This window comes from Cognataquiflexum nitidum (genome assembly GCF_022538055.1).
Lineage (GTDB): Bacteria > Bacteroidota > Bacteroidia > Cytophagales > Cyclobacteriaceae > Cognataquiflexum > Cognataquiflexum nitidum.
In genome coordinates this window covers 1-57,671 of the sequence record NZ_JAKZAM010000023.1, presented here as the reverse complement: position 1 = coordinate 57,671, position 57,671 = coordinate 1, and the positions used below count along the sequence as shown (strand labels likewise).

At 39.8% G+C, this 57,671-nt stretch carries 44 protein-coding genes (1 of these 44 running past the window's edge); 27 read left to right on the top strand and 17 right to left on the bottom strand.

The genetic code is table 11. The annotated features are described in order from the left end of the window. The 12 genes from rpe to MMU07_RS15240 form a co-directional block, all read left to right on the top strand. Positions 1–124: the end of a ribulose-phosphate 3-epimerase gene (gene rpe, locus MMU07_RS15295; RefSeq protein ID WP_241126825.1), read on the top strand. The gene continues 527 nt to the left of window position 1, outside the view; 124 of the gene's 651 nt are visible here — the last part of the coding sequence; the start codon falls outside the window, past its left edge; it ends in the stop codon at positions 122–124. A gap of 155 nt (positions 125–279) precedes the next feature. Then, positions 280–774: a hypothetical protein gene (locus MMU07_RS15290; RefSeq protein WP_241126815.1), complete on the top strand. Its 495-nt coding sequence runs from the start codon at positions 280–282 to the stop codon at positions 772–774. A 100-nt stretch (positions 775–874) separates the two neighbouring features. Further along, entirely contained in the window at positions 875–1,861 is a 987-nt protein-coding gene (locus MMU07_RS15285; RefSeq protein ID WP_241126806.1) for a hypothetical protein, read from the top strand. Between the two features lie 92 nt (positions 1,862–1,953). Then, on the top strand, positions 1,954–4,434 hold the full coding sequence (gene gyrA, locus MMU07_RS15280) for a DNA gyrase subunit A (protein ID WP_241126804.1): 2,481 nt from the start codon (positions 1,954–1,956) through the stop codon (positions 4,432–4,434). Positions 4,435–4,491: 57 nt separating this feature from the next. Continuing rightward, complete coding sequence (locus tag MMU07_RS15275) at positions 4,492–5,700, top strand: tetratricopeptide repeat protein (RefSeq protein WP_241126802.1); 1,209 nt, start codon at positions 4,492–4,494, stop codon at positions 5,698–5,700. 128 nt (positions 5,701–5,828) lie between these two features. Beyond that, positions 5,829–6,983, top strand: coding sequence for an acyloxyacyl hydrolase (locus MMU07_RS15270; protein WP_241126800.1), 1,155 nt, complete (start codon positions 5,829–5,831; stop codon positions 6,981–6,983). 120 nt (positions 6,984–7,103) lie between these two features. Further along, positions 7,104–7,523, top strand: a complete 420-nt coding sequence (locus MMU07_RS15265; RefSeq protein ID WP_241126798.1) for a PH domain-containing protein — start codon at positions 7,104–7,106, stop codon at positions 7,521–7,523. Positions 7,524–7,801: 278 nt separating this feature from the next. Continuing rightward, complete coding sequence (locus tag MMU07_RS15260; RefSeq protein WP_241126796.1) at positions 7,802–10,258, top strand: PIG-L family deacetylase; 2,457 nt, start codon at positions 7,802–7,804, stop codon at positions 10,256–10,258. 94 nt (positions 10,259–10,352) lie between these two features. Beyond that, the gene (locus MMU07_RS15255) at positions 10,353–12,059 is read left to right on the top strand and encodes a sodium:solute symporter family protein (RefSeq protein ID WP_241126794.1); all 1,707 of its coding nucleotides are present in this window, start codon (positions 10,353–10,355) and stop codon (positions 12,057–12,059) included. A gap of 253 nt (positions 12,060–12,312) precedes the next feature. After that, entirely contained in the window at positions 12,313–13,383 is a 1,071-nt protein-coding gene (locus MMU07_RS15250; protein WP_241126793.1) for a TolB family protein, read from the top strand. A 269-nt stretch (positions 13,384–13,652) separates the two neighbouring features. Further along, a complete protein-coding gene (locus tag MMU07_RS15245) occupies positions 13,653–16,358 on the top strand; it encodes a phosphoenolpyruvate carboxylase (RefSeq protein ID WP_241126791.1) in 2,706 nt (901 codons plus the stop codon). A 332-nt stretch (positions 16,359–16,690) separates the two neighbouring features. Further along, positions 16,691–17,056, top strand: coding sequence for a DUF2200 domain-containing protein (locus MMU07_RS15240; RefSeq protein ID WP_241126789.1), 366 nt, complete (start codon positions 16,691–16,693; stop codon positions 17,054–17,056). A gap of 178 nt (positions 17,057–17,234) precedes the next feature. On the opposite strand, the gene MMU07_RS15235 is transcribed toward MMU07_RS15240, so the two are convergent. Next, positions 17,235–18,341 carry an AI-2E family transporter gene (locus tag MMU07_RS15235; RefSeq protein ID WP_241126787.1) on the bottom strand — a complete coding sequence of 369 codons (1,107 nt, stop codon included), beginning with the start codon at positions 18,339–18,341 and terminating at the stop codon, positions 17,235–17,237. A 307-nt stretch (positions 18,342–18,648) separates the two neighbouring features. Here MMU07_RS15235 and MMU07_RS15230 point away from each other — a divergent pair, with 307 nt between their 5' ends. Then, a complete protein-coding gene (locus MMU07_RS15230; RefSeq protein WP_241126786.1) occupies positions 18,649–19,719 on the top strand; it encodes a mechanosensitive ion channel family protein in 1,071 nt (356 codons plus the stop codon). 249 nt (positions 19,720–19,968) lie between these two features. Here MMU07_RS15230 and MMU07_RS15225 read toward each other — a convergent pair whose 3' ends face one another. Beyond that, a complete protein-coding gene (locus MMU07_RS15225; RefSeq protein WP_241126780.1) occupies positions 19,969–20,478 on the bottom strand; it encodes an LLM class oxidoreductase in 510 nt (169 codons plus the stop codon). Between the two features lie 30 nt (positions 20,479–20,508). Between MMU07_RS15225 and MMU07_RS21865 the strand changes: the two genes are divergently transcribed. Continuing rightward, the gene (locus MMU07_RS21865) at positions 20,509–20,721 is read left to right on the top strand and encodes a DUF1016 N-terminal domain-containing protein (RefSeq protein WP_418884517.1); all 213 of its coding nucleotides are present in this window, start codon (positions 20,509–20,511) and stop codon (positions 20,719–20,721) included. 50 nt (positions 20,722–20,771) lie between these two features. On the opposite strand, the gene msrB is transcribed toward MMU07_RS21865, so the two are convergent. Next, positions 20,772–21,917: a peptide-methionine (R)-S-oxide reductase MsrB gene (msrB, locus tag MMU07_RS15220; RefSeq protein WP_336246199.1), complete on the bottom strand. Its 1,146-nt coding sequence runs from the start codon at positions 21,915–21,917 to the stop codon at positions 20,772–20,774. Positions 21,918–22,143: 226 nt separating this feature from the next. Between msrB and MMU07_RS15215 the strand changes: the two genes are divergently transcribed. Together MMU07_RS15215 and MMU07_RS15210 are read left to right on the top strand one after the other, a co-directional pair. Then, entirely contained in the window at positions 22,144–22,722 is a 579-nt protein-coding gene (locus MMU07_RS15215; protein ID WP_241126778.1) for an outer membrane beta-barrel protein, read from the top strand. A gap of 107 nt (positions 22,723–22,829) precedes the next feature. Next, the gene (locus MMU07_RS15210; RefSeq protein ID WP_241126770.1) at positions 22,830–25,532 is read left to right on the top strand and encodes a PQQ-dependent sugar dehydrogenase; all 2,703 of its coding nucleotides are present in this window, start codon (positions 22,830–22,832) and stop codon (positions 25,530–25,532) included. A 69-nt stretch (positions 25,533–25,601) separates the two neighbouring features. Here the strand turns inward: MMU07_RS15210 and cas6 are convergent, their stop codons facing one another. The 5 genes from cas6 to MMU07_RS15185 form a co-directional block, all read right to left on the bottom strand. Then, positions 25,602–26,471 (bottom strand): CRISPR-associated endoribonuclease Cas6, encoded by an 870-nt coding sequence (gene cas6, locus MMU07_RS15205; protein ID WP_241126768.1) that lies wholly within the window; start codon positions 26,469–26,471, stop codon positions 25,602–25,604. Positions 26,472–26,578: 107 nt separating this feature from the next. Then, on the bottom strand, positions 26,579–27,676 hold the full coding sequence (ychF, locus tag MMU07_RS15200; RefSeq protein WP_241126766.1) for a redox-regulated ATPase YchF: 1,098 nt from the start codon (positions 27,674–27,676) through the stop codon (positions 26,579–26,581). Positions 27,677–27,690: 14 nt separating this feature from the next. Continuing rightward, entirely contained in the window at positions 27,691–28,773 is a 1,083-nt protein-coding gene (locus MMU07_RS15195; RefSeq protein ID WP_241126758.1) for an AI-2E family transporter, read from the bottom strand. A gap of 121 nt (positions 28,774–28,894) precedes the next feature. Beyond that, on the bottom strand, positions 28,895–29,224 hold the full coding sequence (locus tag MMU07_RS15190) for a DUF3276 family protein (protein ID WP_241126756.1): 330 nt from the start codon (positions 29,222–29,224) through the stop codon (positions 28,895–28,897). Between the two features lie 574 nt (positions 29,225–29,798). Further along, complete coding sequence (locus tag MMU07_RS15185) at positions 29,799–30,146, bottom strand: 4Fe-4S binding protein (RefSeq protein WP_241126755.1); 348 nt, start codon at positions 30,144–30,146, stop codon at positions 29,799–29,801. Between the two features lie 141 nt (positions 30,147–30,287). Between MMU07_RS15185 and MMU07_RS15180 the strand changes: the two genes are divergently transcribed. Beyond that, positions 30,288–31,304, top strand: coding sequence for an acyl-CoA reductase (locus MMU07_RS15180; protein WP_336246198.1), 1,017 nt, complete (start codon positions 30,288–30,290; stop codon positions 31,302–31,304). On the opposite strand, the gene MMU07_RS15175 is transcribed toward MMU07_RS15180, so the two are convergent. Beyond that, positions 31,299–33,053 (bottom strand): sensor histidine kinase, encoded by a 1,755-nt coding sequence (locus MMU07_RS15175; RefSeq protein WP_241126753.1) that lies wholly within the window; start codon positions 33,051–33,053, stop codon positions 31,299–31,301. The genes MMU07_RS15180 and MMU07_RS15175 overlap by 6 nt on opposite strands. Positions 33,054–33,538: 485 nt before the next feature. Here MMU07_RS15175 and MMU07_RS15170 point away from each other — a divergent pair, with 485 nt between their 5' ends. The 3 genes from MMU07_RS15170 (at position 33,539) to MMU07_RS15160 (ending at position 40,213) form a co-directional block, all read left to right on the top strand. Further along, entirely contained in the window at positions 33,539–35,800 is a 2,262-nt protein-coding gene (locus tag MMU07_RS15170) for an aconitate hydratase (protein WP_241126751.1), read from the top strand. Positions 35,801–35,894: 94 nt separating this feature from the next. Then, positions 35,895–37,118 (top strand): porin, encoded by a 1,224-nt coding sequence (locus MMU07_RS15165; protein ID WP_241126749.1) that lies wholly within the window; start codon positions 35,895–35,897, stop codon positions 37,116–37,118. 143 nt (positions 37,119–37,261) lie between these two features. After that, positions 37,262–40,213 carry a PAS domain-containing hybrid sensor histidine kinase/response regulator gene (locus tag MMU07_RS15160; RefSeq protein WP_241126747.1) on the top strand — a complete coding sequence of 984 codons (2,952 nt, stop codon included), beginning with the start codon at positions 37,262–37,264 and terminating at the stop codon, positions 40,211–40,213. On the opposite strand, the gene MMU07_RS15155 is transcribed toward MMU07_RS15160, so the two are convergent. After that, positions 40,210–41,157, bottom strand: coding sequence for a tetratricopeptide repeat protein (locus MMU07_RS15155; RefSeq protein ID WP_241126746.1), 948 nt, complete (start codon positions 41,155–41,157; stop codon positions 40,210–40,212). The genes MMU07_RS15160 and MMU07_RS15155 overlap by 4 nt on opposite strands. Continuing rightward, the gene (locus tag MMU07_RS15150) at positions 41,132–42,211 is read right to left on the bottom strand and encodes an AI-2E family transporter (protein ID WP_241126744.1); all 1,080 of its coding nucleotides are present in this window, start codon (positions 42,209–42,211) and stop codon (positions 41,132–41,134) included. Before MMU07_RS15150 ends, MMU07_RS15155 begins: the two co-directional genes overlap by 26 nt. A gap of 138 nt (positions 42,212–42,349) precedes the next feature. Here MMU07_RS15150 and MMU07_RS15145 point away from each other — a divergent pair, with 138 nt between their 5' ends. Both MMU07_RS15145 and MMU07_RS15140 read left to right on the top strand, forming a co-directional pair. Next, the gene (locus MMU07_RS15145; protein ID WP_241126743.1) at positions 42,350–43,345 is read left to right on the top strand and encodes a cation diffusion facilitator family transporter; all 996 of its coding nucleotides are present in this window, start codon (positions 42,350–42,352) and stop codon (positions 43,343–43,345) included. Between the two features lie 374 nt (positions 43,346–43,719). Then, positions 43,720–45,156 carry an amidohydrolase gene (locus MMU07_RS15140; RefSeq protein WP_241126741.1) on the top strand — a complete coding sequence of 479 codons (1,437 nt, stop codon included), beginning with the start codon at positions 43,720–43,722 and terminating at the stop codon, positions 45,154–45,156. 114 nt (positions 45,157–45,270) lie between these two features. Here MMU07_RS15140 and MMU07_RS15135 read toward each other — a convergent pair whose 3' ends face one another. Further along, a complete protein-coding gene (locus MMU07_RS15135) occupies positions 45,271–47,298 on the bottom strand; it encodes a M3 family metallopeptidase (RefSeq protein WP_241126739.1) in 2,028 nt (675 codons plus the stop codon). A 125-nt stretch (positions 47,299–47,423) separates the two neighbouring features. Next, positions 47,424–48,071, bottom strand: coding sequence for a sulfate ABC transporter permease (locus MMU07_RS15130; RefSeq protein ID WP_241126738.1), 648 nt, complete (start codon positions 48,069–48,071; stop codon positions 47,424–47,426). 76 nt (positions 48,072–48,147) lie between these two features. On the opposite strand from MMU07_RS15130, the gene MMU07_RS15125 reads away from it, so the two are divergent. From MMU07_RS15125 to MMU07_RS15105, 5 genes are all read left to right on the top strand, one after another. Continuing rightward, positions 48,148–49,341, top strand: a complete 1,194-nt coding sequence (locus tag MMU07_RS15125) for a tetratricopeptide repeat protein (protein ID WP_241126736.1) — start codon at positions 48,148–48,150, stop codon at positions 49,339–49,341. 210 nt (positions 49,342–49,551) lie between these two features. Further along, positions 49,552–50,034, top strand: coding sequence for an Lrp/AsnC family transcriptional regulator (locus MMU07_RS15120; protein WP_113924451.1), 483 nt, complete (start codon positions 49,552–49,554; stop codon positions 50,032–50,034). 62 nt (positions 50,035–50,096) lie between these two features. Beyond that, entirely contained in the window at positions 50,097–50,636 is a 540-nt protein-coding gene (locus MMU07_RS15115; RefSeq protein WP_241126734.1) for an NUDIX domain-containing protein, read from the top strand. Positions 50,637–50,653: 17 nt separating this feature from the next. Further along, the gene (locus tag MMU07_RS15110) at positions 50,654–52,021 is read left to right on the top strand and encodes an MATE family efflux transporter (protein WP_241126732.1); all 1,368 of its coding nucleotides are present in this window, start codon (positions 50,654–50,656) and stop codon (positions 52,019–52,021) included. Positions 52,022–52,080: 59 nt separating this feature from the next. Further along, positions 52,081–53,436 (top strand): M24 family metallopeptidase, encoded by a 1,356-nt coding sequence (locus tag MMU07_RS15105; protein ID WP_241126731.1) that lies wholly within the window; start codon positions 52,081–52,083, stop codon positions 53,434–53,436. Between the two features lie 560 nt (positions 53,437–53,996). Here MMU07_RS15105 and MMU07_RS15100 read toward each other — a convergent pair. The 4 genes from MMU07_RS15100 to MMU07_RS15085 all read right to left on the bottom strand — a co-directional run bounded on the left by MMU07_RS15100 (position 53,997) and on the right by MMU07_RS15085 (position 57,587). Beyond that, on the bottom strand, positions 53,997–55,187 hold the full coding sequence (locus MMU07_RS15100) for an MFS transporter (RefSeq protein WP_241126729.1): 1,191 nt from the start codon (positions 55,185–55,187) through the stop codon (positions 53,997–53,999). Between the two features lie 73 nt (positions 55,188–55,260). Next, positions 55,261–56,362 (bottom strand): peptide chain release factor 2 gene (prfB, locus tag MMU07_RS15095; RefSeq protein WP_241126727.1). Its coding sequence is split into 2 segments (ribosomal slippage): positions 55,261–56,301 and positions 56,303–56,362, totalling 1,101 coding nucleotides; the frame shifts between segments, so codons are not numbered across the junction. 60 nt (positions 56,363–56,422) lie between these two features. After that, complete coding sequence (locus tag MMU07_RS15090) at positions 56,423–57,007, bottom strand: hypothetical protein (RefSeq protein ID WP_241126718.1); 585 nt, start codon at positions 57,005–57,007, stop codon at positions 56,423–56,425. A 208-nt stretch (positions 57,008–57,215) separates the two neighbouring features. Next, positions 57,216–57,587 (bottom strand): hypothetical protein, encoded by a 372-nt coding sequence (locus tag MMU07_RS15085; protein WP_241126716.1) that lies wholly within the window; start codon positions 57,585–57,587, stop codon positions 57,216–57,218. Positions 57,588–57,671: the final 84 nt, after the last annotated feature.

Below are 57,671 nucleotides of genomic sequence, written 5' to 3'. Positions count from 1 at the left end.
GGGAGTGAACCTGAAAAACGCCCCATTGCTGATAGCAGAAGGAGCGGACGTCTTGGTGGCTGGGAATTTTGTTTTTTCTGCAACAGATCCTATTCAGACAATCCGTGAGCTTAAAGGTCTTTAAATGAGGGTTTAGCCCTTATTCCTTTTATAATTGATATTTTCCATTTAACATTTTTTAGGGTATTCTTTTTGGAGATTGGGTTGTTTTCATGAGCTCAATACCCTTTATTGAAAGTTGATTCAATTTCAAATTATTTACCAAAACCCCTTTACAAGATGAAAAAAGTGTTTTTATTGGCTTTCCTATTCATGGGAATTATGAGTGTGAGGTCTTTTGCGCAAGAGGCGACTGAGGAAGTTACAGAAGAAGAAATTTTGAAATTTGCGACAATGGAGGAATCCGTTGCAAATTTTTTGGCTGAAAAACAGGAGGAGCTTGTGGAGATGATTAAAGGGGATTCAACCTTAGGCGGTGCGGCGAGATATAATGAAATCAAGGCCGCTTGGGGCAAAGAAGATAAACTAGCGGAAATAAAAATTACGGAAGCTGAAAAGGCAGCATTTCAAAAAATCCAGGACTTTATGGATTCTTTGGGCGAGTCAGTCAAAAACTACAAAGTTGATTTTATCAAAGATGCAGAAAAATTGGGTGCAGCTACCTACAACAAAGTCATGAAGGCAAAAAGTGCCGATCCAAGTATTAACGAAAAAATCAATTCCATGATTGCGGCGCTCAAAGAAAAGCGTGCTGCCGAAGATGGGAATGTTTAACCGGTCAAATCGGCAAGACCCCTAAAGGCTTCCATTATTGGAGGCCTTTTTTGCTTTAGTCAAGGTATTGTTTTTAATTTCGGTATCGTTAAGTACATATATGAAGAAACTACTTGCATTGATTTATATTTTGTTTTTGGGACTGCATTTTGCCCATGCCCAAGATGATGATATTTTTGGGATAGACTCCAAGGCCAAATCCAAGACCAGAAAGAGTCAAAGTAATATCGGTAATGTATTCAGGAACGCTATCGGGAATTTCAGTTTTGAAGTCTTTACAGGAGGGGCTTTTCATACCAATAAAATGGTTTTCACTTCCCTGTCTCCTTCCTTATATCCTATCACCCAATTCCAAAATATAGAAGTGCCTCAGCAAGTCACTGCGGAGGATACCCTTACTTTTTCAGGAAATAACTATGCTATTCCGGTCAATGCTGCCGTTAAGATCAATCTTTTCAACACCCTTACACTTGGTGCCGGTTATGGGAGGGAGTTTGGGCAGATGTCAAATCTCCGTTCTGGAGATTTTGAATTTCAGTTTCAGCAGAAAAGCTATACTTTGGACAGGGCTTTTGGTTCGATAGGTTTGGTATTGTATGATGCCAATAAGAGGGCCAAATTTTTAAGGTGGAGGTACAGGGCTTTTGACTCTAACAACATCATGATGCAGTCAGAAATGAACCAGAGAATCAGACAGATTTACCCTTGGCGATTTACTGCTGAAAGCGAGTTTGGGAATGTGTATATGAGGAGAAACTTCGATCCATCGATCAATACCGATAACCAGTCTTTTTACAATATTGCTTTGCGTGTTGAAAAAGAATTTTCTGAATACACCAGGTTTTTTGTTAAAGCAGGGGCGGAATTTAGAAACTACAACTACCAGACTGAAATCAATGAGGAATTCCAAACCATTGGTCAAAATCTTTTTTTTGCACAGGTAGGATTGTCGATTAGCCTTCCAAGTACAAAAAGGTGTAAAGTTCCTGGCTGTGGGGTAGTAATGAAGCACTTGCACAATGGTGTAGAGTACCGGGGCAGTTCTATTTTTCAGCTTCAAAACCGCAGGGTGGGACAGTGGTATTGATGTCAAATCAAAACCTGTCCCAAGATCGCATTCCCTTTTTAAAACCGTATTCTTTTTATTAACTTGCAGGCTTATTGATCACCTTTTAAAATATGGCGCAAGGAGAAAACGAGAATATAATCCCTATTACAATTGAGGATGAAATGAGAGGGGCGTACATCGATTATTCGATGTCAGTTATTGTTTCAAGAGCCCTTCCGGATGTTAGAGACGGACTCAAACCGGTTCACAGAAGGATACTTTTTGGTATGCAAGAATTGGGTGTGATGCATAACAAGCCCTATAAAAAATCTGCAAGAATAGTCGGGGAAGTATTGGGTAAGTACCATCCCCATGGTGACTCAGCTGTATATGAGACCATGGTCAGGATGGCCCAGCCTTGGTCCTTGAGATATCCTTTGGTAGATGGACAGGGAAACTTCGGGTCGGTGGACGGAGATAATCCTGCTGCGATGCGTTATACCGAAGCAAGGTTAAAAAGAATTGCTGAGGAGTTACTTATTGATATCAACAAAGAAACCGTCGATTTTCAGCTCAATTTTGATGATTCCTTAAAAGAACCCGTTGTATTGCCTGCCAAAATCCCGGCCTTGTTGCTTAACGGCACTTCAGGTATTGCAGTCGGTATGGCTACCAATATGGCCCCGCACAATCTCGGGGAGGTTGTAAGTGGCATTATCGCATTTATAGACAACAGAGATATTACCATCGCCGAATTGATGGAATTTATTATTGCTCCGGATTTCCCTACCGGAGGGATCATTTACGGGTACAACGGCGTGAAAGCAGCTTTTGAAACAGGCCGTGGACGTGTAGTTGTAAGAGGCAAAGCAGAAATCGAAACCAAGGATAACGGTAGGGAAGCAATTATCATTACCGAGATTCCATATTTGGTCAACAAGGCCAATATGATCGAAAAGACTGCTGCACTGATCAACGAAAAGAAAATAGACGGCATCTCAGCCATCAGGGACGAATCAGACCGTCAGGGCATGAGGATTGTATATGAGTTGAAAAGAGATGCGATATCAAGTGTTGTTCTCAACAACCTTTACAAGCAAACACAGCTTCAGACCTCTTTTTCGGTCAACAATGTCGCTCTCGTCAAAGGAAGACCTCAAACACTCAACCTTAAAGACATGATATTCCATTATGTCAATCACAGGCATGAGGTAGTCATTAGGAGAACAGAATACGAACTGAGAGAGGCTGAGAAGAGAGCACATATCTTGGAAGGCTATCTGATCGCATTGGATCACTTGGATGAGGTGATTTCTTTAATCAGGAGTTCCAGGGATCCTGAAACAGCCCGAAACGGATTGATGGAAAGATTCAGCTTGAGTGAGATTCAGGCACGTGCCATTTTGGACATGCGATTGCAGCGTCTCACCGGCATGGAAAGAGAAAAAATCCAGGATGAATATAATGAGATCATGACCTTGATTATTGACCTAAAAGATATTTTGGGCAGTGAAGAGCGCAGGATGCAGATCATCAAGGACGAACTCAATGAAATCAAAGACCGGTACAATGATGCAAGAAGGACAACCATCGAGCATAATGCCGAAGATTTTAGCTATGAAGATATGATTCCTAATGAGGAGGTAATTATTACCGTTTCCCACCAGGGGTATATCAAAAGGACAGCTTTGACGGAATACAGGTCACAGGGAAGAGGAGGCGTAGGCTCAAGGGGAGCGATCACCAAAGAGGATGATTGGACTGAGTACCTTTTTACTGCTTCTACACATAATTACCTGTTGATTTTTACCGATCTCGGTAAATTATTCTGGCTCAAAACCTATGCAATACCTGAGGGTGCAAAAGCCACAAAAGGAAGGCCGATCCAAAACCTGATCAATATTACCTCAGAAGATAAAATCAGGTCCATCATTCAGGTGGGAGATTTGAATGATATTGATTATATCACCAATAATTATTTGGTCATGGTGACCAAGAAGGGAATTATCAAGAAAACCAATTTGGAACAATATTCCAGACCGAGAACAAACGGAATTATCGCCCTGAATATCAGGGAGGATGATCAGTTGCTCCGGGTCGATATGACTAATGGTGATTCCCACATCATCATTGCAGCGAAATCGGGCAGGGCGGTACATTTCCATGAGTCTACAGTAAGGCCAATGGGAAGAACGGCTACAGGAGTAAAGGCCATTACGTTAAGTGATGTTAAAGACGAAGTGGTTGGCATGGTATGTGCTTCCAGGGAAGATGCCACACTTCTTGTGGTTTCCGAAAAAGGGTACGGTAAGCGTTCGCTTATAGAAGAGTACAGGATAACCAATAGGGGTGGAAAAGGGGTGAAAGCCATGAATATCACGGAAAAGACAGGTTATCTAGTAGCGATCAAAGAAGTAGTAGATAGTGATGACTTGATGATTATCAATAAATCAGGGATTACAATCAGAACTCCAGTGTCTGAATTGAGAGTGATGGGTAGGGCTACACAGGGGGTCAGGTTGATTAAATTAAGCGAAAGTGATGAAATTTCGTCAGTCGAAAAAATCACTAGGGAAGAAGAGGATGAGGTAGAAGCTGCACCGGAATCATAATCCAATACTTATAATTGAACCAATACAGAACCAAATAATTAGAAAAAAAGAAAACAAATGAAAAAGGTAATCTTATCAATAGCATTGGTTGCATTTGCGACAGGTGCTTTTGCCCAAAAGAAAGTCGTCAGTGCCGCGGAAAAGAACTTCAAAAAAGGAGATCTTGAACTAGCTTTAACAGAGATTGATGCAGCACTTGATAATCCTGAAACAAAGGATAACCCTGAGACCCCACTCCTTAAAGCGAGGATTTTGACCAAAAAATTTGGTCAGGATTCCTCCAATGTGGCCTCTACAGTAGAAACAGGAAGAGCAGCCCTCGAACAATTTACCAAAGCAATGGAAATGTCGGGAAATGACAAAGAAAGTAAAGTAGGTAAAGAGGTCTATAAAGAAGAAATCCCGGATTTGGGAGAAAATTTCAGACCCTATTCTATCAGGACTTTAAAAAATTCAGCATTTGAAAAGGCCATCGTCACTTATGAAAATGAGGACATGGAAATGGCTTATGAGTTTTTTAACCTGATGTCAGATATAGACCCTACTGATACCACAGCTTCCTTCAATGCAGGTTATATTGCCAACGATATTGGTAATTACGAAGATGCCAAAAAACAATTCAAAAAACTGATTGAGGTAAAAGAGTATAACAAGCTAAGCGCGTATTACCTTTTGATTCAGATAATCAGCGGTGAAGATAAAGAGCCGGAAGAGGCTTACAAATATGTGACCCGTGCAAGAGCGGATTATCCTGATGACAAAACCCTTTCAGAATTTGAAGTGCAGTTGCTGCTTCAAATGAACAAAATGGATGAGGCAATGGCATCTGTGAAAGAGGCTTTGGTTTCTGATCCTAACAATGCAGGCTTGTTGTTGAGATACGGTTATCTGTTGGAACAATCAGGTGATAAGGCAGGTGCTTTGGAGGAGTATAAAAAATCCGTTGTGGCAGACCCTAATTTCTTTGAAGGTAATTATTATACCGGAGCCATCTTCTTGGATCAGGCAAGGGAAATTTTATCCAAAATCAATGATTTGACGGATGATGAATGGGAAAAAAATGCTCCTACAATGACCAAACAGGCTGAAGGTTTGTATGCTGAATCAGTTCAATATTTCGAAAAAGGTTTGTCTTTAAGACCTGATAATGTGGAAATAATGGAGATTTTGTACAATGTACATGTAAGATTAAAAAACACCGCCGAGGTTGAAAAATACAATAAAATGTTGGTCGCCAAACTCGGGGCTGATTGGATGGAAAAGTAATTTCGAATCCATAAGGACAACTTAAAAGCCGTCATTTTTGACGGCTTTTTTTTGTTGTGCATCCTGATTTTGTTTCCTGAAAATTAATTTTCATTTTTAGCGCTTGGAACTAAAAAACAGTCTTTCAAATGCCTGTTAATCCCCTGATTAGATTTTGGTTTTTCTTTTTGATTTTTTCTTCGGGATTGGCTTCTGCTTCCGATAACCTTGATTCCATTCCCAAAAATCCCAAATTTCAAAAACATCTAAGTCTCCTTTTGGAGACTGGACCTATGATTCCCAAAAATACGGAGTGGGGTCAATTCATAAAGAATGGTTTGGAATATAAAGCGATAGACTTCAGGTTGGGGTTCAGAAATACAAGAAACAATCTCTATAATAGGATTTACAGGTACCCAACTTATGGTATTGGACTTTATACTGCGACTTTCAAGAATGATTTTATAGGCAAACCCAACGCTGTTTATGCCTATGCTGACCTTCCATTTTCCAAATCTTTTTTGAAAGGCAGGTTGAGTTACAGTTACTTTTTTGCATTTGGGTTGGCCTTTAACTTCAAACCATATGATCCTGACTTCAATCCTACAAATCAATTTATTGGATCATATAGAAATGGTTACGTCCATGTTGGCTTTTCTATGCGATATGCGATTTCCCCTTGGTTAGATCTAGATACTTCCTTTGGATTAAAGCATTTTTCAAATGGCTCAATCAAAAAACCTAACTCTGGCTTAAATTTTATCCCATTTTCAATAGGCCTCAGATCGACCTTAAACCCTGCTGTTTTCGATAGATCAAACCTTTCGGACATTCCTAAATACATCCGAAACAGTCATGTGAACCTATGGACTTCAGTTGGTGCCAAAAACTATGAAATCGGGGGGGATATTTACCTGAAGTGGGGGTTCAGTGCCAATTACCTCAGGCAGACAAATTACAAACTCAGGTACGGTCTGGGACTTGATATGTTTTATGCTGCCAATGGTTCATTACCGGGAGATTGGGGCAAAAGTGGATTTATGGACAAAGCATCCTTCGCACTTGTCGCATCTGGAGAATGGATGTTGAAAAAGAATTTTTCCATTCCCCTGGGAATAGGGGTATATATGCACCGCAATTATTTCAATGACGAGCCTAGCATTTATTATGAAAGGGTAGGCATCAGGTACAGGTTCTCAAACCAACTGTTTACCGGCGTCACCTTGAAGGCGCATGGGTTCAAAGCTGATTTTTTTGAATGGACAGTAGGGTATTCAATTTTCAGGGATAAGAATTCGTATTGAGTTTACAGCGCTCGGTCTGTAGTCTATAGTCAGTACCATCAGCAGGAAATGAACCTTTAGCAAAGAATCAGTTTGGGTCAAGTGTAAAAAGACATGCCGTTTAATATGGACAGTTTAAAAATGAAGAAAATATATAAATCAAAAATCGGACTTGAATTAGTAATCCCTATTGCCCTTATATTAGGGACTGTTTTAGTTTTGACCATAATAATAGAACCAAGATGGATAGGATTAGCAATTCTTTTACCTGTAATCCTCTTTGTTGTTCATGTGTTTTTGACGACAAACTATACAATAGAAAGTGATAAACTAATTATTAAATGTGTATTTTTGTTTAATAGGACGATTGACATTAAAACTATAAAAAAGATTACCGAGACTAACAATCCGCTTAGCTCGCCTGCGACTTCGCTTGACAGAATTGAAATAAATTATGGCAAATTTGACTCAATAATTATTTCACCAAAACATAAGACTGAATTTATCGATAACATCTTAAGGTTAAATTCAAATGTGGAAGTAAAGTTCAAGAAGAAATAAAATGAAGCATGTGACACTACAAGACAATATTAAGCACTAGCCACCAACAGCCGTTTTGCAATAGCAGGGGTATCCTGCTTCTATGACCGTGAATTGCTTGATTCAAGCTTTATGAATCTAGTGAAGTTTAGTGCTGAAAATTTCCACCTTCGCAAAATGGCAAAACGGTAACCATAATAATTATTAAGATATTTTAACAATGGGCAAAACCCACTGGTATAAAAAACAGTTTTTTTTGCTAATTGCTTACCTTACATTTTACCCAAATTTTAAAAAACATGAAGAATCAAAAGTGGTGGCTATTTTGCTTATGTTACCTTTTTACAGTTCCGATTTTTGCGCAAGCCAATCCTTCCTCCCAGCTATACCATAAACTGCTCAGATTTCAGGAAACCAAACGGATATTGTTTGTTGCGGCGCACCCTGATGATGAGAATACCAGACTGATTGCTTACCTAGCCAATGCCGAACATGCGGAAGTGGCTTACCTTTCGCTGACGAGAGGAGACGGCGGACAAAATCTGATCGGTAGTGAATTGGGTATAGAATTGGGCATGATCCGTACTCAGGAACTTCTGAGAGCGAGGGAAACTGACGGTGGGAGGCAATTTTTTACCAGAGCCTTGGACTTTGGATTCAGCAAAAACCCTGACGAAACTTTCAACAATTGGGATAAAAAGAAACTCCTTTCCGATGTGGTTTGGATCATTCGGAAGTACCAGCCTGATGTGATTGTCAACAGGTTCAACACCATTCCCGGTACCACGCACGGTCACCATACCAGTTCAGCCATGCTTTCTGTAGAGGCATTTGAACTTGCCGCTGACAAGAATGCCTTCCCCGAGCAACTCAAATATGTTTCCGTATGGCAGCCCAAAAGTGTCTTTTGGAATGCTTACAATTGGGGAGGGCAATACGAACCCGAAGAAGGAAAGACCTACCATAAGTTTTTGGTGGGAGAATACAATCCTCTGTTGGGGACAACCTATTCCAAGATTGCCGCTGACAGCAGGACCATGCACAAATCCCAAGGCTTCGGATCGACCTCCCAGATTGGTCAAGGCAATGACTTTATAGAACTGATCAAAGGTTCTCCTTTTAAATCACATCCTTTTGAAGGGATAGACAGCCGTTGGAATGAACTTCCCAACGGGGCAGAAATCACCAAGTCCATTGAAGCTGTGCTTTCCTCCTTTGACTTTATCCAACCTGAAAATAACCTGCAAGGCTTGCTTAAAATCAAGGCTTTGCTTGATACCCAAAAATCAACCGCGGTTTGGCTGACAGAAAAAAAGGTGCTACTCGATGGATTGATCTTGGAAACTCTAGGCATCAAAGGAGAATTCAATATCAAGAAAGAAATAGGCTATCCCGGCGAAAAAATCAATGCTGAATTTGTTTTCAATAACCCTGCGCAAAGTGTCGTGAAAGTCCAATCCTTTGACGGTACACTTTTTGAAACCCAAATTGCGAAAGAGGCTAGTGGCAATATTCCGGTAACTGCCCCTGTTGAAATTCAAATTCCCAAGGACTATCCCGTTTCTCAGCCATTTTGGTTAGAAAAACCTTTGGATGGAGCCTTGTTCAACATCACCGAACCTGAAAAAATCGGAAAACCCAACAACAGCCCAAGTATCTTTGGAGTAGTGTCCCTTGAAATTGATGGGCAGAAAATCAGGATGGAGCTTCCTCTCCAATACAAATACAATGATCAGGTAGACGGCGAGATCAAGCAGCCATTTACTTTGGTACCAGAGGTCAATGTGCACCTGGATAAAGCCAATCTGTTTTTGGTGGAAGGTGCCGAGCATAAACTTCATGTGGAGGTGAGTTTCAGGGATAAGATTTTGGATGGGGAACTTATGCTTAAAGGCTTATCTCCTAGCCAATATCGAATCGTCAGTGTAGGCAAGGATGATAGGAGAAAGAGGACACTCTACACGATTGATATCCTGGATTCTGACCAAGAGAAAAAACAGGTTTTGGTCACCTTCCAAAGCAAAGACGGCAGGGAATTCAACTTGGATACCAAGCGGATCTCTTACAAGCATATTCCCAACCTGACGTATTTTACCAGTACTTCTTTTGGACTTGTCAAGGCAGAGATGAAAGTTTCAGGCCAAAAGATCGGTTACATCAATGGTGCCGGTGATGATGTGGCTGAAGTACTTAAAAACCTTGGCTATCAGGTGAGCATTTTGGAGGATTCTGATATTCAAAAAGACAGGCTCAAGGCCTTTTCCACGGTTATCATTGGCATCAGGGCATTCAATGTCAATCAGGCACTCGCTTCCAATGTCGATCAGTTGATGGAATATGTAAAAGAGGGAGGAAATGTAATCGTCCAATACAATACCGGTTCTCCTTTGCTTACCAAAGACCTTGGTCCGTATCCGTTTGTGATATCGAGAGAAAGGGTGACAGTAGAAAATTCACCGATTCAGGTAGATTATTCCCATCCGGTTTTGGCAGGGCCCAATAAAATTACCGCTAAGGATTTTGAAGGATGGGTGCAGGAAAGGGGACTCTACTTCACAGCAGATTGGGATCCAAACTACAGTGCGCCAATTGCTTTTCAGGATCCGGGAGAAAAATTTTTTGGAGGCTCTTTGATCCATACCAAATATGGTGCGGGAACATATACCTACTCCAGTATCTCCTGGTTCCGTCAGTTGCCGGCAGGAGTGCCCGGTGCAGTCAAGTTATTTGTCAACCTTATTGAGCAAGGGAAATGAAAGGTAAAATCAACTGGAACAACTGGTACATAGGCTTGATGCTGACCCTGGGTGGTTTGATTTTGTTTTTTTACTGGCTAACCCACCACTTCGCATGAGTGCATTAGACTGGATTGTACTTTTCGGAACCTTGTCGGCCATCGTTGGATATGGAGTGTATAAGACGAGAGGGAAGCAGGATATGGATAGTTATATCAGAGGGAATACCAACATGAATTGGTGGACGATCGGGCTTTCTATCATGGCGACCCAGGCCTCGGCTATCACCTTTTTGAGTACCCCAGGCCAAGCCTATGAGGACGGGATGCGCTTTATCCAGTTTTACTTCGGATTGCCTTTGGCGATGATTATCCTTTCGGTCACTTTCCTTCCGATCTATTACAAACTGAAAGTGTATACTGCCTATGAGTTTTTGGAGACAAGGTTTGACCTGAAGACAAGGACTTTGGCAGCGTTTCTTTTCCTCGTTCAAAGGGGTCTTGCAGCAGGGATTACGATCTATGCCCCGGCGATTATACTTTCGACTTTGTTGAATTGGAACCTCACCTTCACCTGCATTTTTATCGGGGTGCTGGTGATTATATACACTGTTTCCGGCGGTACCAAGGCCGTATCAATTACCCAAAAACAACAAATGGGTGTGATGATGGGGGGAATGCTTTTGGCAGGAATTCTGGTCATCTACATGCTTCCGGTGAGGTTTACCGAAGCCTTGCATGTGGCGGGCAAAATGGAAAAACTCAATGTGGTCAATTTTGAGTTTAATTGGGCGGACCGCTATAATTTTTGGTCAGGGATGACCGCAGCGCTATTTCTTTTTCTTTCTTACTTTGGGACTGACCAATCTCAGGTGCAGCGCTACCTTTCCGGCAGTTCGCTGACGCAAAGCAGGATGGGGCTGATGATGAACGGCCTGCTGAAAGTACCGATGCAGTTTATCATCCTCTTTATCGGGGTGATGGTATTTGTATTTTACCAATTCTTCCAACCTCCTGTCGTGTTCAACAAGCAACAGACCGAGCAATTGGAAAACAGCGCACTGAAGGAAGATTACAGGTTTTTGCAGGATGAGTTTACGCAGGTTTTTCAGGAAAAGAACAAAGACATCCAAGACCTTCTGAAAGCCGTAGAGGCGGAAGATGAAGCCGGTATCGCCATGGCGAAGGACGGCATCCAAAAGAAAAGCCAATACCAGGAAACCATCCGAAATGAAGTAAAAGACCTGATTGTCAGAAATGATGCGGCTGCAGTAACACGGGACACCGATTATATCTTTATGCGGTTTGTGATGGATTACCTGCCTAAGGGCATTATTGGGTTGCTTTTTGCGGTGATCTTTAGTGCAGCCATGTCTTCTTCTGCGTCGGAGTTCAACTCCTTAGGAACGACCACGACGATCGACATGTACAAGCGCTCTATTGTGAAGAATGCGAGTCAATACCATTATATGGTTTCTTCTAAGTGGTTTACGGCGATTTGGGGCGGGTTTGCGATTCTGTTTGCCATCTATGCTTCCCTGTTTGAAAACCTGATCCAAGCCGTCAACCTGCTCGGTTCCCTCTTTTACGGGACGATTTTGGGGATATTTCTTGTCGGTTTTTATATGAAATGGGTGAAGGGTCACGCAGTATTTATCGCTGCCTTTATTTCACAGGCTTTGATTCTCTTGATCCACTGGAAAAACGGTGACTCGCTGTTGGGGATCCCGATCGATATCGGATTTCTTTGGTACAATGCGATAGGCTGCTTTTTTGTGATGGGATTTTCGACGGTGATTCAGTTGTTTTTTGCCAAAAAATAGAAGAACCAATGAAGAATGATGAATTCATAATTTTGAATTCATCATTCATTTTGACTTCATTATTGGAAGAAGGTACGGAAAAAAAATTCCTTTAAGAATATCAGGTGGGAAATCCCCGAGCCGATTTCCTTTCTGCCTTGTAGATTTCTATTTTTTTTATATTTTTAGGCAGATGCGTTTGGCCTAACTTTCCGTGAGAATGGTGGCAGGTCAGCCGGTTTTATTTCAAAATGAACAAATCAAATTTTGCATTATGCGTACACTGATAACCCTCAAAAAAGGAATTCTTATTGGTACCCTTTTTTTACTCGAGTTTGTAAATCAGGCAAATGCCCAGACAATCGAGTCATTGATAGAGGAATTGCCCCCTTACTTTTCCATTCTTACCACATGGGGAGTAAGGCCCGAGTGGGATGAAAAATCAGAGAATATCTACTTTTTAAATAAGCTGGTGGGCGATGTGTTCAAAATAAACATTGCTACAAAGGAAGTTTCTCAGGTGACCTCCGGTTTTTATCATGGCGGTATTCATCGGGTTTTGTGTTTATCAAACGGGGATTTGCTTCTTGCCATGGGCTCCAATATTTTTGATGCCAACGACCCGGAGAAAGACCGACATGCAGGACTAGGATTGTATGTGCTTACCAAGGATAAGCCAAATACGCCGTTTCCCTTAAATGCTTTCTGCGATGAGGGGCCTGCGGTTTCCAAAAACAGCATGAAGATAGCCTGGACCCTTCAGGGACAAAGGGAAATAAAAACAGGCGAGATATTCTATGAAGGTGGAATTCCCCATTTGAAAGATGTGCAAACAGTCATTTCTTACCAAGACTCCTCAGCATATGTCCGGCTGGAAACACAGGATTTTAGACCGGCTCTAAATGAGGAACTGATTTACACGCATTATTGGGGAGATGCGAGAGATCAGTATTTCAATTCGCAGGTGTTTGGCTTCAATTTAAAGACAAAAGAAACAACCAAGTACACCGATTTGCCCAAAAGCTACAATGAAGCGGAAGGCATCTTTCCTGACGGCAAATACATGGTCATCGAAAGTGACCGTCACCAGCCTATGGAAGAAAGGAACAAGTACAAACTGGATATTTATAAACTGAAGCTGGATGGCAGCGGTGAGGTCGAAAGACTGGCCGATTTTTCCACCCGGTATTTCAATAAAATCAAATCAGACAATCCTGTGGTGAACAAACAAGGAAATATTATAGCCCATCAGTTTGGTTATCAAAAAGGTGCCGGAGATGGAAGAGGTATATTTTTGTTTGATCTGGAGGGGTATGAAAAATACAAGAAAAGTCCTGAGAAATAAGGATTGGCTATTTGTAGCCATGAGCAAATATGACCAAGTATTTAAAGATTTTTAAAGTTGGGTTTACCTTTTGGTTGATTAGTTGCACAGATAGGATTTGTCAATTTGATTTTTCGGAGTTCGTGATTCCATTTGGCAGAGGCCAATTGTATTTGAAGTTGAAGGATGATAATTAACATAGGAATAAAAAGAAATCCTTGTTTTATAATGACCCGACAACTACTTTTCTACTATTGATTTTTGTCTGCGCAAATTAAAAATCTTGGGTTATGAATACGAAAAAGAGTCCCTTTCAGAATGTCACTGAAAGCAGAAGTTTTTTGATTGGTTGTTATGTCGAGATGCTGTCCCGGATCCATGAACACGACATCATTCCTTTGATCAATAGCCATCCGGAGGATTTTGCAGGAATCGATGACAACACACTTCCCATCGACAAGGTGATCCAATCGCTCAGTATTTACTTTCAGTTGATGACGATGGTGGAAGAAAATGCAGCGACCCAATACCGGAGGAAAATGGAAAACCAAGACGATATTACCTCCATCAGGGGATCATGGGCGGAGGCATTTAAAATCTGGAAAGACCAAAACATCGCACAGGAGGATATGCTCCAAGCCATCTCTCAAGTTAGCGTGACACCGGTACTGACTGCACATCCCACCGAAGCCAAAAGGGTCACCGTGATAGAAATCCACAGGGAATTGTATTTGCTTTTGGTACAGCGGGAAAACGTATCTCTCAGCAAGCTCGAGCAAAATTTGATTGAAGCCAAGATCATCCACCTCTTGGAGAGATGGTGGCGGACAGGGGAGATTTACCTCGAAAAACCGGATATCCGGGACGAAAGGGCAAATACCGTTTACTACTTGAGAAATATTTTTCCGACTGTATTGGAGAAAAGCGACCAACAGCTCAAGGGCTCTTGGATTGCCATGGGATTTGACCCGCATAAAATCAAAAACCCGGATGTTTTTCCCAAAATCCAATTCGGAAGTTGGGTAGGAGGGGACAGAGACGGGCATCCTTTTGTCACGCCGGGTATCACACAGGAAACGCTGTTGTTGCACAGGAATGCTGCCCTTTCGCTGATCAGATCGCAATTGGTGGTTTTGGCTAGCAAGCTTTCTGTTTCTGCCATCAGCAATCCTGTGCCATTTCTTTTGTCGGAAGCGGTAGAAAAAAAATCAAAAGCCTTGGGCGAGGCAGGGGAGAAAGCGATCCGCAGGAATCCTTATGAGCCTTGGAGACAGTATGCGAGTCTGATGCTGTTGCAGTTGGAAAATACCATTTCTGAAAAAAACGCAGATGCTGAGGCCCACTACAGGTCAAGAAAAGCGCTGTCAGATGACCTCAAATTCTTAAGGGAAATTCTCTCTGAAAACGGTTTGCAGGGCATAGCTGAAGATTTACTTTTTCCGATTGAGCGCGCTGTTCATTGCTTTGGATTTCACCTTGCCAAATTGGACATCCGACAAAACAGCGCTTTTCATGACAAGGCCATTGCCCAAATTTTGCAATCCAATGGGGAAAAGGATTATGATTTTGCCAATTGGGGCGAAGAAAAACGGGTGGCTTATCTGAATAAAATACTGGAAAGCCATTCCCTGATCACAGACATTACGGTGTCCTATGGGGCTGAAGCAGACAATGTTTTGGACTGCTACAGGGTAGTCCGGCATCATGTCAATCAATATGGCTCGGAAGGAATTGGTTCTTTTATCATCAGTATGACAAGGAATCTCAGCGATTTGCTTGTCGTTTACCTATTGATGCGTGAGACCCAATTGCTCAATACCCATATCAAGGTGGTTCCCCTATTGGAAACCATCGAAGACCTTCACAACGGCCCTGAGATCTTGGATAAATTTCTACAACATCCCCTCACCCAACAGCGGGATACGGGCATTTCCAACCAACAGGAGGTCATGTTGGGCTACAGCGACAGCAACAAAGACGGGGGAACGATTGCAAGTAAGTGGAACCTGTTCAAAGCAGAGGTAAAACTTGCCGAGGTGGGTAGAAAAAATAATACAGAAGTTTACTTTTTTCACGGAACAGGAGGAACTATCAGTAGGGGTGGAGGAAAGTACCACCGTTTTTTGGAAAGCATGCCTGCCGACACAGTCAACGGCACCATCAAAATCACGGTGCAGGGAGAAACTGTTGCACAGCAATTTGGCAATCCTCTTACAGCCACCTACAACCTCAATGCCCTGACCTCAGGTGTAGCCAAGCAAACTATTCAAGGCAAAAGCAAAACCAAGGAAGCAGCGATTCCTTTTGAAACCATGGAGTTTTTGTCCAAAAAATCATTTGAGCACTACCAGGATTTTATTAAAACACCAGGCTTTATCGATTTTTATAGCAAAGTAACCTGTATAGATGTATTGGAAAAAAGTAAAATCGGTTCTAGACCTGTCAGAAGAACAGGCACCCGGACGCTCGGTGACCTGCGGGCAATTCCATGGGTGTTTAGCTGGAACCTTTCCAGGATTACCATCACCGGTTGGTATGGACTCGGGGAGGCTTTGATGAAGCTGAAAGAAGAACGACCCGAAGCTTTCCATGATTTGAAAAAGATGGTCAACGATTGGACTTTTTTCAAGTTTCTGATCATTCAGACAGAGACTAACCTGATCCTTTCCCATGTGGAGATGATGAAGCTCTATGCGGAACTTGATGGAGATACCGCGGAGAGAGATTTGTTTATGGGTAAGATCCTGAAGGATTATGAAAATGGCTTTAGGCTTATCGGGGAGCTTTTTGAAGAACCTGTTGCTGTCAGGAGGGAAGGACAATATGACAACCTGAAATGGAGAGAAGGCAAACTGAAAATCCTCCACAAGCTGCATATCCACTACCTGAAGCAGTGGAGGGAAATGGATGACAACAGTGCAGAAAAGGACAAGATGCTGGTAAAATTGCTCAGTATGATCAATTCTCTGTCAAGTGGGTTGAAAAATACTGGATAATCTCTTGGGAACTCTTTTCAATTTTTACATAAAACAGCTTCTCTATGCTTACAGAAAATTAGACGTTCTTGATATAGCTACTTTTTTTCTTGGCAAAAAAAGTAGCCAAAAAAGTCAAGACGGCAAAATCCTATCCACGCACAAGGCCAAGGCCGGCCCGGTTCGCCGTCGTTCCCTCCCGCGTCGAAAATTTGAGGTTAAGTTTTAAGGAAGAGATTTCAAAAAAAATCAGGTAAACACACCTACCAAAAATTTGTAAGTTTTTAAAACCTGCCATTATCCGGACAGCCATTATTAAATTTGAGAAAGAATTTCACTAAAACTGAAATCCAATGAAAACAACTCCCGAACACGATGAGCGAGTGGCAAAGATGACATTTGCCTCGGTATTTCCCCACTATATCACCAAAGTAGAGCGCAAAGGCAGGACAAAGGAAGAACTGCTTCAGGTCATCACTTGGCTGACGGGTTTTGATGAAGGTCAACTCCAGAAACTGATTACCGAGAAAGTAAGCTTTGAAACCTTCTTTGAGAAGGCCACTTTGAACCCCAATGCAACACTTATCACAGGCGTAATCTGCGGTTACAGGATTGAAGAAATTGAAAATCCTGTCACCCGACAGGTCAGGTATATGGACAAGTTGGTCGATGAATTGGCCAATGGGAAAAAAATGGAAAAGATTTTACGGGTTGGGTGAGGAGTTCCGATTCCACATTTATTTATATGTTTGTACGCAAAGATGCCACAAGATTGGATAAATATATTAAATCTCGTCTGCAGACCGAAATGCCTGGTACTTCGGTCTTCCGACTTCGGTCTTCAGTCCAGCTTGAATAAAAACAAAGGGTTACTGGCAAAGAAGCGGATATCCATATTTATTTAAACCATCCCTTTACTTTTTCCATCCATTTCGAAGCTTGTTCTTCTTTTTTCTCATCACCGGAAATGTCGTTGCTGATCAGCATGGCGATGGGTTTCAGCTGTTCAAACTCCTCGCAGATTACTTTGAGGATGGAAGCAAATGGCATAAATAGAATCATGCCTGCCACTCCCCATACCGCAGCTCCGACCAACAAACTCATAATGGCAACCAAAGCGTTGACATTGAGGCTACTGCCGACAATCTTTGGATTGAGAAAGTTGCTTTCAATCACCTGGATTGCCCAAAACCAAATGACCACCGCCACGGGAACCCAAAGAGAATCCGAAGACATAAAGGCGTAAAGTGCCGGAATAACTGCGCCAATGGTCGTGCCGACAAAAGGTACTATGGATAACAATGCTGCCAAAAATCCAAATAGAAAGGGGTTGTCAATCCCTATAAGGAGCAACCCGATACTGTTGGCAAAACCCAAAATTAAAATCAAGATAAACATTCCCGAAATGTATTGTTTTCCCACGCGTTGTATTTTTTGGAGCATTCTAAAGATTCTATCCTGATTTTCTTCCTCCCCAAAAGATACAAATGCCTTGGTCAAGCCGTCCCTATAAATCAGGATTAAAAAGGTAAAGATCATGGTGGTAAATATGCCTGTAAATAATGTGGTCGTAGTGCTAAAAGTACTTTGTAATAATGTTCCGGATGATGATTGAAGCCAGCTTTTTCCCTCCTCTATCAAATCTTCCCTGTTCAAATCCTCGATAAAACTGATATTCCCATTTATATAGACAATTACCTCGGACAAGATGTCCATTATTTTTTCTGTGAATCCCGCTATCTGATCTGAGAAATTCATAATCTGGGAAGAGATTAGAGTCAAAGATCCTCCCAAAATCAGAATCAACATCAGTAAGGAAAGGAAGGCGGCAAGCAGCCGATTGACTCCCCAAGCTTCTAATTTTTGAACTACCGGAAATAAAATAAAGGAAACAAGCAAGGCCATGCTGAGCGGAATCAGGACAGACCTGGCAATCACCATCACCGCAAAAAGACCAAATACGAAGGCCAACACAAAGAATAATTTGGAGAAGGATAGATTCATAGGTTTGTCAATTTCATGTCTTTAGCGTAAAATATGGCATGGAATTTTGACCGCCCCTTTAAGCTTGGGCTATTTTGGGAAGCCAAATCGAAAAAGAAGATACGGAGACAAAGGTCGGGATCATTTTAGGCGAAAAAGCAATACAATATCAGGTGTGTTTTACATAATTCGCAGAATTGGGCAATTGGATCCTTCATTTTTGACATGTCCTTCAGATCTACCCTGTCAGAAATTTTATTGGAGGAAAGCCAAGCAAGGAAAAACGGAAACTTGGTAAAGATTTCGCCTACTTGAGTTAACTTCATGCATGGGAACGACAGGACAAAAAGAAGACAAAGAACTTGAAGCCATCAAAAAAGATGAGAAAGTGCAAAGGGCCCTGAGCGAAACCTCTGTTGTTGCACAAAAAGAAAGCCCTGAAGTTGTACAAAAACAAATGCCCTTTCTAGGCATCACAGCCATTGTTTTTTTGTCATGTGGAGCCCTTTATTTTCTCCTAGGCTGGAAGAGATTGCCTATTCCGATTACCTATATTCCACTCGCCCAAAAAATTTTATTAGCCATAATGTTGGTTTCTTTGGTATTGTTTGCGATTAGGCTTTTAAAAAATATCGTTAACAGCAAGATTGAAGATAAAACCAAAGAATTTAATTTCAACAGGATCGCAGACTTATTTGCAGCCCTGATCATTCTTGTCATCATCCTTTCCCTTCTTTTTGCGAATTGGTACGCGGCGGCGGTTTCATTTGGAATCATATCCCTGATACTTGGTTTTGCCTTGCAAAATTTGATCACAAGTTTTTTTGGATGGCTTTATATTCTGATCCGAAAACCGTTTGAAGTCGGTGACCGCATTAGGATTGGCAATGTCTTTGGAGATGTCATCAATGTCGGCTATCTGGACACTACCCTTTGGGAATTTCACGGGGATTATTTGTCGTCTGACCATCCAAGTGGACGTATTATCAGATTTGCCAACTCCAAAGTATTCATTGAATATGTCTACAACTATTCTTGGCCTTTGTTTCCTTTTATCTGGAACGAAATGAGCTTCTTCATATCATATGACAGCGATTTTAAATTTACCAGCGAAACCATCAAGCGTGTGGTTGAAGTTAAGATTGGGGAAGCAATGGTCAGAAGGGTGAAGCGCTTCAAAAAGATTTTGTCAGAAACTCCCGTAGATGAATTGGATGTCAATGAATACCCTACGGTGATTTTGAAGGCGCATGTCAATACCTGGATAGAGGTGACGGTGCGGTACCTGGTCGAACCAAAAAATTCCGGCCGTGTGAAAAGGGAACTATTTGAGGTTGTAATTGAAGAATTAAAGAAAAATCCTGACAAGGTGATTTTCCCCAATACCAAATTGGCCTGACATTAAAGTGTGCTTAAATGCAATTGAATGCAAATGGGGGTAATTGAAGGGGCAAAGATGGAAGACCACAATTTTGGTTAAAATGGAGAAACTCTTTAGGTGAAACGTCAAGCTGCCCTACCTCTTCTCATTTATCTCCTCCATCACCTTTGCAAATAGCGTCGCAGACTTAATCCTGTCTTCAATGGCATACATGGTCGAAGTTGCGATGATTTCATCCACTTGGGTTTGCGCCAAAAAATCCTTTGCCTATTTCTTTACGGTTTCCTTACTGCCTGGAAAGGAATATTTCAACATTTGCTGCAAAGAAGGATGCTGCACCATTTCTTTCAAGTCCCTTCTCATTGCTGTCGGTGCCTGTAAGCCGTCTCTCGAACCGGTCAACACACTGAAAAACATCCTGATCAAAGTGGTATATAATCTTTCAGCTTCTTCGTCTGTTTCAGCCACAAATACATTGACCCCGGCCAATGTATATGGCTTTTCCAAAAACTCCGAAGGCTGAAATTCCTGAAGGTAGATACCCAAAGCCTGCAACAGATAGGTGGATTCAAAGTGGCTGGCAAAGGCATAGGGCAATCCTTTTTTTGCCGACAAGTGTGCACTGTCTGTTCTCGATCCCAAGATATAGAGCGGCACATCAGGTCCTTCCGCTATGGTTGCCCTTACTTTGGCGCTTTTGTTTTTGATCGAAAAGTAATCGAAAGCCAGAAGCTGCTTTAGTTTATTGAAATAAGTAATCTTCTTTAGCAAAGCCATTCCGGGGCACTATCTCAAGTAAACAGTGCAATGACCTTACTTTATTGGCAAGCAGGAAAGCGGATTAATGACTTTATTTTGGAACATAAACGTGCCGAATATGGAAGGCTAATTGTCATTACACTGTCACGACAATTAGAAGAGCGTTTCAATCAGAATTTTGGAGAAAAGAATTTTACGGAGAATGCCCTACTCATGCGGAATGGCACTTTCGCGTACAATATCAATACGCTGGTTGAGTGAAGTTTGTAGTAGGCGCTAAGCGTTGTAACTACCCCTCTGTGTGTAGGTTTTTAATCGACTACCCAAAGCCAATCTTTGTAACCTTCTTTTTCCATATCTTTTTTTGGAATGAATTTCATGGCTGCTGAATTCATACAATAACGGAGATTGGTAGGTTCGGGTCCGTCATTGAATACGTGCCCGAGATGGGAATCACCGAGTTTGCTCCTGACTTCCACACGCATCATGCCGTAAGCGGTATCGGTCGGTTTGCCGATGACACGGGCATCGAGAGGTTTGGTGAAACTCGGCCAACCTGAATAGGACTCATATTTATCCGAAGAACTGAACAAAGGCACACCCGAAACAATGCAGACATAGATTCCTTCTTCTTTGTTGCCATTATATTCATTAGAAAAGGCCCTTTCAGTCTCCTCATGCATGGTGACTTGGTATTGAAGGTCGGTAAGCCTTTTTTTCAACTCTGAGTCAGAAGGTTTTTTGTATTTGTCTTCCAATTTTACGGGCCAATGTTTTGCAATAAATGCATCCCTTCCCGAACCTGTTCTATAAGCATAATATTCGGTCGGGTTTTTTTTGTAATAATCCTGATGGTAATCTTCCGCCGGATAAAAATTAGTAAACTTGATCAAAGGAGTCACGATGGGTTTGTCAAATTTACCTGATTGGGAAAGCTTTTGTAGGGAAGCTTTAGCAACTTCCTTTTGGATTTTGTCATGATAAAACACCGCAGAAGTGTATTGAAATCCCCTGTCGTAAAATGAACCTCCTTCGTCAGTCGGTTCAAATTGCTGCCAGAAAATTTCCAGTATCTCCGAGTAGCTGATGATATCAGGGTTATAAGTGACTTGTACAGATTCTCTGTGGGTTGTTTTTCCTCCTGATACATCCGAATAGGTTGGATTTTTTTCTTTGCCACCGGCATAGCCAGAAACTACAGATACAATACCGTCAACTCCCTCAAAAGGAGCTTCTATACACCAAAAGCACCCACCTGCAAAAGTGGCAAAAGCTGTCGGTCCATCATAAATTTCTTCAGGAGCATCGGAATTTTCACTTTTTTGTTTTCCATTTTCTGCCTGTGAGCAGGAAAACACGAAAAGACTGAAAGTGGGTATTAACACCAGATAAAGGATTTTTTTAGAAAAGGCCATAATCTTATTGACTTTTTTGACTATTGAACTTGAATGAGGCATGATTTTAGATAATTGACATTCTTGGGATTCGGTTGCTGTCTATAAAGACATTTGAATGATGGACATTTAAATTATACAAGAATCCGGAAGATATACGTTTACTAACAGCAAATCAGATGAATGTGTTTGCAAAGATTAACAATTGCTCAAAAAAGAATTGTCAGATTTGCGCCAACCATAATGTTATTTGCTGAAAACAAATTTTAATTCACATAAACCAACTATTATGAAAACTACAATCAAAGCGAGCTTACTCATGTTTGTCCTGATGGTATTTTACCATTCAGGTTATTCTCAAACCGGAGGAGGGTTTGGAATCAAAGGAGGATTAAATTACAATTCAAACGGACAGTATTTTAAGGATGCTGAGGCGATTTGGGGAGATCCAAAAAATAACCTTGGTTACCATTTGGGATTATTTGGGAAGGTAAATGCAGGGCCGGTTTTTTTGAGACCGGAACTTAACTATACCAATTTAAAATCAGAAATCAATTCAGTCCAATTGCAAACCCAACGACTTGATGCGCCTGTACTGGTTGGATTAAATCTGCTGGGATCTCTAGTTTCAGTTTTTGCCGGACCTTCTTTCCATTACTACATAGAAGACGAATTGAGGGATTTCGAATTTGACAAATTCAATGCAGGCTATCAATTTGGAATTGGACTCAACCTTGGAAATGTCGGATTGGATCTCAGGTATGAGAGAGTGCTCAATGGGCAAACGGTAAACATTGATAATGTCTTTACCGGGGATGGTGATTTCAGATACCAACAGTTGATGCTAGGCCTCTCCTTTAAATTTTAAATGACTCCACAATCCATTTGTTAAATCCCCTAGCCTCTAGGGGATTTTTTTGTTTAATTAAATCTTATTTTCTATATCTTGGGTCTAATCTGAAACCCATTAGACCCATGAAATCTCTTTTTGCCATTATTCTTTTTTCAGCGATGCTTACTATTTTTTCCTCCTGCCAAACAGAGGAGGAGAAATTTGTCACCGAAAAACCGGAGGATAGCCGCTTTACCAAAGTCGCATTGGTGGAAAAACTGGATGAACCCATGGAATTGGAAGTGCTTAGTGATGGGAGGGTGATATTCATTGAGAGAAAAGGGAAAGTCAAAATGTATGAGCCCTCAAATGGAGGGACCAAAGAAATCGGTTTTCTAAACGTTTACTTTGATGGGGAAGATGGATTGTTGGGATTGGCAAAGGATCCCGGCTTTGATAAAAATAATTGGATTTACCTTTACTATGCTCCTGTAGGACCTGTCAGCATCAACCGGTTGTCAAGATTTACGCTTGTAGAGGACATGATAGACATGTCATCTGAAAAAATCATGTTGGAGATTCCCCATTTTAGGGGTTGTTGCCATAGTGGTGGCTCAATTGAGTTTGATCACAAAGGGAATCTTTTCCTTTCACTTGGTGATGACACTACTCCTTTCGAATCTGACAGCTTCAATCCCATCGATGAGCGAAAGGGAAGGCCTGAAAACGTCGATGCGCAGAGAAGTTCCGGCAATAGCAATGACCTTCGGGGAGGGATATTGAGAATTACACCTCAGGCAGATGGGACATATACTATTCCTGAGGGCAATCTTTTTCCGGTAGGAACTCCTGATACCCGTCCTGAGATTTATGTCAAGGGAAATAGAAACCCATTCCGAATTTCGGTAGATCAAAAGAACGGGTATTTATATTGGGGAGAAGTGGGACCTGATGCCACAAAAGACAGTCTTCAAAGAGGACCGAGAGGTTACGATGAAGTCAATCAAGCCAAGAAAGCAGGCTTCTTTGGTTGGCCATATCTGATTGCCAACAATAAGCCATATTGGTATTATGATTTTGATAAGCAGCAAAGCATTTTTGAATATGATCCCAAGGCACCGGTAAATAATTCTCCAAACAATACCGGAGTCAAACAACTTCCGCCCGCCCAACCGGCATTTATATGGTATCCCTATGCCGATTCTGAGGAATTTCCACAGCTAGGTTCAGGAGGGCGCAATGCCATGGCAGGACCGGTTTATTACCACGACTTGTTTCCAAAGACAGAGGTGAAATTCCCAAAATACTATCATGGCAAACTGTTTATCTATGATTGGATGCGGAATTGGATATTCACTGTCACGATGGATGAGAATTCTGATTTGGATTCCATGGAAAGGTTTCTTCCCACGGTAGTTTTTGATAAACCGGTGGACATGCAGTTTGGACCCGACGGTTCTCTTTATGTACTCGAATATGGGACTTATTGGTCAGCTCAAAATGACGACTCAGGATTGTACAAAATAGAATTCAGTGCAGGTAACCGAAAGCCTGTGGCCAAAGCGGCTGCGGATAAAAACCAGGGTGCTGCGCCTTTTACAGTTCAATTTTCGAGTGCGGGAAGCATGGATTTTGATGAAGGCGACAGCTTGTTGACCTATGGATGGGATTTTGAAGGGACAGGGAAAATACAGTCGAAGGAACGAAATCCCACATTCACCTATGAGAAAACCGGAATTTTCAAACCTACCCTGACCGTCACAGACAATGAGGGGAAAATTGACACCTACCAACTCGAAGTTACAGTGGGCAATGAGCCCCCTGTAATTACAATTCAAATGGACAAAAACCAGTCTTTTTATTGGGAAAACCCCGTCCTTGACTATCAGGTGACTGTCACAGACCGTGAAGATGGCGTCATTCCGATGGATAAGATTATGGTCACATGGGATTATTTGAAGAATGGCTTCGATAGGGTAGAAGCTGCAGAAGGGCATCAGCAGGAAATGCCCTCAGCAACATTGTTGGGACAAAACCTTACCGTAAAGAGTGGATGCAACGCCTGTCATGGTATAGATAACCCTTCCATTGGGCCAAGTTATGCCTCGGTGGCGGTCAAATATGAAAATAATCCGGAAGGGAAAAATTATTTGGTTCAAAAAATTACAAATGGTGGTGGTGGAGTTTGGGGCGAGCGACAGATGCCAAGCCACTCCCATCTACCAAAAGGAGACATTGAATCGATGGTGGATTATGTGCTTTCCTTATCTCCAAATAAGCAATCTAATCCCAAAAACCGGATTGCTGCGCAAGGTGTTTTGAATTTAAACCAACATGCCAAAAGGGATTTGAATGGGACATATCTCTTGACCGTAAGCTATCAGGATAAAGGTGCAAATGAAATTGCGCCAATACTGAGAAGGGAACAGGTTGTGCTGAGAAACCCTATGTTATTGGCTGCCGATGCTGATTATTTTGAAGGTACGGCAAAAGCCAATTGGCAGGATACAAAAATGGTCAAGTTTACTGAAAGTCGTTCCTATATCGTATTCAATGGAATTGACCTAAGAGAGGTAAAAAAGATGGTTTTTTCTCTTGATCCGAATAAGAAATCAGGTTGGTTTGAAGTGAGAGTCGGTGGTGTAGACGGGAAGTTAATTGGGAAAACTCCGGTTCTCAGTGAAGAAAACAGGCCAAAAAGCAAACAGACTAAATGGTTTGATTACAGTCTGAAAATAGAAGAAACGAATGGTAGGGAAGATCTGTACATTATTTTTCATACTGAAACAGGGGTAGATATTTGGGGCTCATTTCTGATGAATACTGTCAGATTTAAACCTGATTGAAAAATGGTGATACCGAGAAAGAAAAAAGAAAGTAAACAATAAAACCGGCTTGTGGCCGGTTTTATTGTTTTAAAGTTCCTCTTGTCCTTCTTCCATTTCCCCGGACTTAGGTCTGTCTTGGGCTTTGTAAGGAATGAAACCTTCTCTCTTGAACTTATAGGGCTCAGCGCGTTGGTTAGGAGCATGGTTGGCAAGGTCTAGCATACCAAATCCTTTGTGGGTAAATGCACCCAATCCGCACTTAAACACGAAGTCCTGTACCTCTGGAGCTGCGTACAAAGTAAAAGGCAAGGTATACCCTCTAACTTCATATTTGACATCCATGTCGTAAACGGAGTAGATTCTAGCAAATTTCTTCTGCTGCTCTCTCAACTTATTTACATAATTCATGTCAGGCACAACTTGGAATTTGTAGAAGGATTCCATTTGTTCTTGGTTGTACCATCCTGATCTTTCCATCCTAGTCAGGGTAGATTCATACAACAGATCAGAGAATTCATCTGTATCCGGGTTGATAAATCTTTTTCCTGACTCATCATTGAAAGCAGGAGTGAGCAACACCAATGGAGAGATACAAACAAACTTGTTTGACACCTCTAATGTTGGCTCCGTTTCCTGTTCTGTGTACTCAGGGGAAAGGATAAGGTTTCCTAACTCAATTTTAGGAGTTTCGAATACCTGCTCCAGCAAATAGTCCATAAATTCTTCATTGGGTGATGAAAGCACTAGAGTGACTAAGCTCGAGTAGTAGTGAAGTCCGCTTCGACTTACTTTGGTCTGACCTTTTAGACCAGAGAAATTGAAGTAATTGTAGTTAAAAAAATCCTCCCTGCCACCTTTCACTATCAATCCTTTTAAGAATTGAGCCAAGATGTACTGGTGATGGAAGGGTAAATAAGCCCCTTTGTTTTTTAACGAAAATATTAATCTTATTCTCACGGTTTTGTTAAAAATAGAAATGAAACAATAATTTAAATTTTGCTTTTAATTGTTATTCGCATTTTTCACGGTTCTTGCAAAAGTACAAATTAATTTTATAAATTTTGTTATACATTGAATCTAAAATGCATGATATCTCCATCTTGAACGACATATTCTTTGCCCTCAATCGATATTTTGCCATTTTCCCTACAACCCGCCTCTGATTTATACATTTCATAATCCGAAAGCTTGATAACTTCAGCTTTTATAAATCCTCGTTCAAAATCAGTGTGGATTACTCCGGCCGCTTGTGGTGCTTTCCATCCTTTTTTGATGGTCCATGCCCTTACTTCCTGAACACCTGCGGTAAAATAAGTAATTAAATCAAGCAGCTTGTAAGCTCCTGAAATCAATTTGTTCAAACCGCTTTCATCGAGTCCATATTCTCCCAAAAACATTGCTTTTTCTTCTGCATCGTCCAATTCTGCAATTTGGGATTCAATAGCAGCACATAGGATGATTACGTCGGCATGCTCTTCTTTTACTTTTTCTCTTAGCTGATCTACATATTTATTGCCGGTAGAAAGACTTTTTTCATCCACATTGGCGACATACAGCACAGGCTTGATGGTCAAAAGATGTAAGTCTCTAACAGCTTCAAATTCCTCTTTGTCGATCGAAACTGCACGTGCATTTTTACCTGCTTCGAGTTCTGTTTTGAATGTTTGGAGAACTTCCAGGTCTTTTCGTGCTCTTGCATCTCCGGATTTGGCTATTTTTTCTATCCTGGCTATTTTTTTATCAATTGATTCTAAATCTTTGAGCTGCAGTTCGGTGTCGATGACTTCTTTGTCAAATTCCGGGTCAACACCACCGGCAACGTGCACAATGTTCTCATCATCAAAGCACCTGATCACATGGATCACTGCATCGACTTCCCTGATATTAGCGAGAAATTTATTTCCCAAACCTTCTCCTTTGCTAGCTCCCTTGACCAATCCTGCGATGTCGACAAACTCAATAACGGTTGGTACAACGCGGTTTGGATTTACTAGCTTCTCTAAAACAGCTAACCTTTGGTCCGGAACGGTTACTACTCCGACATTTGGTTCTATTGTACAGAAAGGAAAGTTTGCAGCTTCAGCTTTTGCAGCGGAAAGTGCGTTGAATAAAGTTGATTTTCCAACGTTGGGTAAGCCAACGATGCCACATTGTAAAGCCATTTAAGATTGTTTTTTTACATTTTAAAGATTCTGTATTCTCGGTAGCCCCGGTAAAATTCCAATACGGATACCCTGAAAATGGTGTAAACCGGAATTGCAAAGATCATCCCAAGGATACCGGCGATTTTCGCACCGGCAAAGATAATCACAAAAATTTCAAGAGGATGTGCTTTTACAGATTTGGAGAAAATCAATGGCTGCAATATGATGTTGTCAGTTAATTGAACAACGCCAAATACCGAAAGAATCTTTACTATCATGAAAGTAATCTCGTTGGAATTTTCAAAGTTTCCGGTAGAAAGGCCAACTATTACCCCGAAAGTAGCACCCAAAATCGGTCCGGCATAGGGAATGAGATTTGCTACAGCGGCAAACATGGCTATTGTCAAGGCGTAGTCAATTTCCATCAATGTGAGTCCTATGGCAGCCAATGAAAAAATGCAAGTAATCTGAATCAGGAGGGCTATAAGATAATTTGACAGTAATCTTTCTACCTTATTGAATGTCGATACTGATAATTCGAAATAGGAATTGGGAATCAGGTCCATGATATTTCTTCTCAAAAGCCCATTTTCAAGTAACAGAAAAAATGAAATAAACCCAACAGCCATCACTCCCACCAAAAAAGAACTTGTTGTATTGACTATTGTGTTGACGATTTCTTGATAATTGATTGACCCAAAGCTAGAGATTAATGTTTCCCTGACTTGGAGGATGAGAAAGCCCGGATCACTTTTCACTATTTCGTATTTGATCAATAAATCTTCAATTTTCCCTACGGGGTTTTGGATCTGTTCATAAAGGTAATCAAGATCATACGATGAAATAACCTTTATCTGAGCGCTGATAAGAGGTATAAAAAGCAAACTGATCAGGAAAATTAAGGTAAGGACCAAGCCAAAAGACAGTAAAATTGCAAGCCACCTAGGGGTGTGTTGACCGATTATATGAAACGAGTTTAACCTGTTGGTCAATGGACGAAGTATTGCAGCCAATACCAAAGAAAAAATAAAATATAAGGTGATGTTTGAGAAATACCAGCCTATAACGCCAAGAACTGCTATAAAAAGTAAGAGAACAACGACAGGCTTTTTCATATGTAAAGGAAAGATAGGAAAAAGAAATATTCACTTTGGTAAATATTAAGGTGGAATAATTCAAACCACTTCAAATCCCGTTGTAAAGATTCCTTTTTCCCTATTTTTTAAAAAGTAGAGATTACTCCCACTTTAGCTCGTCGTCGAATTCTGTTTCAGATTCCTCTGTGTCATATTGAGAGAAATCTACTTCTGGCATCAGGTCATTTTTGACGTGGTCAACAGCATTTTGCAAAGCTTCAATGAATTTACCAAAATCTTCTTTATAGAGAAATATTTTATGTTTCTCAAAAACAAAATTATCGCCCTGCATTCTTCTTTTACTCTCTGTAATGGTGAGGTAATAGTCGTTTGATTTTGTTGATTTTACATCAAAAAAGTAAGTCCTCTTACCTGCCTTTACTCTTTTTGAGAAGATTTCTTCTCTGTCATTTCCTCTGTGATCTTCCACTTTCCAAAGTTTTTGTGTGATTGAGCTCTTATTTTGAGGACAAGTTAAATCAATTCAAAAATTATATTCAAGGGATTATCTAGTTTTTTTTAACAGAACCCAACCTTAATTCGAATTTTAAGGCTGAAATGGGTAGAAATTTATGTTATACCTAAATTATCCTACATTTAATATTGTTTGGAAAACCCAAAAATCCTGAAAGCATTTTGGGTAATCTACCTATGCAAAAATTTTTATAACCGGCCTTGCCGGTCAAACTAAGTCTGAGAAAACAATCCACACAGGTGGATGGGTAAAGCTTTTTTTTCTAGAAACCCTTTGCCATGTCAGGGCCGAGTTATTTTTGAAATGAGTATCCGCAATGTTGGACTTTGGGCTATAGGAGGTGGTAGCGAATGAGGAAACTCGTCCGCAAACGACAGTCCACTCTTCACTGGGTGTTTAATGGCTCCTCCAATAAATTATCGCTTGGCTACGGGCAAGAAAGCAGACACACATAATTTTTAAAATTTGCCTCAAAATAGATAAAAAACATATTTACTTATTAAAAATAAAAAGAGGGTTCTCCCTCTTTTTATTCGCCATGCATGAAAAGCTTTTTGGACATCAGGTCTTCTTCCGTCTCTCGGTGATCAGGATCGTCTACACAGCAATCCACTGGACAAACTGCCGCACATTGTGGTTCCTCATGAAACCCGGTGCATTCTGTACATTTTTCAGTGACTATATAGTAAAACTCATCAGACCTTGGTTCTTGTTTTTCATTGGCATTTACAACGGTCCCATCTGGAAGAGTTACTTCCTTTAACTTGGTACCACCGGCCCAAGTCCATTCAATCCCACCTTCATAAATGGCAGTATTAGGACATTCTGGTTCGCAGGCACCACAATTGATGCACTCATCGGTTATCATTATAGCCATAATCCTTATTTTTTGTTGCCCAAAATTAACAATCAATTAACCAATCCTGCAATAAAAAGTTGTCATGCTAAGTAATTTATTTTCAATATTTCAAAAATCATTATTGTTTTGAATTGGATATCTTTGCCAAAACAACCAAAAATGATGACCCTCGAAGAGAGACTTGATGCATTTGCAAAACTCGGAAGTTTAATTGAAAATAGTTCTGAAGAGGAATTGTCCAATTTGTACAGGAGGGTAGAAAACCATAACAATTGGTTTACACCTGCACAGACGAAAAATGCGCTAGATGCACTTTTGGTTTTTTTGAATAAGGACAGATTGAAAAACTGGCTGTCTGAATATGCACTTGCTGAAAAAATTGACCCAAAATCAGTAGGGATTCTTATGGCAGGGAATATACCTGCTGTCGGATTTCATGACTTGATGTGTGTTTTGATGGCTGGCCATCGGGCCTGTATCAAAACGAGCTCCACTGATCAGATTTTAATTGGCTGGCTGATTGATAAATTGGTTTCTATAGAACCAAGAATTAAGTCCTTGATTTTGGTGGAGGATATGCTTAAAAATAAGGATGCCTACATCGCCACAGGTAGTGACAATTCAGCAAGGTATTTTGAATATTACTTTGGTAAATATCCCAATATTATCAGAAAAAACAGGACTTCTGTAGGTATATTGGATGGAACGGAGTCAAAGGATGATTTTGGTGATTTAGCGAAAGACATCTTCCAATATTATGGCTTGGGCTGTAGAAATGTTTCCAAGATTTTTGTTCCGGATAGGGAAATTCTTGTTTCATTCTTGGATTCTATTGGGGATTTTAGTGAAATGGCCAATAACCATAAATATTTTAATAATTACGAATACAACAAATCAATATTGCTGGTCAATAAGGAAATGCACCTTGACAACGGGTTTCTAATTCTTCAAGAAAATCAAGGTGTTGTTTCACCCATCTCAGTGCTTTATTATGAGGTTTACCAAAGTCAAAGGGAACTAAATGAGTTGGTTTCGGCCATCACAGACAAAATTCAATGCATTGTTACCAAGGGTGGGTGGTTTTTAGGTAGTACACCATTTGGGCAGGCCCAATGTCCAGCCTTGAATGATTATGCCGATGGTATTGATACCATGCTCTTCTTAAAAAATTTATAACTGTTCTCTTTTGGGAATGCTGAAGCTGAATTCACTTCCTTTTCCAAGTTGACTTTGGATCTTTAATTCCCCTTGGTTTTTAATGACATAATCATGCACTAGTAGCATGCCCAGTCCAGTACCTGATTCTTTGTTTTTCCCTATGGTGGTGAATGATTCTCGTTTTCTTAGTTTTTCCAGATTTTCTTCTGAAATTCCTAATCCGGTATCTTTGATTTTAACGGTTACATTTTCCTTGTTCTCTTTTAGAAAAACTGTTACCAGATCGCCTTTTCCCGAAAATTTTATAGCATTGCTGATAAGGTTTCTTATAGCCAAATCTATCATGTTTTTATCAGCAAAAACCTGAAGGTTTCCATACTTTTGAAGAGAAAGGGTGATTCCTTTTTCTTGGGTTTTTTTCTCAAAAAGTGAGATCTGTTGTTCTACAAGCTTGTCTAGCTCAAAAATCTGTTTTTCAAGATATTCTCCTTTCAGCTGACTGCTGGTCCAAGCCAATAAATTCTCCAGCAGTATAGAGACTGAATCCATATTTTTATTGATTTCAGGCAGGATATCCAAAAATTCTTTTTGGCTGATTACACCTTCAAATGAAAGTTTTATCAATTCTCGTATTCCAAAAATCGGACCTTTTAAATCATGTGAGATGATTGTAAAAAGTTTATCTTTAAGGGAGTTGAGATTTTTAAGTTCTTCAGCTTGTTTTTTGATCTGATTTTCAATGGTTTTTTTTTCGGTGATGTCCTCAAAAATAAGCATCATACCAAGAAAACCCCCTTTTTTATCTTTGATAGGGACATATTCGATGGCAATGTCTTTTTGTCCCGATGTAAGATTGAGGGATGATTCTACATTAATTTTTTCTTTATGACTTAAATGAGCTTCAAATTCCGAGCTGTTTCCAAAAATATATTCAAGCCCTCGCCCGATAAAATTTGATACAGGCTGCTCCAGGATTTTCTCCATATATGGATTAAAATCGATGACCCTCGAATTAGGATCCAATACCAAAATTCCCTTCGAAATAACTTCAAAAACCTTATCCCTTGCGATTGGCTTTATGCTGAAAAGGTCAAATCGTATCAAAGCAATCCCCACAAAAATGTACATAAATAAAAATGCGTATGGAGTAAGATCGATATGACCAAAGGGTCTGAATCCAAGAATATAGACTATATTAAAGGCCCAAGGAAACAATCCTGCCAAAAGAAGAAGATTGTTTTGTTTTTTGAATATCGGGTCTGCGTTTTTGAATTTGTAGAATAAGATAATTATTCCTGTGAAAAGAGAAATATAAAAAAAAGAAAGATGAATAAAATAGTACGGGCCCGCCTTTATGGCCAACAAAGGAAACGGTCCTGAATTATCCACCATTACCTCCCGATAGTGTAAATGGTGAAATTCGTTGGTTAGTACCATCAAGAAGGTCAAGGCGGGAATCCCAAAAACAAGAAATGCGATTTTCGGACGGGTATAATGCTCCATTCCTGTATACCTGAGACAAAACCAGAGCCAGGTTCCGGGAGCCAGGGCAATTCCGATGTACTCTATTTTGATCCAGAAAAGCATAGCTTCAAGTCTTTTGCTAGAAAGCTCAAAACCATATGCAAGTGCCCAGATAGACACAAACAACATGGTAAATGCAAACCACCTCACGGCGTTGCCTAACCTGTAAATGATTACAGTGGAAATCGCAGCTACAATAATTCCCGAAACCAGAAGGGTTACAGAAAAAATATTTAGTTCCACGCTATTTGGATTTGATTAAGATCAGAAATGTAGCCATTTTTGAAACCAAAGGATAGGGTATTTTCTGAATGGGACTTTTAAAAAATTAATTTAAGGTAAATTTATTGAAATAAATTACTGGCAAATTATTGATAAAAAACACTTATTTAACTGTCAAAAAACAATTTCTAAAACTGAAACCAAAATCCGGCAATCTTGGAATTTTGGTCATAACGGAAATAATTTTTTCAAAAAAAAAGATAAATGGTATCGAGATTTTGGGATGGGCCAGAAATACCAGCAACTAAGAATATTTTCTGCCGTAGGTAATATGTATGTCTTAGACAAAGTAAGGGACAATCATTATTTTGGGAGAGATTTAAATTTGAATTCATGTTGCTAAATAAATAGCATAGGTTATATGAAAACACTTCCAATTTTGACCTGTTTTTTTATCTTTGCGAACGATTAAAATAACCTTCTCAACATTTTAAATACAATTCCCAATGGCATTTGATATAGAAATGATCAAGGCGGTCTACTCCAAATTTCCCTCAAGGGTAGAGGCTGCCAGAAAAGCAGTAGGAAAACCACTGACCTTGACAGAAAAAATATTATATGCGCACCTGACGGAAGGCGAAGCAAATTCGTCTTTCGATAGAGGTGTGTCATACGTTGATTTTAATCCTGACAGGGTCGCCATGCAAGATGCCACAGCCCAAATGGCGCTTTTGCAATTTATGCAGGCAGGAAGAGATAAAGTCGCAGTTCCTTCTACTGTACACTGTGATCACCTGATTCAGGCAGAAGTAGGTGCCTTGGCTGACCTTAAGAAGGCCAATGACAAAAACAAAGAGGTCTATGACTTCCTTTCTTCGGTCTCAAATAAATATGGGATAGGATTTTGGAAACCAGGTGCGGGGATTATCCACCAGGTTGTTTTGGAAAATTATGCTTTCCCGGGTGGAATGATGATAGGAACAGATTCCCATACCCCTAATGCCGGTGGTCTTGGAATGATAGCCATAGGGGTGGGCGGTGCAGATGCCTGTGATGTGATGGCCGGTTTGCCTTGGGAATTGAAGTTCCCAAAGTTAATCGGAGTTAAATTGACAGGGAGACTTTCGGGCTGGACGTCAGCCAAAGATGTTATCTTAAAGGTAGCCGGCATACTTACGGTAAAAGGTGGAACAGGTGCAGTGGTTGAATATTTTGGAGATGGTGCAAGGTCCCTATCCGCCACAGGAAAAGGCACGATCTGTAACATGGGTGCTGAAATCGGTGCAACGACTTCTATTTTTGGTTATGATGAAAAATCTGAAGCATATCTCAGGGGAACCGAAAGAGGAGATATTGCTGATATGGCAAATACGATAAAATCCCATCTTACCGGAGATGACGAGGTTTATGCCAATCCTGAGAAATACTTCGACCAAGTTATTGAAATTAATCTTTCGACCCTCGAACCTCACATCAATGGTCCTTTCACCCCGGATCTTGCCTGGCCAATTTCCAAATTTGCAGCAGCCGTTAAAGAAAATGGATGGCCCGCCAAATTAGAAGTTGGATTGATTGGGTCATGTACTAATTCCTCTTATGAAGACATTTCTAGAGCTGCTTCATTGGCACAACAGGCTGTAGATAAAAAACTGATTGCCAAATCTGAATATACCATCACTCCAGGATCTGAACAAGTTAGGTTCACAGTGGAAAGAGATGGCTTTCTAGGCACTTTTGAGAAGATGGGGGGGGTTGTATTGGCAAATGCTTGTGGTCCATGTATAGGTCAATGGGCAAGGCATGGAGCTGAAAAGCAGGCCAAAAACTCAATTATCACCTCTTTCAATAGGAATTTTGCAAAAAGAGCCGATGGAAATCCAAACACACACTCATTTGTGGCATCTCCGGAAATTGTAACTGCTATGGCTATAGCAGGAGACTTGACTTTCAATCCTTTGACCGATTCACTTGTAAATGAAGAAGGTAATTCAGTAAGGCTTGAAGAACCAAGCGGCTTGGAATTGCCTACTAAAGGTTTTGCAGTGGAGGATGCGGGTTATCAGGCACCTGCAAAAGATGGCTCAAAAGTAAGTGTTCTCGTGGATCCAAAATCTGAAAGGTTGCAATTACTCGAACCGTTTAAAGCATGGGAGGGTACAGATCTCAAAGGCTTGAAACTTCTAATTAAGGCTAAAGGAAAATGTACTACAGACCACATATCTATGGCAGGTCCTTGGCTGAGATTTAGAGGCCATTTGGATAATATTTCCAATAACATGCTTATTGGGGCAGTAAATGCCTTTAATCTTGAAACAAATAAAGTCAAAAACCAACTTACCGGAGAGTATGGAGAGGTACCTTCTGTTCAGCGCCATTACAAGCAGCATGGAATTGGGTCCATCGTAGTGGGTGATGAGAATTATGGAGAAGGTTCTTCAAGAGAGCATGCGGCTATGGAACCAAGGTTTTTGGGGGTCAGAGCTATATTGGTAAAATCATTTGCCCGAATCCATGAAACAAACCTTAAAAAACAAGGTATGTTGGCCCTTACATTTGCCAATCCTTCGGATTATGATTTGATTCAGGAAGATGATTCCATCGACATTGTAGGTTTGGCTGATTTCAAACCGGGACAGCCATTGACTGTTGTCCTGAACCATGCCGATGGGACCAAGAATGAAATCAAAGTCAATCATACCTATAATGATGGACAGATTGGTTGGTTTGTGGCAGGTTCTGCGTTGAATTTGATCAAGGAGGAAATTTAATTTCTATAAACAAATTAAATATGGGCTGTAGATTCAATTCTACAGCCCTTTTGTTTAGCGTAATTTTCAAATTGAAAAGAAAATGTTTTTTAAAATGATTCACACAATCCAAAAATCCCAAATCTGTTTTTTTGTGATTTTATTTTCGCTTTTTTCTGTCGGTGGCCATATCTCATTAGGACAGACCGTAGAGTCTGATGAGCGCGCCCTTTTGAATGTGGATGAAGGAATCGGTTTTTCGAAAGATTCTCTTTTTTTGATGAATCTGAGGTTTAGGATGCAAAATAGAGCAGGGTTCAATACCCTAGATGGGGATGATTTTAGTATCAATGAATTTGAAATGAGAGTGAGGAGACTTCGGTTGAGATTCGATGGGTTTATTTTGAATCCGAAGTTCCAATATTATATTCAATTGGGTTTTTCAAAAGCTGATCTTGATTTGGAGTCAAGTAATGTCGCACAGCCGCTAAGGGATGCTATCGTCTATTATTTTGCCCATAAGAATTTTTATTTTGGCTTTGGTCAATCAAAATTGCCGGGAAACAGACAACGTGTCATCAGCTCGGGAAATCTTCAGTTTGCTGATAGGTCGATTGCAAATGCTGCCTTCACAATTGACCGGGATTTTGGTTTTTTTGGATATTTCACCAAAAAAACAGGTGACAATTCATTTATGCAATTGAAAGGAGCGATAACCACAGGAGAAGGAAGGAATGCTTCCAAGACCAATAATGGATTGGCATATACCGGCAGGGTAGAGTTTCTTCCTTTTGGATTGTTTACCAACAATGGGGATTATTCCGAAGGGGACATAGAATTTGAGGAAAATCCCAAACTTGCCATTGGACTGACCTTTTCCAGGAATCTTAAAGCAAGTCGCACAGGGGGACAACTCGGTATGCCATTGTTTGAAAACAGGAATTTGAATAGCTTTATTGCTGATGGTGTATTTAAATACCGTGGAAATTCAATTTTGATGGAGTATTTTCAAAGGAAAAGTTCTAATCCCATTACATCCAATGATGAAGGAGACATTCGTTTTGTTCAGGTAGGGCAAGGTCTGAATGTGCAGATCAGTAAGATGATGAGTCGAAAATCAGAAGTTGCAGTGAGGTATTCCTACGTATTACCCGACCGGTCGATCTCAGAGTTTCAGAGTAGGGTAGATGAGGCCCTTATCGGATATACCTATTATATCAACGGGCATAGGATAAAACTTCAAGGAAATGTTGGTTACAAGTGGCTGGAGGGGCTTTCAGGTTTTGAAAATGCAGGAAACTCTTGGACGGGAATGTTTCAGGTTGAATTCGGTATATGATGTAAACAACATTTTTTTATATATTTAATTACAATTTATTTGTGTCAAAAAACAATTTAATGTATGTTTACAACATAAGTTTACAAAAAGCTTAACACCCATTACAAATAGATTTTATTTTAGTTTCCAGAGCATTGTTTCTCATGAAGGAAAGAGGTATTAACAATACATTCAAGAAGATTATATATGAATCATCAGAGATGGTTTTCTTGGCTGATGATACCTATCCTTATAACATTTTTTACACAAACGAGGCATTTGACAAAACAATTGGGGACAAATTAGTCGATAAAACCCTGGTAGGATTGGGGTTGGACATCAATTCCTACATTTTCAGTGAAGAAATGATCATAAGCTTCCATGATCATGAATTTGCTTTCAACATTGAATTGCCACAAGACAATGGGTCAAACTATTTCCTTTTTTACAAAGGAAAAGAAATGAGAACCCAAGGGATGCCCAATAAGAAAGAAACAGGAATTTTTTTTAAAAATGTCCAAGACCTAATCGGTATTGGCCAAGAAAACTTCCTCACTTGGATAAGTGATTCTGTAAAAGATGTTCTTGGTTATTCTCCCGATGAAATGACAAATGTAGAGTTGTGTCAATTCTTTCATCCCGAAGATCTTCCCCAGGTTCAGCAGCTTTTGTTTTCGGTCAAAAACGGAACTACCGCTACCCATTTTGAGGCTAGGATGCTTTCAATGGCGGGGGACTACAAATGGGTTGAATGGAATGTAAATTTCTTGGAAGGGGTGTTTTATGCTGTTGGGAGGGATGTTACCCAAGAAAAACTCCTCAAAGAGGAGGTGAAATGGAAAAATGAACTTACCAACCTGGGTGAAATAGTCTCCAAGTCCGGTGTTTGGGAAGTCAGTCTTCCAGAAAATAAAGTTATTTTGAATGAAGGACTTTGTGCGATTTTTGAATCTGAAAGAGTAAATAGTATCAGTATAGAAGAAATCAACACTTATTTTCAGCCTGATTCCCGTCCTGTTTTTCAAAAGGCCCTTACCGAATTGATGGCAATTGGAAGAGATTTTGATCTTAAACTCAAAATAATTACCAAAAAATCAAAAGAGAAATGGGTCAGAATAATTGGGAAAGGACAATTCAAAGAAAACACGATTTCCAAGGTTTTTGGGACAATCAGGGATATTTCCGATGAAAATGACTTGATGGTTGAGCTGGGTTTATATAAAGAGATGTTTGAGCATTCTCCGGAATCCATTTTGATATCAGACATTTCAGGAAATATCATATTTACAAACCAAGAAGCAAACCAAAAGCTGGGAACAGTTTCCAAGCAGGATAAGTCATATAAGATTGGCGATTTTGAAACAAGGTTTACTGAAGAAGTTGAGTGGGAAAAGCATATTTACCAATTGACCAATGAGAATAACCTTATTTATAAAACCCAATATTCCAGGCAGGATAAGTCCACTTTCCACATGGAGGTGAACTGCCGTTTGGTGGAAATTAATAAAATAAAATATGTCCTTTCTTTTGCTAGGGATATTACAGAAAGGGTGGGGCTGGAGCAGACACTTCAGGAATCCTCCGAATTCCTACTTCACCTTACAGAACAGGTTCCGGGAGCCCTTTATCAATTTGTTCTTGATAAAGAAGGGCAGATGAAGTTCTCTTACCTGAGTCCTGGGATCAAAGAATTGCTGGGCATCAAAGAAGGAGACCTTAAGGATTTTAGCGACATAGGTCTTGCTATCAATAAAGTCCATCCCGAAGATATTGCATTGGTCCTTACGTCAACTGTAACCTCAGCGAGGACATTAAGGCCCTGGAATTGTCAATTTAGGGTAAAAGAGTCGTTAGATGGGCAGTTTAAGTGGGTATATGGAGCAGCAAAACCTGAGCAATTGGAAAATGGAGATGTGGTCTGGTACGGATATCTTACCGACATTACCGATCAGAAAAAATTTGAGGAAAATCTCAAAAATGCCCGTGAACAAGCTGAAAGAGCAAGCCAGATCAAATCGGAATTTTTATCGATGATCAGCCATGAACTTAGGACTCCACTCAATGCAATCTCCGGTTCAGTTTATACCTTACTTCAGGATGACCATACTTCTCATCAGGCCTCAGCCCTGAATACCATCAATTTTGCTGTAGACAATCTGATTATCATGATCAATGATTTGTTGGATTATCAGAAAATCGAAGCCGGAAAGCTTACTTTGGAAAATAATCCGATGAACCTGAAAGAAGTAGTAAATCAGGTAGTCAAAGGCTTAGAATTTCACGCCAAAGACAGTAGGAATAAATTGATCCTTAATATTCAGGAAGAATTGAATCAAGAGGTAAAAGGTGATAAAGTGCGGCTAGCACAAGTGTTAAACAACCTTGTTACCAATGCCTTGAAATTTACAAATAATGGCGAGGTGGAGATAAATGTGAAGCTCAGTGAAAATTCAGAAGAAAGAATCAAGGTATATTTTTCAGTAAAAGATACCGGAATAGGAATAGCAAAAGAACATCAATCAAGGATTTTTAATCAGTTTGACCAAATCCAACATTCGTTTAGTAAAAAATACGGAGGTACTGGTTTGGGTCTTTCTATCACAAAAAGATTGCTTGAGCAGATGGGAAGCCAAATTGGCCTCGAATCTGAATTAGGTTTGGGATCAATTTTCTTTTTTGAAATTGTTTTTGATAAAACTAAAAAGCAGATTGTACCGGTAACGCCTAAGGAAAACGGTTCAATGTTGCCTTTGAGCAAAATAAAATTATTGATGGCCGAAGACAATGATGTAAACGCCCTTGTCCTTGGAAAGATCATTAAAAAATGGGGGATTGATTATGATAGGGTCAATAATGGTCAGGAGGCCGTCGATGCCATCAAAAATGAAAAGTATGATTGTGTCTTGATGGATATTCAAATGCCGGTCATGGATGGATTTGAAGCAACCAAAATCATCAAATCCATTTCAAATGTACCTGTACTTGCATTGTCAGCAGCTGCCAAACAGGATTTGATAGAAAAAATTGACCAGAGCGGGTTTACAGGATACGTATCAAAACCAATTGATGCATCAGAATTATTAAAGAAAATCAAAGAGGTCTTAAATCAATCCTAATTACATTTACCAATATATTCTTTGACTAAGTCCATTTCAGGATCTTTTTTAAAAACCTCTTCAAAGTAAGTCAATGCCAAATCTTTTTGGTCTTGGTAAAAATAATAAATCCCTTTGTTTCTGATTGCATAAAGATTTTTTGGATTTTGCTTCAAACTGAAGTTGATGTCTCCAAGTCCTTTTTCATATTCACCCAAATAAATAAGATAAAGGCCACGGTTATTATAGAAAAAAGCCTCTTTTGAGTTTAATGCTATGGATTTTTCGATCCATTCCAGTGCTTGAGAATAATCTTTAGATTCAAAAGAGAGCATAGATCTGAGGTTGTATATGTTTGGTTCTTCAGGATTTAGTTTTTGAGCAAGGTCCAAAACACTTTTTGAAGTATCAAATTCCTTTAAATAATAATGCAGTGTCGCTTTATTGATTAAGACTTCAGGATTGTCAGGTTGAAGTGCCAAGGAACGATCAAACTCCGATAATGCCTCTCTATAATTTTTCATTTTTTCAAGAATCAACCCTGTCAAAAAATGTCCCTTCCAACTTTGGGGAAGCAAGGAGAGTAAATTTTTGCTGTCTTCTAAAGCTTTATAATATTCACCATTGTCCATCAGACTTACACCACGCTGGAAAAGTGCCAATGAGTCAGACGGGTTTTTTTCAAGAATACTTGAATAATCAGAGATTGCCTCATCAAGTCTGTTGAGTTGTTGGAAAACCAAACCTCTGTTATATAGAGCGTCTTTGTAATCTGGATCAACCAATAGTGCCTCTGTGTAGAAGTCAATGGCAGACTGAGGGTCGTTTTCTTTTAGTTTTTCATTTCCTTTCAATAAAAAACGTCCTTTCTTGGTTTCTGTATTGTCACATGAAAAAAACAGAATTACCCCCAAAAGGAGTATTGTTGAAATTTTGATGTTATTCTTTAAAGTAATCAATGTCATTTTTTTCTTCTCCTAATAATAAAGCATAAGGTTTTGTTGCATCAGTAAGTTCAAATATTTTTCTTAAAACAGCCAAAGCTGGAATTATAAGTATCATCCCGACTACTCCCCAAATGGATGCACCTACCAATAATCCTAGAAATGTTGCAAAAGCATTTAAATTAACATTGCTTCCCACGATTTTGGGAGTCAAAAAATTAGCTTCGATCATTTGGATCAATTGGAAAGAAACTATAATTCCAATAGGGTAAAAGAGACCGTCTTTGGTGAGAAAAGCAAAAACCACCGGTAGCACCAAGGCGACTAAAGGGCCTAAATAAGGTACAATATTTAAGACGGCAGCAAATACACCAAAAAATATAGCATGTTTGATTCCTAATCCAAACAACACAGCGGTATTTAAAATTGCCAATATGACCATTACTTTAAGAACACCCACAATATAACTTTGAACTACTTTTCTTAAAACCAAAATTTCCATTTTTACTTTTTCTTTGTCGTGTCGGGGAAACAGACCCGCCAAGAATAAAGTGAGATGGTCTCGGTAAAGTAGGAAAAAGAATATAAACACAGGAAGCAATAAGACCATGGAAAGTGAACCTATCGTACCAAAAACAAATTCAGCTAGACTTGAACTGTGAGTTTGGACCCAATCAAGTAAAAAATGCTTGTCAATGCCATTTCCTATACCGGTTTCTATCTGGAACTTATCCGAAATAAAGCCATCAATCTGAACCAGATACACATTGAGCTTTTCTTTTACATTCCCAAGGTCTCTTCCGAATGAAGCAATTTGAAAAACAATAAAGGACATCAGTCCAAATATAAAAACCAGGCCTGAAACCAAAGAAATCACGGTACTCCAAACTCTGGAAATTTTTTTGGACTCAATATAATCGGACATTGGGGTTAGAAGGATTGAGACCAATCCTGCCAAAAATAAGGGAACCAATAGACTTCTTCCTATGATCAGGATAAAAACGATTACAATAATCAATAAAAGTACAGCAAGTGCTTTGAGATAGGGAGGTAAATTGAAGTTGCCTTGGTTCATATTTAAGTAGAAAAGAAGTTTAAACAGAATAGAAATGTCCTTTTCAAGAGATTCTGATTGTTGTAAGAAATCTATTGATGAATGAATTTGAAAACTCATTAAATTTAATTCTATTTTTATCAGTTCAAAAAAATTGAAGTGGAAAGAGAAAAGACCATTTGGATCAGGGTTTCATTTATTGTCAGTTTTGTCCTGTTAATAATAAAATTCTATTCATTTTACATTACCAATTCTACCGCGATCCTCACAGATGCCTTGGAAAGCATTGTTAATGTCGTGGCAGCAGGCTTTGCGACTTACAGTATCTACCTGAGTTCAAAACCAAGAGATGAAAATCATCCTTATGGACATGGAAAGATTGAATTTTTCAGTGCAGGTGTTGAAGGTACTTTAATTATACTAGCGGGTTTTTTTATTATTTACCAGTCGATTTATAGCTTTTTCTTTCCATCTGTTTTAGATAATTTGTTTGAAGGGATTTTGCTGATTACGATTTCGGGCACGATAAATGGAATTCTGGGACTGATTCTTCAAAAAAGAGGAAAAAGCCTTAACAGTATTACCTTAGAAGCAAGCGGCAGACATCTAATGACCGATACTTTGACCAGTTTTCTATTGATATTGGGCGTGTTAATTATTTTAGTTACCGGATACCAATTTCTCGATTCTATCATTGCGGTGGTTTTTTCCCTTTATATCCTTTATTCAGGATATGGATTGGTGAGAAAATCCGTAGCTGGACTTATGGATGAGTTAGATCCCACAGCGATTGATTCAACCGTAAAAACGATCAACCAAAAACGTAAATCTAGCTGGATAGATATTCACAATATGAGGGTGCAGCAGTATGGTGGAGACAGGCATATTGATTTGCATCTGACTTTACCTTATTATTTTGACCTGAAGCAAGTACATAACGAAGTAGAGGAACTGGAACAGGCGCTAGAAGACGGATGGCCCGGGGTGATGGAGGTTTTTGTTCATGCGGATCCTTGTATTCCGGAGAAATGTTGCCATTATTGTCAGCAGAAAGATTGCCAGGTAAGAAAGTTTCCTAAAGACACTAAAATCGAATGGACTTCACTGAATATGTCCAAAAATCAAAAACATTATCATGAGTTAATCAGGCAATAATATTCTAAAACGTAAAAAAAAATAAAATATTTTATCTCTTTTTTCAAGAATACAATTATCTTAGTATATTCAACAAAAAAAAAGCTATGAACGAGGACAAACAATTTCGGGTACTGTTAGCAGTTACTTCCGTAGTATGGTTAATTCTTGTTGGAGTTCTAATCATAATCTGACGAGATATTAAGGTTTTAAGCTGTACCTACTCATACAGCGAATGCTTTTCAAATGGATTAAGGAGTTTAAAAAGGGATACATAAAAATGTATCCTTTTTTTTTATTTTTCATATTTTGGAGTTTTCTGTTTCGTTTTAATTCCCCAACACTTATTTTTAAAAATACTTACTTGTAACAAATTTTATTTAAACATAATGACTATGAAGAAAATATTACTTGGTTTACTGGGAATGCTTATTTGGTTGCATTCCATGGCTCAAGAGCCCTCTCATGAAGCTTTTATTGTCAAGCAGTTGGATGCAAATACCGAAAGGTTTTCAAAAGCTGCACGGGAAATATGGGAGAATCCTGAATTGGGTTTTCTTGAATTTGTCAGCTCTAAGGTTTTGATCGATGAGTTGAAGGCCTCCGGATTTAATGTGGAAGTGGGTGTAGCTGGTATGCCTACAGCCTTTGTGGCCACATACGATAAAGGAGGTCCAGTCATCGGTTTTCTTGCGGAATATGATGCCCTACCAGGTTTATCCCAAGACGCTGTTCCTTACAGATCGGTGATCGTTGAAGGCGGAAATGGACATGGATGCGGACACAATCTATTTGGCACTGCGGTAGTCGCTTCAGGCGTAGCTTTAAAAGAATGGATTGATGCCAACAATATTAAAGCAACGATAAAGATTTTTGGAACACCGGCCGAGGAAACCGGTGGCGGGAAAGTTTATATGGCTAGGGATGGTATTTTCAATGGGGTAGATGCAGTCATCAACTGGCACCCCTCAGACCGAAATGCTGCCAATGCTTCTACCTGTAATGCGGTAATCGGTGGCAGATTCAGGTTTTATGGTGAGACAGCCCACGCCGCTGCTTCTCCTCAAAGAGGAAGGTCTGCCCTCGATGCCGTAGAAGCAATGAACATGATGGTAAACATGATGCGTGAGCATGTGGATCAAGAAAGTAGAATCCATTACATTATTTCTAGTGGGGGATTAGCACCAAATGTAGTTCCGGATTTTGCGGAAGTGAGGTACATGATCCGCCATCCTGATATTACAGAATTGAAAGACATGTGGGCCCGAATCGGAAAAGCTGCCGAAGGTGCTGCCATGGGGACAGGTACAAGGGTAGAAATAGAGTTGGCTTCAGGATTATATGGCTTACTGCCAAATGAAACTTTGGCAAAGCAAATGCATAAAAACCTGAGCTCCCTTGGAGGAGTGGAGTATGACGAGGAAGAGATCAAATGGGCCACAGAAATCCAAAAAACCTTTAATTCCCCCAAAGTACCTTCTTTGGATGTCGCAAAAAAAATCCAGCCTTATGCCCTGAATTTCTTTCCGGCATCCACTGATGTCGGTGATGTAAGTTATGTAGTGCCGACGGTGGGTTTGGGAACGGCAACTTGGGTGCCGGGAACTGCCGCACATACTTGGCAGGCAGTTGCTGCCGACGGAATGAGCATCGGATTTAAGGGAATGATGCTTGCAGCAAAAACCATGGCTTTGACAGGAAAGGACTTGATCCTTAATCCGCTGATCATCCAAGAAGCAAAGAAGGAGTTTGACGAAAGATTAGGAGGGGTGAAATACGAAGCGCTAGTTGGCGATAAAGTGGTACCTCTTGATTTTAATGTTACCAAGTAAATTTGAAAATCCTTAGGTTATTTGAAAGAAAGATTTTTTAGAACTGAATAACCTGAAGGGTTACATAAAAAATTAAAACCGGCCTTCAATCCATTTTGAAGGCCGGTTTTATTTTTAAACCAAACCCGCCCTTTTAAGCAAAGCATCAGGTTTTGGATCTCTTCCTCTAAACCTTTTGTAAAGAATGGTAGGATGTTCCTTTCCACCTGCTGACAAGATATTCTCCTTAAATGAGTTGGCAGTTTCTGGATCGAAAATCCCCTTTTCGAGAAACATTTCAAAGGCATCAGCATCTAAAACCTCTGCCCACTTATAACTGTAATATCCTGCCGCATAGCCACCTTGGAAAATATGGGAAAAGGAAGTACTCATCAAGGTGCCTTCCACATCGGGAAGTAGAGAAGTAGGTTTTAGGATTTCCCTTTCAAAAGCAAATATATCAGTAATCGAAGCAGGGTCAGTTCCATGGTAAGCCATGTCAAGGAGGCCAAAACTGATTTGCCTCACAGTCTGATAACCTTGTTGGAAATTGGCAGCGTTTTTAATTTTTTGAATCAACTCAGAGGGGATAATTTCCTCTGTTTCATAATGCTTTGCAAAAAGATCCAAACATTCTTTCTCATAACTCCAATTTTCAAAAATCTGGGAGGGAAGTTCTACAAAGTCCCAATAAACACTCGTGCCAGTCAGCGATTCATAATTGCCCTTTGCCAGCATGCCGTGTAAGGCATGTCCAAATTCATGGAAAAGGGTGGTCACTTCATTAAATGTTAAAAGAGAAGGCTTGGTTTTGGTAGGCTTGGTAAAATTGCAGACTATCGAAACATGTGGTCTGAATTCTTTTCCCTTCGTGGTTTTTTGTCCCCTGAAACTAGTCATCCAGGCACCGTTTCTTTTTCCTGCCCTTGGAAAAAAATCAGCGTAGAAGACTGCCACATGATTACCTTCAGTGTCAATGACTTCGTACGTCGTCACCTCAGGATGGTATTTTGGAATGTTTTGGTTTTCTATGAAATGGATACCAAATAATTTTTCGGCAGTAAGAAATACCCCTTCAATTACATTTTCAAGTTTGAAGTAAGGGCGAAGCAACTCATCGCTGACCTCGTATTTTTGGTTCTTGAGTTTTTCGGAATAGAATGCAAAATCCCATTTTTCTATTTCCTCTAAGCCATCGATTTCCTTTGCAAAATATTCAAGCTCTTTGACTTCTTCCTTTGCTTTGGGTTTGGCCATTTCCAATAAGTTATGCAGAAAATCCATCACTTTTGGGGCACTTTTAGCCATTCTTTCTTCAAGTACAAAGTCCGAGTAACTTGGATAACCAAGGAGATTGGCCCTTTCATTTTTGAGTCTCAACATATCTTTGATATGCTGCTGGTTGTCAAACTCGTCACCTTTACAGGATTTTGTGCTAGAGGCAATGAACAATTCCCTTCTCAACTCCCTTTTTTCGGAATACATCATAAATGGGATATAGCTGGGGTAGGCAAGTGTAAAGACCCATTTACCCTGTTTTCCTTTTTCTTCGCCTGTTTGCAGGGCAGCTTCTTTGACTGCCTCCGGCAGCCCTGCTAGGTCTGATTCTTCACTGATGACCAATTCATATTTGTTTGTTTCGGCCAATACATTTTCACCAAACTTCAACCCTAATTGGGAAAGCTCCCTATCAATCTCTCTCAGTCTATGTTTTTGGTTCTCGTCAAGTTTGGCGCCATTTCGAACAAAACTTTTGAAGGTCTTTTCCAGAAGGGTTTTTTGTTCTTCCGTCAGGTTAAGTTTCTCTTTTTGTTCATAGACAAATTGGATATTGGCAAATAGCGCTTCATCCAATAATATATCATTGCTGTGTGCAGTCAGAAGAGGGGAGATTTCTCTGGCCAAAGCCTGGATCTGATCATTGGTCTCGGCACTGTTGAGATTGAAAAAAATGGAGGATATGACATTCAGTTTTTCTCCGGATTGGTCCAATGCAACTATTGTATTCTCAAAAGTCGGAATCGGGGTATTCTTTATTTCCTGAATTTCCTCTTTTGCTATTTTTATAGCTTCCTGAATGGCAGGTAAATAATGTTCAGGCTTGATTAAGTCAAATGGGGCAGTTTCAAATGGCGCAAAGAAGTTGTCCAATAATGGATTCATAATTTTTTTAGTTTTAAAAACACGAAATTAAATGCTTGTAAAGGTAATCAAGTTTGAAACCAAGAGCGGAGAAATATGGTTTTAAAAGTGTCAAAATTCAGTTTTTAATCATCTTTATGGTTTCTTTATTTGTACACAAGAATGTAAAACAGAAGCCATAGTAAAAACATCAAAACATAACTAAACAGAATCACGAAGGTTGATTCTGAAATTGTCCTTCTGCTGACTGTGTGAAATCCTAATACCAAAAAGACAATATAGACCACCTCAAATAGGTTGATTGCCCTTAATGGATAATGATATTTGGGGGCGATATTTTCGGGATCAACCAACGCAAACAGGGAAAGTGGGTAATACCACTTGATTTCCTCATAGGTGACAGAATCTGAAGGTTTGATGTAGACCAACATTTTGATCAACTCAGGGAAAATAAATATAAATTCAGCGACTAATACAAATTGCCACAGACGAACAAATGGCGCCTTATAGCCAAATGCAAATGCGCCCAACCAAATTACAAAAGCAGTCGCAGTAAATTTCCATAGTAAAGCAAAAGGAGTCCATAGGTAATTCAGTGCATTGAAGATATGGAATATCATAAATGAGCCTTCTGACTCCAATTTTTCATAACCTGGAATGGACTGAAGAATCAGGTCGTTAGTGACATACCTTACCAATAGGTATAAAATGACTAAAATCAAAAAAAACAGCCTTTTATCGAAATCTAAATTGGCTTCGATACGTTGTGAGATAGGACTGGAAGTCTGAGACATAATTTGAAATAATTATAGCCAAATCTAAATGATTGTTTGGAATTGCATATAATTTTGAGGAAAATTTAGAATAAGAATGCGAAAAAGAGGATTTTCAGCCATATTGATTTTGATCTTGATTACGAGCCTTTCTATTGCGCAGAATAAGCCATTAGATCAGGTTGGTAAGAGTCAATCCCCTTATTTGTTATTGGACAAGGGCCTGCAGTTTAGAATCACAGAGAATGTTAATGCCCTGTATAATTTTGATTTTGAGACGGCAGAGCGTGGTTTTAGAGTCATGCAATACCAATATCCTGAACATCCACTTCCGTATTTTTTGTTGGGCTTGAGTACCTGGTGGAAAATAGCCCCTGATGTAGAAAATGATAAGTATGATGATCTGTTTATCAAGCAGATGGACGTGGTCATTGACAAAGCAGAGGAAATTTTCGATAATGATCCTAATAACAAAGAGGCGGCTTTTTTCTTGGCAGGGGCATATGGTTTTCAGGGAAGATTATATAGCGAGAGAAAAAGCTGGACAAGAGCAACTTTTGCAGGGAAAAATGCCCTCAAATATTTGAATCTGAGTAGGGGAGAGGAGGAGTTGGGTCCGGAACTGCTTTTAGGAGATGCCTTGTTCAATTATTTTTCGGTATGGATTCCGGAAAATTATCCTTTGTTAAAACCTGTGGTCGCCATGTTTCCAAAAGGAAACAAAGCCCTTGGTTTAAAACAATTGGAAGATGTGGCTCAAAATTCATTTTATGCAAGAATCGAAGCCCAATATTTTCTTTTCAGACTTTATGCATCAGAAGAAAAACAACCCTATAAAGCATTGGCAATTACGGATTATTTACATGGTAAATTCCCAAATAATCCCTATTTCCATCGGTCATATGCAAGGCATTTATATACTGTAGGAAGAATCACAGAGGCAAAAGAACTTTCAGAGCAGATACTTCAGAGAATCGATGACAAATGGACCGGCTATGAATCCAACAGCGGTAGGTATGCTGCATTTTATATAGCCCAATATTATGACAGGATCGGAGATCAAAAAGAGGCAAAGAAGTATTATTTAAAAACGCTTTCCTATGGTGAAGAATCAGAAAGTCAGGAAAGCGGGTACTATTTATATTCCTTGATTGCTCTTGGAAAGATGGCAAATCAGGAAAAAAATAAGCCCTTGGCCAAGAGTTATTTCAATCAGGTAAAGAAATATGCCAAACGAAAACACCCCGCCCATAAGGAAGCAAGAGATTATATCAAAAAGAATAAACTTTAATAATATTTTCCCGTAAGAGTTATACCAAATTCAGGAGATAATTTGAATAAGTTCCTTAAGTTGAAAACAATTCAATGCAAATATTCTGAAAAGTTGCTATTTGTTAAACAATATTTTGCAAACAGGGTTTTAATTTGTAATTAATTGTTTTAAAACAATATCAAATTATATTAACTTTGCACAACATAAAATTTTGAAAATTCAAGAATCATGGATAATAGCATAAAAGTGAAATTCGACAAAATAGACCGCAAGATACTGGAGATACTTCAAGCGAACGCCAAAATAACCAATGCCCAACTTTCAAAAGATATAGGGCTTTCGCCGGCTCCCACATTGGAAAGAGTAAAGAAATTGGAACAATCGGGAATCATCAAAAGCTATCATGCAAAATTGGATCCTGAAAAAATCGGACTTGGAGTAAGTACATTTGTCTTGGTAAGCCTTATTGGTCACAACAAAGGGAATATTGATGCTTTCATGAAGGAAATTAATGAAATCCAAGAGGTCATCGAATGTCACCACATTACGGGTACCGGTGATTTTATTCTGAAGATTATTGCCAAAGACATCACAGCCTACCAAAAATTGATGCTCGAAAAAGTAAGTGAAATTAAAGAAGTGGATTCGATGCAATCCATGGTGATTCTTTCTACTTTTAAGGACAGTAAAGTATTGCCGATCCCTGCTTGATATTTATAAACCATAAATCACAAGGGTGGCCAAAAGTCACCCTTTTTTTATTTGAAACATACATGGAAAATCCGTGGAAAACAAAGTCCAAAGCGGTGATTTACCAAAATCCCTGGATCAAACTGGAAGAGCACCAAGTAGTGATTCCATCAGGAAAAGATGGGATATATGGGAAAGTCATTTTTAAAAATAAGGCCTTGGCAATCATTCCTGTGGATGAAGATTTAAATACATGGCTTGTTGGGCAGTTTCGATATACTTTAAACGAATATTCTTGGGAAATCCCAATGGGCGGTGGACCTTTGGAGATGGATATTCTGGATTCTGCTAAAAGGGAATTAAGGGAAGAAACCGGGCTCTCAGCCAAAAAATGGACACAGATAATGAGAATTCATACTTCCAATTCTGTGACGGATGAGGAAGGTTTTTTATTCCTTGCAGAGGAACTTACCGAGGGTGAAACTGAATTTGAAGAAACCGAACAGCTCCAAATCATTAAATTACCCTTAAAGGAGGCTATTCAAAAAGTAATGAATGGGGAAATAACTGATGCCATCTCTATTGCAGGTCTATTGAAAGTTGCAAGAATTCTTAATCTCTGATAAGCGGTATATTCAAGATGCTCATTCCAAATTTCAAGGAAAATTTTTCAAAGACTTTTTACTTAGCTTATCCAGTTATGTTGAGTCAGTTAGGACAAGTATTGGTAGGGGTTGCTGACAGCATGATGGTTGGCCGTCTTGGTGCAGTTCCTTTGGCTGCTGCTTCCTTGGCAAACAGTATTTTCTTTGTTGTCTTGATGTTTGGAATAGGAATATCTATGGCGATGACTCCATTAGTAGCTATGGCGGATGGAAAAAACAAAGGCAAACGGATTGCCCGATTGTTTAACCATGGATTTACAATCAATATGGTCGGAGGAGTTATACTGTTTTTTTTGATTTTGTTGGTGTCTCCATTTCTCAAGCACTTAAACCAACCGGAAGAAGTAGTCGTAATGGCCGTTCCATATTTGGCCATCATCACGTTTTCTTTACTTCCATTTATGCTTTTCCAGACCTTCAAGCAATTTGCCGAAGGCTTATCCCAAACCAAGCAAGCCATGTACATTACAATTTTCTGTAATGTTATCAATGTTTTTCTGAATTGGGTGATGATCTATGGAAATCTGGGGTTTCCTGCCCTTGGATTGAATGGTGCAGGATGGGCTACATTGATATCCAGAATAATGATGGGGTTGATGATGGCCTATTATGTGTGGAATTCGAAGAGATACAGCACGTACAACCTAAGTTTGGGATTTAAAAAACTTAGCTTCCCAATGTTTTCAAAGCTGATCAAAATCGGTGTTCCGACTGGATTTCAATTTATTTTTGAAGTTGGGGCATTCAGTGCGGCGGCTATTATGATGGGATGGATTGGAGTTACGGCTCTTGCTGCGCATCAGATAGCCATTAACCTTGCTTCAATCAGTTATATGATGGCCTCAGGGCTTTCTACAGCCGCGATGGTTAGGGTTGGGAATCAGTTGGGCAGAAACGACATCAAAACCCTCAGAGAGGCAGGTTTTACTGTATTTGTGATGGTGGCTATTTTCATGAGTGTTTCCGCAATTCTTTTTATAGTATTTCGGGAATTTTTGCCATCACTCTACATTGATGATGTGTCGGTGATTCAAATGAGTGCCACCTTGTTGGTCATTGCGGGATTTTTCCAATTATCTGATGGAATCCAAGTAGTCGGACTTGGGGCGCTAAGAGGCATGAGCGATGTAAGGGTTCCCACCATCGTGACTTTGGTAGCCTATTGGGTAATTGGATTGCCATTGGGATATATTCTTGCTTTTTCTTTTGGAATGGAAGAAGTAGGGATATGGGTTGGCCTTTTGATTGGATTGACAGTGACAGGAATCATGCTTTTATACCGATTTCACAAACTCAGCCAAAGACTTCTTCTCAGCCAAAAAACCAATCTTTCAGCCGGATAGTTTGTCTTTTTAATCTTGATAATTCTTCCTATTTTCCGAAATTAAATTTGGAAAACGACATGAAAAAATTCTTAATTGCCCTTGCATTGTTTCTTGGATTTGGTGGAATCCTATCAGCCCAATCCCCCCATATTTTGAGTCAAAGAGATCAGGCCGACATCATCGATCAATGGTTGGAAGAAAGAATCCAAACCCTCTTGCCTTCGCTGATGGACAGGACAGAGATAGATATGTGGGTAATCATCTCAAGAGAGTACAATGAAGACCCTGTAATCAAAACCTTTTTGCCTGCCACTTGGCATGCCGCAAGAAGAAGAACCATGTTGGTCCTGTACAAAGCCCCCGGATCGGCCACTGTCGAGACATACGCTGTAGCGAGGTATGATGTCGGAAAATCATTCAAAAAGGCTTGGGATCCAGATACCCAACCGGATCAATGGAAGCGACTTTCAGAACTGATAGTGGAGAAAAATCCTAAGAAAATCGGATTGAACATTGCAAAGGATTTTGGTCATGCAGATGGACTCAACGTAACCGAATACAATACCTTAAAATCTTATTTACCTGACAATTTCCAAAATAAAATTACTTCGGCGCAAAATCTTGCTGTAGGATGGTTAGAAACCCGTACTCCTTCAGAAATGGCCACTTATCGCCACCTTCAGACCATTGCCAATAGCATTATCGCCGATGGACTTTCTGAAAAAGTGATTACACCCGGAGTTACCACGACTGACGATGTGGTATGGTGGTATAGAGAAAGAATCAAGGAACTGAAGTTGGATACCTGGTTTCATCCTTCGGTGGATATCCAAAGGGCTGATCCTGCTTCACAGGGTCAATTGAGGTCATTTGCTGTGAAAGCAGATTCCGAGGTCATCATGCCTGGAGATATGCTTCATATAGATTTTGGTATTTCTTACTTGAGGTTAAATACGGATACCCAACAGCTAGCTTATGTCCTCAAACTTGGCGAAAATGAGGTTCCTCAATACCTTAAAGATGCCATGAAAGTCGGCAATAGGCTACAGGATATTCTCACTTCTCAATTTGTGACAGGTCGTTCAGGCAACCAAATCCTGCGGGAAACCAGAAAAATCATGGATGCTGAAGGCATAAAAGGCAGTATTTATTCTCATCCTCTCGGCATGCACGGCCATGCCTCCGGGCCGACCATCGGTATGTGGGACAATCAGGGAGATACTCCAGGTGCAGGGGATTATCCATTATATCCAAATACCGTTTACGCTATTGAACTTAATGCTGTTGTTTTTCTAAAAGAGTGGAACAAGGAGTTAAGGGTTCAGCTAGAAGAAGGAGCTTTTTTTGATGGAGAAAAAGTCACTTACTTAAATGGAAGGCAGGTTGAAATAATGCCTGTTCCAAGGAAAAACGGATTCTTGCACAATCCCTAAGGTCATTCAAAAAATGATTTATCCATGACCTCTTTGTGGATTATTTCTTCGATTTGGGTGATAATACCAAACCTGCAGAAATAAGTTATCCCTACATGTAGGAGTATCTCGACCCCGTAAATGATTTTATTGGTTGTTTCCAATCATGTAAGCAAGGCACTCAGAATAAATAATAATGCGCCATAAATACAGAGTTGAAGCTGTGTTGGTTGATAATTAACATCCTGTTCAAATCCAATGTAATGGTGAAAATACCAAAGGATGAATAGAGTAACCCTGGGAGTAATTATTCATTGTCATATTCAAAAATAACGCAGACATAAATAACCAAAACAATCAACGCCATTGACTAAGGCCATCTCTTCATAAGGGATGGCTTTACGTTTTTGTTCTGTGAATTGGGTCAAAAAATAATACAATAAACCCTAGAAGGTTTGAGCTACAATAAATGAATAGATGTCAAAAGTTTTGGACATACTATCCTCAATATCCAAAAATATCAACAAATCTACCGGCAAATAGATAAAAAAGCTATTGGCAAAGGAGCTTATATCCATAAATTATTCATGATCTTTTGCATTAAGCCTGTCTTTTTGGTTGTTTCTCAAAAAAAGCAGAATGCCGAATGCTGCCAATGAAAATATTCCTGCTATCGAAAAAACCAAGGGAAAATTAGCCGATTTGTTGGCATAAACATAGCCTGAAACCAAAGCACCCACACCGATTCCGGATTCCATGGCAATGTACATGGTAGCCAATGCCCTTCCCCTAAACTTATCTAAAGAAAGATCAATCGTCCATGCTGAAATAGTGGGGGAATTCATGCCAACAGAGCAACCGAAAATTACTCCTCCAAAAAGGAACATGGCTTTTGATTCAGCAAACCCGATCAGAAACATCGCTATTCCCATAGAAAGGCAGGCCACAAGCATTACAGGAATTCTTCCATATTTGTCGGAAGCCCTGCCTGCAATGATTCTGATTCCCAAAGAAGAAAGCGTGAAAACCGCGAAAAACAATCCTTTGTTGAGGATTCCCAAATGCTCAGAAAAGTCGGGAATAATAGTCAGAACTGCCCCAAAGGAAAATACAGTCAAAAATAATACTAGAGAAGGGGCCAATACCCTTTTTTCAATCACCTCGTCCCCCTTCAATTTCAATAACTTTGGATGGAATTTTTCCGGTTTGGCAACAGTTTCTTTTAGCCTGATCAAGATCAAAATGGAAAGAATAGCCGTAAATGCAGAAGTGTAAAATAAGGGCTGAATTCCCCAAATAGACCCGATATAACCTCCTGTCGCTGGTCCGGCAGCCATTCCCAACGACCCAAACAACGATTGGATACCCATGGCTTCCCCACGCCTATTGAATGGGACAATGTCTGCTACGTATGCGGAGGTTCCTGTAGGGGTGAATCCTGTAGAGAATCCATGCATAAACCGTAAGAAAAGAAAACCTGCCACCGAGGTGACGATGGGATAAGCCAGGCTTGCGATGATGCAGACCACAGCTCCAAAAACCATTACAGGAATTCGGCCTATTTTGTCTGCCAACTTACCGCTAAATGGACGTGAAAGTCCGGCTGAAAGTGTGAATAAAGCAATGATCAATCCTTTGTAATCCTCACCGCCCAAAGAACTCAGGTAGGAGGGGAGTTCAGGGATGATCATGTTGAAACTTGAAAAAAACAAAAACGAACTCATGCAGAGGAGAAAATAATCCAAGGTAAAGAATGGAGGTAAAAATCTCATGAAGGAGTTCGGTTAGAAATAAAACAATCCTGATCCAGAACAGGTCTGAACCAGGATTATAAAGTCAAAAAGATCAATCTTGGTTAGCTTCTTCCTCGCTTTGCGCAAGCAAAAATGCCTTTATAAACTCATTGATATTCCCGTCAAGTACACTTTGGGTGTCGGAAGTTTCGTAGCCTGTTCTGGCATCTTTTACCAGTTTATAAGGATGCAGGACGTAGTTTCTGATCTGAGAACCAAAGTCAATCCTCAATTTTCCGGATTCTACTTTTGCCCGCTCGGCATTCCTTTTTTCCATTTCCAACTGATAAAGTCTAGACTTCAACATTTGCATGGCTTTTTCCCTGTTGGCAAGCTGAGAACGCTCAATCTGGCAGACTACCACGATTCCTGTCGGTTTGTGGGTAAGCTGCACTTTGGTTTCGACCTTGTTTACATTTTGCCCACCGGCACCACCAGAGCGTGATGTATGAAGTTCCACGTCTGCCGGATTGATATCAATCTCGATGGTATCATCTACTTCAGGATAGGCATATACCGAGGCAAACGAAGTATGTCTCCTTCCATTACTGTCAAAAGGTGAAATCCTAACCAAGCGGTGGACACCAATCTCGGATTTGAGGAAACCGTAAGCCAATGGCCCTTCAAACTCCAAGGTGCAGGATTTGATTCCGGCGACTTCACCTTCCTGCAAATCCACCTCACGAACTTTGTAACCGTTTTTTTCGCCCCACATGATGTACATTCTCATCAAGATAGAAGCCCAATCGTTACTTTCTGTACCTCCTGCACCGGGGTTGATTTCAAGCACGGCATTGAGTTGATCTTCCTCGCTGCTGAGCATTTTTTTGAGTTCAAGGTCTTCCACCTCACCCAATACTTTTTTGTACTCTGACTTCATTTCTTCTTCAGAAACTTCGTCCATGGAATAAAAATCAAAGAGAACTTCCAGATCCTGAAGGCTGGTTTCTACTTTTTCGTATGGAGCAGTCCATCCTTTTTTGGATTGGATTTGCTTCATAGTCTTCTCCGCTTCATCAGAATCATTCCAGAAACCGGGCTGTGATGAAACAGCCTCCAAATCTTCTATTTCTGCTTTCTTCTTATCGTAGTCAAAGATACCTCCTCAAAGCCGAAACGCGGGCTCTCAAGTCTTTCAACTGGTCTGATGTCATAATTTATTTAGTTTTTGAAGTGCAAAAGTCGAAAAAAATCCCCGATTTACCTATTAATTTTCAATCTCCATACAGAATTACAATCTGGATTTTGTTGTCTCCTTTGTGTTTGAATTCTTTGTAGCGGAGTTTTGATATCACAAATCCACCGGCAATAAGACCTGCTGATAAGGCCCAAGATTCCTCCAACCGAGAAAGGTCTCCTTGTTGGTAGAGGCTATTGACAGTATTTACAAGAAGAAAAATGACGCCTGCTCCCATACTTAGGAAAGACAGGTTTTTGATTGTTTGGTTTCTTTGGTCTTTGTTGCGGATGTCAACCACGGTGATATCCTTGGGTTGGAGGATGTTTTCAGAAAGGACAATAATGTCTGTTTTGATATCGACGATCACATCTGTGACAAAATAATCAAACTTGGTGGACTTGTACGTTATTTCTTCACCGATCTGAAACCGGAGGGCGGTTTTGGTATTGGAACCCTTTTGAAGAAGGAGGAATTTTTGAGAATAGGAATGATGGGCCAATGAAAACAAGAGTATCAGGGCAATGAGGGATACTTTGGATTTGAAAAAGGTTCTTTTCATGTAATCGGCCTTATTGGTGCTGTCAGGTATAACGGAAAACTCCAAAAGAGTTTTATTCACAAATAGAAGATTTTAGGCTAATATAATGAAATGAGGGTAAATATGGTTATTTGGCAATTTTTGGGTTTACCAACCTAATAGATTTTTGATTTTATTAGATCTAATAGCCTTGGATTGTCTTCCATTATAATGCCATTTAGGGATACCCCATAAAATCCCCCTGCTTTTTAATTATATCTAACGATCTAATTAAAAAGCAATAGTAGAATTATCTTGTGCAATCAAAATCTAACACAAACGTAGTATCCATTCCTGACCTAAAAATTCTGATTTTTAAATCCTTTTTTTCCTTATAAACCGTGTCGCCAATCTCAAAAAAATCATAAACTCTGCTTAAATCCTTTCTAAACAAATAAGTCTCCCTTTCCTTTTCGCCAATTTTATATTTTATAGTTTCATAATCTCTGTATAGTGAGTCAAGATATTTATCAGTTATGATTCCATTTCGTATTTCTAAGCCCATTGCACTTTTTTCAGTTTGGCAAGCAACCCGATTAGGGAGATTCGGAACAAAAAATATAATTATTCCAAAAAAACCAAGCAAAATAAAAATGGGCCAAATTATTTCTAATCTCTTCATTTTTTTATATGTGTATCCGTATAAGTGCACGTAACAAAATTTGACAATTAGTGTCAATGATTTGGTGTTGTATTTAGGTAGGCG

Bases quoted from the DNA above. Each gene is read 5' to 3' on its own strand.
- MMU07_RS15155 (WP_241126746.1), bottom strand. From the start codon at position 41,157: ATGACATTGATTACTTTAAAGAATAACATCAAAATTTCAACAATACTC.
- MMU07_RS15120 (WP_113924451.1), top strand. From the start codon at position 49,552: ATGGATAATAGCATAAAAGTGAAATTCGACAAAATAGACCGCAAGATA.
- MMU07_RS15135 (WP_241126739.1), bottom strand. From the start codon at position 47,298: ATGAATCCATTATTGGACAACTTCTTTGCGCCATTTGAAACTGCCCCA.
- MMU07_RS15180 (WP_336246198.1), top strand. From the start codon at position 30,288: ATGATGACCCTCGAAGAGAGACTTGATGCATTTGCAAAACTCGGAAGT.
- MMU07_RS15285 (WP_241126806.1), top strand. From the start codon at position 875: ATGAAGAAACTACTTGCATTGATTTATATTTTGTTTTTGGGACTGCAT.
- MMU07_RS15265 (WP_241126798.1), top strand. From the start codon at position 7,104: ATGAAGAAAATATATAAATCAAAAATCGGACTTGAATTAGTAATCCCT.
- MMU07_RS15140 (WP_241126741.1), top strand. From the start codon at position 43,720: ATGAAGAAAATATTACTTGGTTTACTGGGAATGCTTATTTGGTTGCAT.
- MMU07_RS15290 (WP_241126815.1), top strand. From the start codon at position 280: ATGAAAAAAGTGTTTTTATTGGCTTTCCTATTCATGGGAATTATGAGT.
- MMU07_RS15165 (WP_241126749.1), top strand. From the start codon at position 35,895: ATGATTCACACAATCCAAAAATCCCAAATCTGTTTTTTTGTGATTTTA.
- MMU07_RS15100 (WP_241126729.1), bottom strand. From the start codon at position 55,187: ATGAGATTTTTACCTCCATTCTTTACCTTGGATTATTTTCTCCTCTGC.
- MMU07_RS15225 (WP_241126780.1), bottom strand. From the start codon at position 20,478: ATGGCTTTGCTAAAGAAGATTACTTATTTCAATAAACTAAAGCAGCTT.
- MMU07_RS15125 (WP_241126736.1), top strand. From the start codon at position 48,148: ATGCGAAAAAGAGGATTTTCAGCCATATTGATTTTGATCTTGATTACG.
- ychF (WP_241126766.1), bottom strand. From the start codon at position 27,676: ATGGCTTTACAATGTGGCATCGTTGGCTTACCCAACGTTGGAAAATCA.
- gyrA (WP_241126804.1), top strand. From the start codon at position 1,954: ATGGCGCAAGGAGAAAACGAGAATATAATCCCTATTACAATTGAGGAT.
- MMU07_RS15105 (WP_241126731.1), top strand. From the start codon at position 52,081: ATGAAAAAATTCTTAATTGCCCTTGCATTGTTTCTTGGATTTGGTGGA.
- MMU07_RS15245 (WP_241126791.1), top strand. From the start codon at position 13,653: ATGAATACGAAAAAGAGTCCCTTTCAGAATGTCACTGAAAGCAGAAGT.
- MMU07_RS15230 (WP_241126786.1), top strand. From the start codon at position 18,649: ATGGGAACGACAGGACAAAAAGAAGACAAAGAACTTGAAGCCATCAAA.
- MMU07_RS15215 (WP_241126778.1), top strand. From the start codon at position 22,144: ATGAAAACTACAATCAAAGCGAGCTTACTCATGTTTGTCCTGATGGTA.
- MMU07_RS21865 (WP_418884517.1), top strand. From the start codon at position 20,509: ATGACCTTACTTTATTGGCAAGCAGGAAAGCGGATTAATGACTTTATT.
- MMU07_RS15150 (WP_241126744.1), bottom strand. From the start codon at position 42,211: ATGAACCAAGGCAACTTCAATTTACCTCCCTATCTCAAAGCACTTGCT.
- MMU07_RS15240 (WP_241126789.1), top strand. From the start codon at position 16,691: ATGAAAACAACTCCCGAACACGATGAGCGAGTGGCAAAGATGACATTT.
- MMU07_RS15115 (WP_241126734.1), top strand. From the start codon at position 50,097: ATGGAAAATCCGTGGAAAACAAAGTCCAAAGCGGTGATTTACCAAAAT.
- MMU07_RS15110 (WP_241126732.1), top strand. From the start codon at position 50,654: ATGCTCATTCCAAATTTCAAGGAAAATTTTTCAAAGACTTTTTACTTA.
- MMU07_RS15185 (WP_241126755.1), bottom strand. From the start codon at position 30,146: ATGGCTATAATGATAACCGATGAGTGCATCAATTGTGGTGCCTGCGAA.
- MMU07_RS15160 (WP_241126747.1), top strand. From the start codon at position 37,262: ATGAAGGAAAGAGGTATTAACAATACATTCAAGAAGATTATATATGAA.
- MMU07_RS15260 (WP_241126796.1), top strand. From the start codon at position 7,802: ATGAAGAATCAAAAGTGGTGGCTATTTTGCTTATGTTACCTTTTTACA.
- MMU07_RS15195 (WP_241126758.1), bottom strand. From the start codon at position 28,773: ATGAAAAAGCCTGTCGTTGTTCTCTTACTTTTTATAGCAGTTCTTGGC.
- MMU07_RS15130 (WP_241126738.1), bottom strand. From the start codon at position 48,071: ATGTCTCAGACTTCCAGTCCTATCTCACAACGTATCGAAGCCAATTTA.
- MMU07_RS15235 (WP_241126787.1), bottom strand. From the start codon at position 18,341: ATGAATCTATCCTTCTCCAAATTATTCTTTGTGTTGGCCTTCGTATTT.
- MMU07_RS15275 (WP_241126802.1), top strand. From the start codon at position 4,492: ATGAAAAAGGTAATCTTATCAATAGCATTGGTTGCATTTGCGACAGGT.
- MMU07_RS15170 (WP_241126751.1), top strand. From the start codon at position 33,539: ATGGCATTTGATATAGAAATGATCAAGGCGGTCTACTCCAAATTTCCC.
- MMU07_RS15250 (WP_241126793.1), top strand. From the start codon at position 12,313: ATGCGTACACTGATAACCCTCAAAAAAGGAATTCTTATTGGTACCCTT.
- MMU07_RS15210 (WP_241126770.1), top strand. From the start codon at position 22,830: ATGAAATCTCTTTTTGCCATTATTCTTTTTTCAGCGATGCTTACTATT.
- MMU07_RS15270 (WP_241126800.1), top strand. From the start codon at position 5,829: ATGCCTGTTAATCCCCTGATTAGATTTTGGTTTTTCTTTTTGATTTTT.
- msrB (WP_336246199.1), bottom strand. From the start codon at position 21,917: ATGCCTCATTCAAGTTCAATAGTCAAAAAAGTCAATAAGATTATGGCC.
- MMU07_RS15085 (WP_241126716.1), bottom strand. From the start codon at position 57,587: ATGAAGAGATTAGAAATAATTTGGCCCATTTTTATTTTGCTTGGTTTT.
- MMU07_RS15255 (WP_241126794.1), top strand. From the start codon at position 10,353: ATGAGTGCATTAGACTGGATTGTACTTTTCGGAACCTTGTCGGCCATC.